A 56704-nucleotide genomic window follows, 5' to 3' on the forward strand; every position below is an offset into this window, starting at 1 on the left:
GGTGCGAATCCGAGGCCGCATCGGGTGCGGAGTAACGGCACCCTCCTCCAGCCGTTTACTCCATGCTCCTTGGCATTCCCCGTCCTACTCCCCTCGTCTCGAGACGGCCGAAGACTTGACCGATCTTCGACCAAGCCGTGGCGGGGCGGACGGGGAAGCCATGGAGGTCGATAACTCCGCGATTGCAAACGAATGGAAGGTGGAACCGAACCAGGCGAATCCCTATTCCCCTATTCAGTTCCTTAAGCCTTCCCTTCTTCCCTAGCCCGGCGATCCCCAATCGCCGTTCCGGCGGGCCGCGCCCACACGGCCCGCCGCATTTTTTCTGTTCCTTCGCCTGCCCCTCTTCCTTCGCCGCTCCACCCCACGCTCATTTTGGATGAAGATCTCCTAATTGCCCCTTGGCTCTGTCAGGTCTGTGTCTAGTATTCGTCTATCTACTACTGGATAAGTTGATTTATTTGCAGCAAGATGCAGCAAAAAATGAAAGGACCGGCGGGTTGGATTGACACGCCCGACACACTGCCTGACCACATTTGAAACCTTGACAGCCCCAGTTTTGATTGTTACCGTAAGGTTTGCGTTTCGGCGCTGTATTACGCCGTACGCGAAGGCGGGCTCTTGCAGTTCGCTTTGGCTTTCAGATCGGAAAGACAAATCGAACCAGACCGCAGCCTCGTTTTTGAACGCAAGTTATGAATCAGCCCTACTTCATCGTAGTTCTGGCTCACTCCCTCCATGGGCGTCTCCGCCGATTCCAAATCGACCAGAAGGTGATCTTTGCTGTCCTGGGCTTGGCCCTGTTGGGCGGTTTCACTCTCTTCGGGATGGTCTCGAGTTACCTGCGGATGGCATGGAAAGTGGGCAACTATAATAGCCTGCGGGAAGAGACCGAGTTCCTGAGGGCGCGTTATCAGAAACTGCTGACCGAAGCCAACCAGACGAACGAACAGATGGCGCGTTTGCAGATGTTCGCTTCGGAAGTCTCCGTCGCCTACGGTCTGAACAAGCGCGTCGATGCCGCGCCCGACAGCAGCCTGGCCGCGGTTGGCCAGATGCCGCTGATGCCCACCCTGCGCGACACACTGGAAGAGTACAACCGGCTGAAGACCGCTTCGCTGGGCACGGGCGGACGCCTGACAAGCCGGCGCTGGCTGGTGAATACCACGCCGGGCCTCTGGCCTGTCATGGGCCGCCTGCTGAGCAGCTTCGGCACCCGCCAGGATCCGTTCTTCTCCCACCAGGCCTTCCATACCGGTGTCGATATCTCTTCGCCCCAGGGTACGCCTGTCCATGTGGCGGCTGACGGCATCGTCACTGAAGCCAGTTGGGGCGGCGCCTACGGAAAACTGATCGTGGTCGATCACGGCAACGGACTCCAGACCTATTACGCGCACCTCTCCCGCATTGATGTGATTCCGAACCAGGAAGTAAGGATGGGTCAGGTCATCGGAGGAACCGGCATGACCGGCCGCGCGACCGCACCGCATCTGCACTATGAAGTACGGCGTGGCGGCGCTCCGGTGAATCCGCACTACTACCTGGAAAAGTCCGCGCTGGCCACGTCCAACGCTTCGCGCGATTTCGCCTTCTAGGATTCCGCCCTACATCCGCCCGAGTCGTGTAGAATCGTCCCATGCGTTTCTGGGCCGCGATTCCCCTTTTCCTCGTGGCGTCCATGCTGTGGGCGCACGACGAACATGACCACGCCTTGCCGCGAATGGTCGCTACCGCAAAGAATTTCCTGGCTTCCCTCACCGCTGAACAGCGGGCCAGCGTGGTGTTCCCGTTCGAGGACGATGAGCGCTTTTTCTGGCACTACATCCCGAGCGCCGACATCCCGCAGCGCTACAATCGCCCCCGCAAGGGGCTCACCCTCTCGGAGATGACGTCGCACCAGAAAGCGCTGGCTTCCGCGTTGCTCAGCGCCGGGCTCAGCCAGCAGGGCTTCATCAAGACCACCACCATCATGAGCCTGGAAGACATCCTGCGCATTATGGAAAAGGACACAGCCGGCCGCCGCAACCCGGAGCGCTACCACTTCAGCATCTTCGGCGAACCTTCGGCCGAGGGCACCTGGGCCTACCGCATCGAAGGACACCATGTCAGCCTGCATTTCACTGTGGTGAAGGGCAAAGCGACGGGCAACCCCACCTTCCTGGGTTCGAATCCGGGCGAGGTGAAGGAAGGCCCACGAGCCGGGCTGCGCGTCCTGGGTGCGGAAGAAGACAAGGGCAGGGCATTGATGACCGCCCTGACACCCGAGCAGCGGAAGGTGGCCTTGGTAGCCGAGAAGGCTTACGCCGACATTCTGACCGAACGCAGCCGCAAGGCCGCCCTGGCCGGACAGCCCAGCGGCCTGCTGCAGTCCAAAATGACCCCGGCCCAGCGTAAGTTGCTGGCAGTGTTGATCGATGAGTACATCGAAAACCTGCCTGGCGAACTGGCCGAGCAGCGCCGGCAGCGGGTCAAAGAGGCCGGGCTGAATGTCTACTTCGCCTGGGCGGGCGTGATCGAGAAGGGCGGACCGCACTACTACCGGATCCAGTCACCCACCTTCCTGATCGAATATGACAACACCCAAAACAACGCCAATCACATCCATAGTGTATGGCGGGATTTCGAGGACGATTTCGGCGTGGACCTGCTGAAGGAGCACTACACTTCGACCCCGAAAGAGCACGGCCACGATTCGCGCAAGTAAGCGGCGTGGAACCCTGCGGCCTGCCTGCTAAAATCCTGGATATGGAGCAGTCGCGGCGATCCTTTCTGGCTGGCGTGGCCGTCGCTTCGCAGGAGTGGGTCCGCTACCAGGATCCTTCCACTGAGTTCGATGTCCGCCGCCTGACCAGTCCGGAGCATGAGAGCACGCTCTCTCCGCTGCCGGCGCGCTGCGTCGACCGCCGCAGCCGCACGCTGCTCTTTTCCGCGCGCTCGGAAGACAAGTGGGCTCCGTATGTCATTGAATTGTCGAACGGCCAGATCAAACCGCTGGCCGTGGTGGAAGAGTATGCGCCGGATTCCCTGACGTTTTCATCCGACGACCGCTCGGCCTTGTTCTTCAGTGGAACCAAGCTGGTTTCCATCCAGGTGAACAACCAGCACCGGACGGAACTGGCGGAAATCAGGGAAGGTTGGACCCGTTCCGGGCCCGTGATTTCGACCGAGGACGGGCAATCCCTGTTCTTTGTGGAAAAGCGCGAAGGACAGGCGAATATCCGTCGCCTGCGACAGCCCAAAGGCAGCCCGGAGACCGCGGTGGAGGTGCGAGGCACGGCCCTGGAAGTGACCCCGAACCCGAAGCGGGCCATGCTGTTATGGCTGAATGAGGCTGGGGAGCTCTGGGTAGCTGCCTTTGACGGAGCGGGCCAGCGGCGGGTGGAGACTCCCGCCGGGCGGGTGCTGCAGGCGTTCTGGTCGCCCGACGGGCAAGCCGTGCAGTATCTGCTGGAACCGGCCGAATCCAACCAGTTGATCGCCATCCGGGAACAGGTGCTGGATGCCCGGACGGACACTTTGATCGCCAAAACCAGCCAGTTCGTGGTCTTCGCCCGCAACGCCAACTCGAGCGTCTTCGTCGGGGCCAGCCGCAGCAAGGCATCTCCCAATATTTTGTTGCTGTTGCGTGCCACGAGGAGAGAATTTACTTTATGCGAGCACAAGGCCAAGGATCCGGCCTTGGCCGAGCCTTTCTTCAGCGCCAACAGCCAGCGGATTTTCTTCCAAAGTGACCGCCACGGCAAGATGGCGATCTACATGATGAACGTGGAGAAGCTGATCGAGAAGACGGATTCATAGCGTCAGGGTCCGGGCCTGCGATAATGGAGATTGAGCCCCGGTTCAGGGGCCCATCCCATTTCCCATGACCTACGATTGTGATGCAATACTCTTCGACCTCGACGGTACACTTGTCGATTCCCATCTGGTGGTGGTTCGTTACTGGCAGCGCTTCGCCGATCAGCACGGCATTGACGTGAACCGGATCCTGGCCGTCTCGCACGGCCGCCGCACGGCCGAAACCATCCACATGTTTGCGCCGGAGATCGACGCCACCGCCGCGGCGCTGGAATTCAACCGGGCCGAGGAGCTCGACACGGATGGCGTGGTGCCGATTCCGGCTGCTGCCGCCCTGCTTGCCGGGTTGCCCCGTGAAAGCTGGACGATTGTCACCTCCTGCCCCCGTAAGCTGGCTGAGGTCCGCCTGCAGGCGGCAGGATTGCCCGTGCCGGCCGGGATGGTGACCTCAGAGGAGGTGGTGAACGGCAAGCCGGACCCGTATTGCTTCCTGCTGGGCGCCGAACGGCTGGGTGTGCCTCCCGAGCGCTGCCTGGTATTCGAGGACGCGCCGGCGGGGGTGCAGGCAGGCCGGGCGGCCGGGATGCAGGTGATCCAGATAGGGGTGGATATTCCGGACTACAGCAGGCTGCGGATCAGTTTGCCCGGCCGAACCGGCCGCGGCCTGAGTGTTGCCTACGGCGCGGCTGCCCTCCAAGCGTGAAGACGGCCAGTCGCAACTCGCCTGGGTGCTGACTTAGGCGAGAGTGCTGCTGCTGGTGAGCCGCATCAGGCGACGGGGTCTTCCAACACGCTGATAAATTGGGCGATGGTGACCCAGCGGTCCTCTTCCCGCAGTGCCCAACTGGAGAAGCCGGGGTTTTCGGGCTGCATGCGGATGCTGGCGTGGCTCCAGCCTTCGGCCGTCACTTGCTTTGTACTTTCATAGCGTTTCAGCGTGAACTCGCCGCCTTCGTCCATGGTGGCGATGCGCTGAACGATGAAGATGCCGCCCTTGCGCGAGCCGCCATAGTAGGAGCGGAAGACGCAAATGGAGCCATCCGGGATCTCCGGTTCCATGGAGCGGCCGTGAATCCGGACCAGAAAGAGGTCGTCGGAGAGCCCGCGGCGGCCGGGCACTTCGGCTTCGATCCATTCCCTGGCTCCGGCGGCCCGATCCTGACCCAGACCGCCGGCGGCCAGGTCGATGGGGATCAGCGGCAGGTGCGTCTGGAAGCGATGGACGGTCGAGTGGACATAGCGGCGGTAGAGAGCCTGGGCCGTGCGCTCCAGGTCGAGGCAGAGGGCCTGCGCGGGCGGTTCCACGCTGAGTGTGTTGGAGAGGTTCCCGTCGATCCAGTTCAGGAACGCGTCCGTGCCTAACTCCTGTTGTTTCAGGGGCAGATCCTCGGCGAGAGCCTGCAGGACCTCGGCCTCTTCGGGGGCGAAATCGTCCCAGTCGCGGCGGAAGCGCATGGCGCAGGCTCCGGATTGGGGATCCGTTACGACGACACCGCAATTCTCGCCCAAGGCCTGGAACACGCGGTATTCCGCGGTGTGGGTCTCCAGCGGGGCGGTGGTGTCGGATGGCAGCGACATGGAAGAAGTCTTATCGGTCGTTAGGGGGCAAAAGGATAATAACCTTCTCGCGCTCTGACCTTCACATTGGCCAGATTTACCCTGACTTCGATTTTACGGAATTTCTTGGCCACATCGGTATTGTCCGGCGTATACCTCAGGATGTACTGGGTAGTAATTTCGCCGGCCGTGGCCGAGATGGCGTTGACGATGCCGCGCATGATGGCGGCCGCGTAGCCGCCGGTGCCGACTTTGTAAGCGAAGTTGCCTTCGTCCGAAGGGGTGGAGAGGTAGCCGGAGACGTCGGAGTACAGGTTTTCCAGAGGATACACCACGCGGCCGCCGGAGGACTCGCACAGCCGCTTCAGGTTCGGCTCGCCGTCATTGCGGAAGCCGAAGGCCACTGTGGAGACGCCGTAGATGGTCACCAGATTGCGCTGGGCGATTTCCACCACTTCGTCCAGGGTCTTTTTGCTGTTGTTGTCGTGGCCGTCGCCCACGATGACAATGACCCGGCGCGGCTCAATGGGCTCGCCCTTGACCAGCGTACGGCTGGTGCACGACTGGTAGACGGCATCGAACAGGGCAGCGCCGCCGCCTGGCTTCGTTTTGCGGAACCGGTCGAGGATCTTTTCCGGATCGTCGGTCGTATTCATGAGCAGTTCGGCTTCGGTGGAATAGCCGATCAGGTAGCCCGAAAAGCGCGGGTCCGGCTTGCCGTCCGGCTCCATCGTGGCGAGCACGAGATCCTGGATGGCTTCCTTGAACTTGTCCCAATGCAGGCGGTTGGAGTTGGAGAGGTCGACCAGGAAACCGATGACCACGGGCTGATTGCGTTCGCGCGTGAAATAGGTAATTTTCTGAACTTTGCCTTCGTCGCGCAGTTCAAAGTCCTTCAGGTCCAGATCGCGCACGAAGCGGCCTTTGTCGTCGGTCACCGTCACGGGTACGATGACTTCGCTGACGCCCGATTTGAAGGCCTCGGCCGAGGTGACCTGTGGCGGCTGCGCGGTGTGAGGCGCGGGCTGCTGGGCCGCGGCGGAAGAGAGCGCGAGTGCGGTGCCCCCCAGAATGACTTGCCTGCGTGAGTACATGAGTGATTCTGACCTTGATTATAAGGGGACGCGGCGCCTTGCTGCGGCGTTTCTTTCCGGACGGCCGGCCTCCACGTGTGGCAGGGTGTCCGAAAGGGAGGCTGGCGTTGCGGCTTCCCCATGCCGAAGGACAGGGAGTAGCCCGTCTTGTGTCCGGATGAAGGATTACCCCCTTTGCGGTGTACCATGTCCTGAACCTATGATGACTATGCGGGCGGGCCGACGGTTTGTAGAACGCGGTCCGGTCAGGCACACGGAGACTGAAAGTCATGAAACTCGCAACTGTTTTGCTGCTCAGTGGTTGCCTCTCGCTGGCCCACGCGCAGAACCCCTATCTTTTCTTTGCGCCACAATCGGCGAACCTGAATGCGGATGCCGGGACCGGCGCCAAGGTGAATACCACGGTGCGGATGATCAATACCGGTCCGGGGTTCAACTATTCCGTCCAGGGTAATCAGGGGTGGCTGGAGGTATTTCCTACCAGCGGAGCAGTCGCGGCGGGCGGCACGGTCGACTTCCTGGTCACGTGCAATCCGGTCCAGATGCAGACGGGGTCCTATTCGGGCAAGGTGACGATCACGCCCTCGGCCAGCACCGGGCAGTTGTCGACGTCCTTCGATGTTTTCTTCACGGTGAAGGGCATCGCCTTCCTGTTGACTCCGGCCAGCCTCGACCTGACGCTGGGGCCGGAGTCTTCGACCACTTCGAGTTTCAACATCGCCAACTCCGACGGCACTGTGCGCGAGATCCAGATCACGCCCTATACGACGGATGGAGCGAACTGGCTTTCCACCACCAACCCGTCGCCCATCCTCTCGCCGATCACGGTGGGGGTTCGTGTGAATTCCTCTGGCTTTGATATCGGCACCGTGCTGACCGGGGAATTGCGGATCTCGGCTCCATCGCTGTCGGGCGTCACTGGCGTTGTGCCAGTGAAGGTAACCGTGGTGGACCAGCCGCCAGGCTTCACCGTCGTGCCGTCGCAGTTGACTTTCTATGCGTTCGGCACACTGGCGGCGCCGCCGCAGCCGGTACAGGTGGTGGCCAACGGTGGCCGCCTGGCCTACTTCGACGTCACGGAAGTGGTGCCGTCGCCGGACCTCACGGTTTCGATCAATCGCGGCCTGACCCCCTCGACATTCTCCGTACAGATGGACACTTTGGCGGCGGTGCAGTTGCCGCGCGATGACAGTCTTCTGATTACGCCTACCGACACTACGCCGGTGGTGCAGTTGCCGGTCCGCACGCAACTGGAACCCGCCCGGGTCTACTCATTGCCGCAGGTAGCGGACGGCGGCGATTTCAAGACATCCATCACGCTGGTGAACAACGATACGACGCCGGCCTATGTGACCGTGAAGTTCTATAAGTCGGAGCCCACCACGCATGCCACGGTGGCCTGGAACCCGCCCATCGAGAACAACGACAAGGTGGAGAACGTCGTCATCCAGCCGAATGCGAGCTGGTCCGTACAGACGGCCGCCACGGATGCGGCGACCTCCTCCGGCTGGGCCGAAGTGATCTGCAGAGAGAAGATCAGCGGCGTGGCGGTCTATCGCCAGTCGCGGCCCGACGGCCGTTTCCAGGAAGCGGCGGTCCCGCTGAACTCCACGCTGATGCAGCGCAGCCTGTTGCCGTTCGACAACGCCAGCGGGTTTGTTTCGGCCATGGCGATTGCCAATGTCAGTACGACCGAGACGGCCAAGGTGCGCGTGGCGTTCCGTGACGAATTGGGACGCATCATCAAGGTCGACCGGCTGCCGGACATCCCGGCGCGCGGCCACTATGCGTTTGCCCTGTCCTCGCTGTGGCCGTACCTGGCCGACAAGCGTGGCACGGCGGATCTGTGGATCACCTCGGGCCAGATTTCGCTGCTGGGCCTGCGCTTCAACCCCACGGGCGCGTTCACCTCGTTCGAGGCGCAGACTTTCAACCGGTACACGCGCGGCAAGCGGTCTTTGCCGCAGATTGCCGATGGCGGCGACTCGGCCACATCGTTCCGCACCAGCATTACGCTGGTGAACAACGACGCGACCCAGGCGACCGTGAACCTGCGCTTCTGGCGCGACACAGGCAGCAATACGGCCGCGGCCTGGCCGCTGACGTTCCTGAATGGCGTGGATCCCACCAACGTGACGATCGCGCCGGGCGCCTCGGTCACCCTGGAAACAGCCGGCACCAGCCCCACCGTGCAGAGCGGCTGGGCTGAGATCCTCAGCGGCCAGTGGGTGACCGGATTCGCCGTCTTCAAGCAGATTGTGCCCGGCCGGCCCGACCAGGAGGCCGCGGTGCCGATCAACGTGGCGACACCTGGACGGACGATCATGCCGTTCGACAACACGGGCGGTTTCACCACCACGGTGGCGGTCGCCAACATGAGCGGCGATGTCGCTTCGGTGGTGAACTTCACGTTCCGCGACCTGCAGGGCCAGCGCATCGTCCAGGTGCAATTGCCCGAGATTCCGCCCAACGGCCATGCCGCCTTCCGGTTGATCGATCTCAATGGGATCGTGGACGGGAAGAAGGGCAGCCTGGAGATCTCGTCGCTGGCGGGTGAAATGACGGTGATGGGGCTGCGTTTCGCCAGCAGCGGCGCCTACACCAGCTTCAAAGCCAATTCGCTGCAGTAGCTGAAAAGGAAAAGGGCCGCCGGGAACGGATTGCGTTCCCAGCGGCCCTTTTTGTGTCTGGAGAGCTAATGTTTAGCGCTGCACGCGGCCGCTGCCGCCTTCCTTGATCAGGGCTTCGACTTCCGCCTTCGTGAAGCGGTTGAAGTCGCCAGGGACGGAGTGCTTGAGGCACGAGCCCGCGACAGCGAATTCCAACGCGTCCTGGTGCGTGGGCAGGTTGAGGAGGCCGTAGATCAGGCCGCCGGCGAAGGCATCACCGCCGCCCACACGATCGACAATGTGCGTGATGTCGTAGCGGCGGCTCAGCAGGAACTGTTCGCGGTTGTGCAGGCAGGCCGACCAGCCGTTGTGCGAGGCGCTGAAGCTCTCGCGCAGCGTGATGGCGATGGCCTTGAGGTTCGGATACGTATCGAGCACCTTCTTCGCCAGGGCCTCATACTGCGCCTGGTCGAGCTTACCGGAGTGCACGTCGACGTCGATCTTGATGCCCAGCGCCTTCTGGCAGTCTTCTTCGTTGGCGATGGCGAAGTCGACATACTGCACGAGCTGCGACATCACTTCCTGGGTCGACTTGCCGTACTTCCACAGGTTCTTGCGATAGTTCAGGTCGCACGACACGGTGACGCCCATCGCCTGGGCGGCTTTGGCGGCTTCGATGGAGAGGTCGGCCGCGGACTGCGTCAGGGCGGGGGTAATGCCGGTGATGTGGAACCAGCCGGCGTCGGCGAAGATGGCGTTCCAGTCGAGGTCGCCCGGCTTGGCCAGCGCGATGGAGCTGTTGGCGCGGTCGTAGACAACCTTGGAGGGCCGCTGGTTGGCGCCCGGTTCGACGAAGTAGATGCCGAAGCGGCCGGGGGCGCGGCGAATAAAACTGGTGTCGACGCCGAAGCCGCGCATCTGGTAGACGAAGGCTTCGGTGATGGGGTTATCGGGCAGCACGGTGACGAAGCGCGCCGGTTGGCCGTAGTTGGCGACCGAGACGGCCACATTGGCTTCGCCGCCGCCATAGGTGGCGACCAGCATGGGCGACATCATCAGGCGTTCATAACCGGGAGGCGCCAGGCGCAGCATGATTTCGCCGAACGTGACAACTGGTTTTTGTGACATGAAGGAAGACCTCTTGGACTATATGAATCAGGGAGCGGGCGAACCCAGGGTGACCGCTTCCAATCCGAAGCTGGCGTCCATCGACGGCAGCCCTTCGTAAGGCAGCGACGTGCCCGCCGGCAGGCGGTTGCGATCAAGAAATTCGAGGCGGATGCGGGCCACCAGGTCGGCCAGTTGGGGTGAAAGCGGGTAGGCGTTCAGCGAGACGCTCTGCTTCAGCGAGCCGCCCAGGGATTGCACCGTCTTCTCCAGGCGCTGGAAGGCCAGTCGGGCGTCGGCTTCCTGGTAGCGGAAGGCGAGTTGGGCGCCGCTAAAGATGAGACGGGGCGAGGAGACGGCTACGGCGCCTTCCTGGAAGCGGGCGCCACCGGCCGGGGGTTGGGCCAGGCGGGCGATGCCCTCGCAAGCAGCGGTGGGCTGGCTGACTGAGCGCTGAGCCTGGTAGAACAACAACTGGGCCTTGGGGAACAGCGCGGCGGCGGCGGTGCGCGCGGCAGCCACCTCTTCCAACGTCGGCGCGGCGCAGGCCAGTTCCAGGACGTCATCCCCGCCGGCGCGGCTCTTCAACTGTTCCATGGTCTGCTGCAAGGCGGGCTGCTGTGCGGCCAGGAACGCGATTCCACCGGGATTCACTGGTTTGCGGTCCTGTAAGGTGGCTACGAGTTGCACCTGGGCGGCTTCCAGCGGCAGTCCGCCGACCAGGACCACAGAAACCACGGGCAGCGCGATCTTCTTCTCGGTGAACATCTCGCTGACGAGCGAGGGTATGCGGCGCAGGTCGCCGGTCCCGGCCACATAGGCCCGGATGCGGACAAACTGGGCGCCTTTGTTGTTCTGCTGCAACCACTTCAGCGCGTCGCGGGTCTGTTGGGAGAGCAGGCCCTTGGCCGACAGGGGGGTGACCAGGAAGGCGAGCCTGGCCGTATCGGCGGCGATGGCCGACGGGGGATCCGGCGCCACCTCCAGGGTTTGCGTGAAGTCCTCGTCCTTCTTGTTTTTTTTCTTCTTCCCCTGGGAGAAGGCCTGGGACTGCAGCACGGCCACCAGGCAAGCCAATACCACAGCCGCTCGAAGCATGCGAGTCATGGCAGTGAACTTGTATCGTATCAGACCCCGCGGCGCCTCCGGCCCGCGGAATGATTGGGGCTTGACTTCAAATCGGACATAACTATCCTTAAGGGCGGCACGAGTCAGTCGGAGAAAGGAAGCCGCCGTGAACAAGTTCCTTGCACTTTTGGTGATTCTGGCTGGATTTGTCATTCTGTTCGGGGTAGGGAAGGCCTGGAAACTGAAGCCTGAAACTCCGGAAAACCACACGCTGCACAAAGGCGAAGTGGCGGTGCTGACCACCACGACGGGGCAGGCGATCTGGCTGGCGGAGGCGAAAGACCAGACCCGCAGCCTGCAAAGCGCCATGGGCAAGCAGGACCGCCTGGCCCTGGAGAAGGCCGAAATCGCCCAAACCGCCTTTCCGGCCACGACCGGAACCCAGGTGCGAGTGAAGGTGGAAGACGGCAGCCGCTATCAGGTGGAGATCCTCGACGGGCTGGCCGCCGGCAAGCTGGGCTGGGTGGAATTCGAGTATCTGCGGCCCATCCGGCCGTCCGAAACCCACTAGCGCTGTGAGGGTTGCACGTTCGGCCGGCGCCGGGCGTCGATTCCTGCAGCGAAGCATTTCGCGCAAACGGCGAGCTGTCTTCGCTGAAGAATCGCTATCATAGAAACAACATGCACGGCCCTGAGGCCGCGGTCTCGGCCGCAACCAGATTGGCAGAACTCGAAGCGTCGCTGAACGCGGTGATCCGCGGCAAGGCCGATGTCATTCGTATGTCCGTAGTGTGTCTGCTGTCGCGCGGGCACCTGCTGATTGAAGACGTCCCCGGCGTCGGGAAGACCACGCTGGCCCAGGCTTTGGCCCGCACCGTGAGCTGCGGTTTCCAGCGTCTGCAATGTACTGCCGACATGCTGCCCGGCGACATCCTGGGCGTCACCATCTACAACGCCCGTACGGGCGAATTCGAGTTCAAGCCCGGCCCCATCTTCACCAGTTTCCTGCTGGCCGACGAGATCAATCGCGCCACGCCCAAGACGCAGTCCGCGCTGCTGGAAGCGATGAACGAGCGCCAGATCTCCATCGATGGCCACACTTACCCCATGGCGGAGCCGTTTCTGGTGATCGCCACCCAGAATCCGGTGGAGCATCACGGGACTTATCCCCTGCCGGAATCGCAGCTCGACCGCTTCCTGATGCGGCTGCGCATCGGCTACCCGGACCGCGCCAGCGAACGCGAGATCCTGCGCCAGTCGCCGGGAGTCAACGGACCCGCCCCGCAGGCCATTTTGACCCCTGAGGAGCTGCTCAGCGCCCAACTCGCCGCGGAACGCGTGAGCGTGGACGAAGCCCTGGTCAGCTACATGTTGAGCATCGTCGAGGCCACGCGCGCCCACGAATCGCTGCTGCTGGGCGTCAGCCCGCGCGGCGCCCAGGCGCTGTATCGTGCCGTGCAGGCCCTGGCCCTGCTGGAGGGCCGCGACTACGTTCTTCCGGACGACATCAAACGCCTGGCCGTGCCGGTATTTGCGCACCGCGTGGTTCTCAACCAGCGCGTGTCGCTCTCCAACCGCTCGACGGAGACAGCCGAGCGGCTGCTGGCCGAAATCCTGAACCGGGTAGAAGTTCCCCTATAAGTTTTATGAAAACAGCCATTCTCGGTCTCCCCATGACGGGCAAGACCAGCTTGTTCACTATCCTCACGGGCGTACACGAAGCCACCCGCGTAGGCACGATGGAAGCGCGTGTCGGCATGACCAAAGTGCCAGACCAGCGCATCGACGCCCTCGCCAAAATCTTCCTGCCGCCGAAGATCACATACGCCACCATCGAATTCCTCGACTTCCCGGCCATCTCCAAGGAAGCCCTGCGCGATCCCAGCTATCTGGCCAGCCTGCGCGTGGTGGACGCCATCGCCCACGTGGTCCGCGTCTTTGAAGACGACACCGTGCCGCACGAGAAGGGCAACGTCGATCCGCGCCGTGACATCGAAGACCTCGACATGGAACTGATTCTCAGCGACCTCGTCGTCGTCGAAAAGCGGCTGGAACGCCTGGAAAAAGAGCGCAAGAAGATCCGCGACCAGTCGCTCGACCGCGAATTTGAGCTGCTGGAAATCGCCAAGGGCAAGCTGGAAGCGGGCGAGCCGCTGCGCGCCTGGGAACTCGAACCGGCCGACGAAAAGCTGCTGCGCGGTTTCCAGTTCCTCTCGCAGAAGCCGATTCTGCTGGTGATGAACCTGGGTGAAGCCGACGCCGCCACTCTGCCGGAAAAAGAGGCCAGCCTGCGCGAGCAACTGCTCTCCGGCAAGGCGAACGCCGAACTCTGCGCCGTGTGCGGCAAGATCGAAGCCGAACTGTCGGAGCTCTCGCCCGAAGAGGCTGCCGAGTATATGACGAGCTACGGCCTGCCCGGCAGCAGCCTGGGCCGCCTGATCAATGTGATGTACCGCCTGCTGGGCCTGATGAGCTTCCTCACCGCCGGCGAGACGGAAGTGCGCGCCTGGACCATTCCGATCAACTCCACCGCGGTGAAGGCGGCCGGCGCCATTCACTCCGACTTCGAGAAGAAGTTCATCCGCGCCGAAGTCGTGAACTGGCAGACGCTGGTCGACCAGAACGGCTACGGCGGCTTGCGCGAGAAGGGCCAGTTGCGGCTGGAAGGCAAGGAGTACATCGTCAAGGACGGCGATGTGCTGGTCATCCGCCACAGCTAAAGACAAGGCTGCCGTCGTCAGGGAGCGGGCACCCGGAAATGGGTCCCCCGCTCCGCCGCACCCGTAAATCCCGCCCATCTCGGAGGATCCGCATGAAGCAGTTCCCAACGGCTCTACTGTTGTCGATTCTTCCGATGTGCGTAGCCGGCCAGGCCCAGCCGCGTGTCGAAACCGGCAGCTTGAACGGCGCGAGCTACCGCATTGATGTGCCTGCCCGCTGGACCGGTGTTCTCCTTGTCTACTGCCACGGCTACGACGGCAATCCCGTCAAGTTCGCACAGAACGAGAAACCGCAGTTCTCCGGATTTCTCGACAGCGGAGTGGCCGTCATCCAATCCGGCTACGCGACTGGCGGCTGGGCGATCGAGCAGGCGGTCCAGGACACTGAAGCCGTGCGCCGCTATTTCAGCGGCAAGTACGGCAAACCCGTGGAGACCTTCGTCATGGGCCATTCCATGGGCGGCTTCCTCACCATGACCCTGTTGGAGAAGTTCCCCAGTGCCTACGATGGCGGCCTCGCCCTGTGCGGCCCGCTGGGCTCGGCCGAGCAGTTCATCCAGCACCGCGTGTTCGACATGCGCGTCGTCTTTGACTACTATTTCCCGGGCGCGCTGCCCAACCCGGCCAAGGTGCCAGCGTCCTATCGCATGACCTCCGAGAAGACCGCCGAGGTCGAAGCCCTGCTGAAGTCGAAACCCCAGCAGGCCGCCGCGGTGCGCCAGTGGGCCGGCATCCCCGCGAATCACGACCTCGCCGACACCCTCGTCTTCTGGACCTACGTCCTGCTCGACCTGCAGCAGCGCGGCGGCGGCAACCCCTTCGACAACCGCGACACCATCTACAGCGGCTCGCCCGACGACAACAAGCTGAACGACGGGGTCGCGCGCTACACCGCTGATCCGCGCGCCGCAGAGTACCTCCGCACCTACTACTCGCCCACCGGCCGCCTCACACGGCCCCTGCTCGCCATCCACACCACCTACGATCCGCTGGTGCCACCCTCGGTCCCCAACGCCTATGCCGACCTCGTTCGCTATGCCGGGGCTGGGCAGTGGTTCGCCCAGCAGTACGTTCGCCGCGGCGGCCACTGCTCTATCACGCCGCAGGAGACGGAACGCGGCTTCCGCGCCCTGCAGATGTGGAAATCCTCAGGGAAACGGCCTGTTCAGCCACCCAATTGAAACACGCGGCCCGAATGCGGCGGCATCTCCGGCACCTCGCAATCGCCTCTGTGTCTGCCCATGTCCTCATCCGTGAGGAAGTCTTTCACCTGCACGAGCCCCGGCAGCAGGAAGGATTGCGTCACCGTCTGGTCCGACCAGTTCAGGACGAACACCAGCTCGTGGCCCGGCCGCTTCATCCGGCCGATTTTGAACTCCGGATCGAATGCGGCCGCCTGCCCGGTGGGCCGCAGCTTCAGCAGCAGCGCTTTGCGTTCCGGTGTCATCTTCGTCAGGTCGTCGCCCGACAACAGCATGCCGCCCGTGGCATAGGTGGCCGCGGCATGGAACATAAACTCATCCTCAGGCAGGTCGCCCAGCAACACCAGCGCGTCGGGATCGTTCCACCACAAGCGGCCGTTCTGCCAGGCGCGGTTCAGATTTTCGCTGGCGACCATCCTCACTGTGCTCCACTTGCGGGAAATGTCGCCCGACGACCGCGACCCGTGAATCAGCCCCAATGACGGCCACATGGGATGGTTGCAGCCCAGCAGGAAGCTGCGCCCCGCGCCCTCAATGATCGCCTCCATCCCGCGCCGGTAAGCCTCCACGCGCGTCGCCTTGGCGTCCGACAGCCGCCCGCCGTGCATCGCGCCCCAGAAGTTCGCGTCCATCTTGAAATACGTGACGCCCCACTCCTGGTTCATCGTCCGGAACACCGTCTTTAAATGCTGCTGCACCGCCGGCTGCGTTGCATCCAGCGCGTACCACGGCCCGCGGCGCCACCCTCCGAACGTCACCTTGTTCGACGCCAGCGGAGCGCCCTGCTCGTCCTTCATGAACCAGCCCGGATGCTCAGTGAACAGCTTCGACTTCTCCTCCGCGATGAACGGAGCCACCCAGATCGCCGGCTCGAAGCCGCGCGTCTTGATCTCCTTCAACACCGCGCGGATATCGCCGCCGAACGCCGTACCCGTCTCCAGCCAGTCGCCCATCGCCGGCTGATACCCGTCGTCGATCTGCACATACTTCAGATTCGGAGCGTTCTTCGCGATCCACTCCAGGTTGTCGCGCACCTGCTGGGCCGTCACCTTCGGTCCGAAGCAATACCACGAGCACCAGCCCTCCGGCGGAGCCGTCCACTTCAGCGGAGGATGATTCTTCGCGATCAACCCGCCCAGTTGCTCGAACAGCGTCGCGCGGTTCGTTCCTTCCAGCCGGACGAACTCTTCCAGCGGCCACGTCTGCCCCGCAGCCAGTTCCAGCCCCTCGCAATCCAGCGTGACCTGCAGGGTCGACGGCCGGAAATGGAAGCGCCCGGCATAGCGCCGCGACGATGTGAACGCCATCAGCTCATGCCGGTTGGCCGCCGGCGACAGGCACGCGACGCTATACACCGTGGTCGCGTCCGCGGGCTCTGGGATCCGGTAATGCTTCCTGTCGAGATACCCGCCGATGGCCTGGGGCGCGCCCAGCGTACCGCCTGTCTGGCTCAACATCGTGAAGCCTTCGCCGTACAGCTTGGTCTCCGGCCCGTAGCCGTGCGGCCCCTCGAACAGCACGATCTCGCGCAGCTTCACCGCCTGCGTCCCGCTATTCGTGACGCTCGCCCGGCAGATTGCACCGGTCCACTGCCGCGTCACCTTGCAGGCCGCCGCCTCGTTTCCGTCCATCCCAATGGCCCGCGCCGGAGCCTTGTCCAACGCAGTGCCCACCACGGCCGGAGCCGCCAGCATCGAAAAGTTGAATTCGCGTCGAGTCAGCATGGCTAGTTCATCGTCCTCAATTCAGCGAACAGAGAGCGGAAGCACTCCACCGCCTCCGGCACGCCCTGCTTCGGCGTTTCCCCTTCGTGGAAGTAGGCGCGGACGAACGGTCCGAAGCCCACCCAGGTCGTCTGCAGCAGGCCCAGCATCCTGTCGCCCACCAGCGTGGTGGAGTGCGCCCGGGCGTCGCGGATCTGTGCCAGTTGGCCCAGCGCCACCGGAGTCTTCTTCCAGGGCGAGCTCACCACGCGAAAGCCCGACAGTGCGAAGTAGGTACCGGTCGCATGCGGAGCCTCATAGTGCCAGTCATTGATCACCACATCCTTCGGGATCAGCGCCAGCGCCGGAGCCGTCTTGTTCATGCTCGCCTCCCATTTGCCGATGCCCGTCACTTGGCCGTCGATCAGCCGGTCGCCCCAGATCCACAGCTCCTTCTTCTGCTTCGCCAGATGGCCGTGAATCGCCTTCACCTCATTCGCGAACAGTTCGGCGGTATTGCGGCCCCGGCAGCGTTTGCACTCCTTCTCGCCAAGCAGGAACACCTCGTCCATGCCCGCATGAAAGGCATCGGCGCCCGTCACGGCCATCAGTTCGTCGATCAGGTCAAACAGCACCGCGTGGATCTTCGGATGCCGCGGGCAGTAGCTGCGGCAGTAGATGTCCTTGTTCTCGGGATACTTCTTCGGCGTCTCATCGAACTCCGGATGCGCGCGCAGCAGCCCAAAGGTTGTCTTCGCCCACGACTGGTGGCCCAGCAGGTTGATCAACGGAATCAGCCGCACATTCGCCTTGCGGCACGCCGCGGCCAGTTGCCGCACCTGGTCCGCCGACAGCGCGTTGGCGTCCACCACCTCCGGATGGCTGGTGTATTGATAGCGGTAGTTGAACTCGAGCACCAGGACGTTGACGCCCTCTTTCGGCAAAGCCTCTTCGATGAAGCGCAGCGCCAAAGGCATCTCTTCCGGCATGGGGGCGCCCAGGTGGATGCCGCGCACTGGCAGCGGAGCCGCCTGCGCGCACACCGCCAAAGTCAGCAGGAGAAACAATCGAAACATGGCGCGCCCATTTTACTGCGCCGGGCCATTACTCCGCCGGGCGATAGGACGGGAGCTGCGTATACACGACGCCGGCCAGGCCCGCAGCCAGGCAGAGCCAGGCGAACCAGTCGCCATACTGCGTGTAAAGCGTCTTTGTGCGGTTCCAGCCGAAACGCAGGCGCCCGCTGGTGAGCTTGTACTCGGGCAGGCTGTCCCAGATCCGGCCGGCCGGATCGATCGACGCCGTGATGCCGTCATTGGCCGGCCGCAGCACCCAGCGCTGGTTTTCCACCGCCCGCATGCGCACCAGTTGCAGATGCTGCTGGCGTGCAATGCCGTGCCCGAAGTAGCCGTCGTTGGTGAGGTTGATCAGCACCTCCGCGCCGCTCTTCGCGAAATCGCGGATGTAACTGGGGAAGGCGGATTCATAACAGATGAACGCCCCCAGCGTATGGCCTTCCGTGATGAACACCTTCGGACCCGTGCCTGGCGCGTAGTTGCCCGCCTCGCTCGAGATCTTCTGGATCCAGCCGAAACCGCCCGGAATGTACTCGCCGAACGGTACCAGGTTTACCTTGTCATACCGCCCCAGCAACTGGCCTTCCGGCCCCAGCAGGATGGCCGAATTCAGCGGCTCCTTCTGTGCCGTATAGGCCACCCCGGCAAACAGTAGCGGAGCCCCGGCCAGCCGGGCCGCCCCCGTCACCTGTTCACGGAACGCCGCGTCGTCATAGTAGTAGAACGGAGCCGGAGCCTCGGGCCACAGCACCAGGCTCGGCTTGGGCTTGGCCACATCCAACGCCTCCTGCAGCGTCAGCAGCGACAGCCGCTTCACCACCCGATCCTTCTCCTCGACCGTCCACTTCACGTCCGCGCCGATATTGGTCTGGATTGCCGCCGCCTGGGCCTCAGGCGCCTTGGTGGGGCCGGCCACCGGCAGCACGTACAGCAGCACCAGCGGCAGCAGCCAGGCCAGTTGGCGCCGGTCGCGCCGCAAGGCCACCATCGTCAAGCCTGTGGCCAGCAGGGTGAAGATGAACGACAACCCATACACCCCGAACACCGGAGCCGCCCGCAGCGGAGCCGCCATCTCGATGCCCGCATTGCCCAAAGTCAGCCAGGCGAAGCCGAGAGTGCCGTGCGTTCGCTCGATGCCGGTCCACAGCGCTGCCACGGCCGGGATGGCCCAGGAGCGATTCAGAACGAACCCAGCCAACCAGGCAAAGACACCCATATGCAGCCCCTTGGCGGCGGCAAAGAGCACCACGGCGAGCCAGCTCAGCGGTCCCGTCAAGCCGCCGTACGCGGCCAGGACGTCGCGGATCCAGTGGCACACAATCACCCAGTACAGAAAACCGCACAGCCAGCCCCACAGAAACCGGTGCTTGCCGTCCGGCTCCTGCGCCAGGGCATACAGTAGCGGAGTCAGGGCGACAGGAGCTAGCAGGGCAATCTGGAACGGCGGGAAGAGAACAATCAGAAAGACGGCCGTCAATACGGCTCCGGCCAGGGACAACTGCCAGCGGTACATTACAACTGCGCCTCGGGGCGCGCCTCCCGGGCCGAATGATTCACCAGGTCGGCCATGTAACTGGAACGCACAAAGGGTCCAGCGAACACCTTCTTGAATCCAATCGATTCGCCGTACGCCTGCCAGCGCTCATAGCGCTCCGGCGGCACATGCTCGGCCACTTCCACGTTGCGCCGCGTCGGTTGCAGGTATTGGCCAATGGTCGCCACGTCGGCGTGTACGCCGCGCAGGTCGCGCAGCAGACCGTTGACCTCATCTTCCGTCTCGCCCAGCCCCACCATCAGGCCCGACTTCGTCAGGACGTCCGCCCGGTGACGCCGTGCAAAGCCCAGCACATCCAGCGACTGCTGGTAGTTCGCCTGTGGCCTGATCCTGCGATACAGCCGGGCAATCGTCTCCATGTTGTGGTTGAACACATGCGGGCCGGCGTCCAGCACCCGCGCGACGGCTTCCAGGTCTCCACAGAAGTCCGGCGTCAACACTTCCACCGTTGCCTCGGGCAGGGCTTCCCTGACGCGCCGCACCGTTTCGGCGAAATGGTGCGAGCCGCCGTCGGCCAGGTCGTCGCGATTCACGCTCGTGATCACCACATAGCGGAGCCCCATCTGCGCCGCCATCCGCGCCACATTGGCCGGCTCCAGCGGATCGATGGGCATCTCCTGCTTCTCCGGCGAACCCTTGGGCACGGAGCAGAAGGTGCACCCGCGGGTACAGATGTTGCCCAGGATCATGAACGTGGCCGCGCCGCGGTGGAAGCACTCGTGAATGTTAGGGCAGCGCGCCGACTCACACACCGTGTGCAGGTTGTGCCCGCGCAGGTCGTTCTTCAACAACTGCACCGAATGGAAGTGCGTATCCGGCTTGCGCAGAAACTCCGGCAGCCGCAGGCGCTGCTTCTTCGGCCGCGGGTCCAGTTGGACGAGGGAATCCATCAATATTTCACGACGTACGGAGATTTGACACCAAGTTCACCCAGCTTCACTCGCGCGCTCGCAATGGCTTCATTGCCGCCCAGCGGTCCAATGATCACACGGAACAACTCGCTCGACTTCGGCGAGGGCGTCACATATCCATGCAGTCCGGTCTTACCGCCAATCGCGCCCAGCATCGATTCCGCCTCAGCCCGGCGCGTCGCCGCGGCTTGCAGGTAAGTGCCCGCGGGCGGCGCCTGCACGAAGCCCGCCGGTGCTGCCCGCACCGGTTCCGGCTTCGGAGTTTCCTTCTTCGCGGTTTCCTTTTTGGGCGTTTCCTTCTTAGGAGCGGGCGGCGGTTCCACCTGCTTCTGGGGCGCCGGTTCCGGCTGCCGCTCGACAGGCTGGTCGACCGGCTTCTCCGCCGGTTTCTCCACGGTTTCGGGTTCCGTCGCGGCGGGGATGGTCTCTTTCGCCGGATTCGGCGCGTCCACTGCCAGTGGCGGCTTGTCCACGGACTTGTTCTGCGCCACGGTTGTCCCGGCTCCCGTGCTGCGGCCGGCCAGGAATCCCATCGTAAAGAAGACGCCCAGCAGTACGATCACGATGAACAAAACGCTGAGCAGTTGTTTGTTTCCGAGGATAAGTTCAAACTCGCCGTCGTCTCTGGCTGCCATAAAAGAACCGCCGTCTCCCGTAAAACATCCGTCCGGCAAAATGTTGCGCGAACCGCACGTGCACAATGCCTTATTGTCGAGAATACCCCCCATCGGCCGGCTGGCACAACCGCCATCCCGGCGGAACGGCTATCCTGTCCGGTATGGAAGGCGTGCGTTTCACCTGCCAGCCCGGCTGTACCCGCTGTTGCGATATGGAAGGCTATGTCTATATCACGCAACAGGATCTGGAGAATGCAGCCCAATTCTTAGGCCTCGCTCCAGCCGAGTTTGAGAAGAAATACGTCTACCGCACCCGCCACCTGCTGCGCCTGCGCAAACCCCGCGACCGCCAATGCCACTTCCTGCTGCACGGCGGCTGCTCCATTCACGAAAGCAAACCCACCCAATGCCGTCTGTTCCCCTTCTGGCCGGAACTGCTCGAAACACGCCAGGCCTGGGAGAAAACCGGCCGCCGCTGTCCCGGAATCGGCAAGGGCCGCTTGATCCAAATCGGTACAGCACATGAAACCGCTTCCGAAATGAAACTGGCCTACCCCTCAATGTACGAGGACTAATGGCTTTCCCTCATCCACCTCCAATACAAACATTCTAAAGGTCCGTTTCTCCTAATATCCCTCCGTCCGCGGCCGATGAGCTCTTGGCCCCCCATCTGCATTGACTTCACCATCATGCTACCGGCCATCACCTCTCGCCTCGAAGGCTACATGGACCTGCTGGCAGACCGCCAGAAGCTTGTCGCGGCCAATCTGGCCAACCTCGATACCCCCGGCTATCGCACCAGGGACCTCGATTTTCAGTTCGAAGTCCTCTCCCAAACGCCAGGCGGCTCACCCAACGTGATCGAACCCACCGGCCTCACCATGAAGAATGACGGCAACAACGTGAGCCTCGACCGCGAATCGCGCCTGCTGGCCGAAAACGCCCTGCGCTTCAATGTCGCCACCAACCTGCTGCGCAACGAGCTCCGCATCGTGCGCAAAGCCATCGACGAAGGCAAGGGCGCATGAGCCTCTTCAACCTTCTATCGGTCAGCGCCTCCGGGATGGCCGCCCAACGCGCCCGCGCCGAAGTCATCGTCGAGAATCTGGCCAACTCCGAAACCACCCGCACTCCGGAGGGCGGTCCCTATCGCCGCAAGGACGTGGTGTTCGAATCCGAGGCCCAGGGTTCGCCGTTCTCCGCGGTCTTCCAGGCAGAGATGTCGGCCGGCTCGATGGGCGTCGGCGTCTCCCAGGTTATCGAGGACAGCCGACCGCCGGATATGCGCTACCAGCCCGGTCATCCGCATGCCGATGCCCGCGGCTATGTGGCCTTCCCGCACATGAGTCCAGCCGAGGAGATGGTCGACCTCATGGGCGCCACTCGCGGCTATCAGGCAAATGTAGCCGCGATTTCCGCTGTCAAAGACATGGTCTCCAAGTCCATCGAGCTGATGAAGTAATGCGCCTATGACGATCCCGCCCATTTCCCCTATCCAACTGCCGCCCAGTATCGGCCAGATCCGGGTGCAGGCGCCCGGCGGCGGCGAATCGTTCCGGTCGGTGATGAACGGCGCCGTGGAAACGGTCAACACCATCCAGAACGAGGCGCACGCCAGCGTGGAGAGTTTCCTGAACGGCGAAGGGCAGGACCTGCACAAGGTCGCCCTCGACCAGCAGAGGGCCGGCATCGCCTTCGACCTGTTTCTCCAGGTGCGCAACAAGATGGTCTCGGCTTACCAGGAAGTGATGCGCATGCAGGTCTGAGCGGCTGCGCGCACCAGAAGAGATGGGACAGTTCAAGCAAATCCTCGCCGGCCTGACGCTCCGCCAGCGGATTGTCATCGTCTTGGCAACCGCCGCCGTCGTGGCCGGCATCGTGTTCGGCATCCAATGGAATAAGGATCGCGACCTGCGCCCGCTGTTCACTGAGGTCAGCGCCGAAGACTCCGGCGCCCTGGTGGAACGGCTCAAAACCGGGAATGTCCCTTACAAAGTCGCGGACAACGGTACCATCCTCGTCCCCTCGGCCCGCGTCGCCGAATTGCGGATCGAGATGGCCGCCGCCGGATTGCCGCGCACCGGCCGCCTCGGCTTTGAACTCTTCGATAAAACCAACCTCGGCACGACAGACTTCGCCGAACACGTGAACTTTCGCCGCGCCCTGGAAGGCGAACTCGAGCGCAGCGTCATTGCCCTCGCCGAGGTCGACCGCGCCCGTGTCCACGTCACCTTCGCCAAGGAGTCGGTCTTTCTGGAGAACCGCCAGCCCGCCAAAGCCAGCGTCATGTTGCGGCTGCGCCCCGGCGCGAAGCTGTCGGCCGCCAATGTCGTGGCGATTCAGCACCTTACGTCGAGTGCCGTGGAAGGCTTGTCGCCCGAATCCGTGTCTATCCTCGACATGAGCGGCAACCTGCTCAGCAAACCTCATCGGGAGGCCGACTCGGAGACAGGCAACTCCAGCGCCATGCTCGAGTTTCGCCAGGGGCTGGAGCGCGACTACCTCGCCAAGATCCGCTCCACGCTCGATCCTTTGCTCGGCTCCGAAAAGTACCGCGCCGGCATCAGTCTGGAGTGCGACTTCACCAGCGGTGAGCAGAGCGAAGAGGTCTTCGACCCCAACCGTTCCGTCATGCTCACATCGCAGAAGACTGAGGACGCCAGCGGCATCGGCGCGACAGCCGGAGTGCCGGGCGCCGCCTCCAATCTCCCCAGGCCGGTGCCCCGCGCCGGCAGTTCGGGCGGCGGTGTCTCCCGCAAAACCGAAAATGTCGCCTATCAGACCAGCCGCACCATCAAGCACCTGAAGTTGCCGCTGGGCACGGTGAAGCGGCTCTCCGTCTCCATCCTGCTCGACCAGTCATTGCGCTGGGAGGGCACCGGGCCCAAGGCTCGGCGCGTCCTGGAGCCGCTCTCCCCGGACACATTGAAGGTAGTCAAGGATGTTGTCGCCGGCACGGTCGGGTTCCAGGCTGAACGGGGCGACGCATTGCTGGTGGAAACCCTGCCCTTCGAGGCAACTCTGGCCGTTCCGCCGCCCGATGCCCCGCCGTCTCGCCAGCCACCCGCCGGCGCTCCCGGTTTCAGCATGCCAGCCTGGATGAAGCCGCTGCTCGACAAAGCGCCCCTGCCGGTCTGGATGGGCGCCGCCGCGGTCCTGCTGGTTGTGATCGGTGTAGTGCTCTTCATCGTGTCGCGCGGCTTGATCCGGCGCCGCCGTCCGCTGGAGCCGGTGGTCGAGCCAGGCTCACCTCAGCTTCAAGGACCCGCTCCGGCGGCCGAAAAGAACTTCGAGGAGAAGGCCCTGGCCGTCATGGCTGGCAATCAGTCGGAACAGGATCGCTTGGATCGGGAGGCCCTGCTCTCCCTCCAAATGCCGCCCCAGACAAAGAAGGCTGAAGTTTTGAAGAAGGTGATCATGGAGGAGGCCAAGAAAGATCCCGCTGCCGCGGCCCAACTCCTGCGCACCTGGCTGTCGGAGCAGCGCCAATGATCACCAACATGACGCCCGACAAGGACGCCGCCCCAAAATACACGGGTGCCCAGAAGGCCGCGGTCCTCATGCTCACAATGGGCGACCAGCTCGGCGGCGAAGTGCTGAAACACATGGAAGAGGACGAAGTCGCCGACATCGGCAAGGAACTCGCCCGCATTCCTTCCATCACCGCAGAGGATGCCGAGTCGATTCTGGAAGAGTTCTACCAGATGTCGATGGCGCACGATTATGTCCTGAAAGGCGGCATCGACTACGCCCGCAAGATCCTCATCAACGCCTTCGGTGCCGAAACTGCCAAGAAGATCCTGGACCGGCTGGTCAAGATGCTGGGCCATGAAGCCGCCAGTTTCGACGCACTCCAGAAGGCCGACCCCCAACAGCTCGCCAAGTTCATCCACAGCGAGCATCCGCAGACCATCGCCCTCATCCTCAGCCACCTGAATCCCTCACAGGCGGCCGGGCTGTTGTTCTCCCTGCCGGTCGACCTGCGGGCCGATGTGTCGCTGCGCATGGCCAGCCTGGATCAGATATCTCCGGAGATTATCTCTAAGATTGCCATTATTATCGGGCAGAAACTCAAAGCATTAGGCGAGCTGAGCCGTGAGTCCTATGGCGGCGTCCGCGCCGTGGCTGAGATGTTCAACCGTCTCGACTCCTCGTCCAGCAAGGAGATCCTTGACAACATCGAACACAATGACGCGAACCTGGCTGAGACCATCCGCCACCTGATGTTCGTGTTCGAAGACCTCCTGCTGATCGACCAGAACGGTATCAAGGAACTGCTGGGCCGCATCGACCGCAAGGTTCTCACCATCGCGCTGAAGGGCACCAGCGAACAGTTGAAGAACCACTTCCTGCAGAGCATGTCCCAGCGCGGCGCCGAGATGATGCGCGAGGACATGGACTCGCTGGGGCCCGTCAAGATCAAGGAGGTCGAAGCGTCCCAGCAGCAGATCATCTCTGTCGTCCGCCAGTTGGAGACCGAAGGGGTAATCAGTCTGAAGGGCACGGTCGGCGAACAATATGTCGTTTAAGGCGATGGCCTCGAGAATCCGGCCTCCGAACCCGGATTTGATTCTCCCGGTAGTGGAGTGGCCGCGCCTGGGAGACCCTGTGGTCAAACCGGAGGTCCAACCCGGCCGCCCCCAGGATCCCCCCGCCCAAACCGGCGCACCCCAGTCGCCGGAACGGCAAAAGGTGGAGATCCAGAGCATGGTCGACCAGCAGGTCCAGGCGAAGTTGCAGTCGGAACGGCAGGATTCTTTCCGGCAGGGCGAAACCGCCGGGCGTCAGAAGGCCACCGCCGAAACGGAAGCAGTCGTGGAGAGGATGGCCCGTGCGATTGAAGAGACGGCCGGCATGAAGGGGCGTTTACGCCGCCAGGCGGAGCGCGATGTTGTGACGCTGGCGCTGGCCATGGCGCGGCGCGTCCTGCGCCGCCAGATCGTCATCGATGAAGAGGCCCTGCTCGGCCTGGTGAAGGCCGCCTTTGAAAACGTCTCGCTGCGCGAAGTGACAGAGGTCCGAGTCCATCCCCAGTTTGTCGCCCGCCTTCAGGGCCATTTGAGCCGGATCGGGGCGCCGGAAGTCATCCGCATCCAGGGCGACCCGGGACTCGAGATCGGCGGCGTGATCGTCGAGACGGGGCGGGGCAGCCTCGATGCCTCCATCGAGACACAGATGGACGAGATTGCCCGCGGCCTGTCCGACGTTTTGGCTTTGCGGGAGGGCGCGGCATGAGCGCCCCCTGGTTGGACATGGCACGGCTGGAGCGGGCCATCGCCGGCAGTAAGCCCGTGCGCTCCATCGGCACCGTGACACGCACCGTCGGCCTGCTGGTGGAATCGCGCGGGCCCGCTGTCGGAGTCGGCGAGTTCTGCGAGATCCTGACCCGCGCCGGAACGCAAATCCGTACACAAGTGATCGGTTTCAGGGACGGCCAGGTTCTCTCGATGCCGCTGGAGGAGGTGGCCGGGCTCCAGTTGGGGGATACGATCGTGGCTCGGGCAGGGGAGTCCCGGGTGGCCGTATCCGACGGTCTGATTGGCCGTGTTCTGGACGGTTTTGGCCGGCCTATGGACGGGGGACCGCCGGTGGAAGCCGCCGCCTGGTACGACATTTACGCCGCACCACCCGGACCGCTCGAACGCGAGTCGATCACCGATCCACTGGTCACAGGCATCCGGGCGCTCGACGGATTCCTCACCTGCGGCCGAGGCCAGCGGATTGGCATCTTCGGCGGCAGCGGCGTCGGCAAAAGTACTTTATTGGGAAGTTTAATCAGGCACCACAATGCCGACGTGGCGGTCCTCGCCCTGGTGGGGGAACGCAACCGCGAGGTGCGCGACTTCATTGAGCATGAGATCGGGCCGGAGGGCATGAAAAAGACCGTCCTGGTCGTGGCGACGTCAGACCGGCCCTCCCCCCTCCGGGTGCGCGCCTGCTTTCTGGCTTTGGCCGTGGCCGAGTACTTCCGGGACAAAGGCAAAGACGTCCTGTTGATCGCCGATTCCGTCACCCGACTGGCCATGGCGCAGCGCGAGATCGGTCTGGCCGCCGGCGAGCCGCCCAGCCAGAAGGGCTACACCCCCAGCGTCTTTCAGATGCTGCCCCGCGTCTTTGAGCGCGCCGGCCGGTTCAAACGCGGCTCGATCACCGCGTTTTTCACGGTGTTGGTGGAGGGGGACGACATGAATGAGCCCATCGCCGACGCCGTACGCGGCATTCTCGATGGACATATAGTGCTATCCCGCGCTCTCGGTCAGAAGGGGCACTACCCTGCGATAGACGTGCTGCAGTCCATTTCCCGCCTCGCCTCGCGAGTCGCCCAGGCCGAGCAGAAGGAAGCCGCCAACCGGCTACGGGAGACGCTTGCGCTACTACAGTCGTCAGAGGATCTGATCCGCATTGGTGCTTACATTGGCGGCAGCAACGCCCAACTGGATTCCGCCATTGCCCGCCAGAAAGAGATCCAGGAGTTTCTACGGCAGAAGCCGGAGGAGCACACTCCCATTGCGGAGACCCTGAGTCGCATGAAACGGCTCGTTGCCGGAGGCAAACCATAACATGAAGAAATTCCTGTTTCCGCTTGAAAAATTACGAATGTTTCGACAGTCGTCGCTGGACCAGCAGCTCATCGCCCTGGAGAATGCGCTGGCTGAAGCGCGGGAACTGGAGGAGCGCCGCTCGGCGCTGGCGGAAGAGGAGCGGAAGGCAACCACGGCCGTGCGCAGCCTGAAGATTGTACCGGTCCAGGAGCTGATCGCCCTGGAGGCGTTCCGGCACTGGACAGAGAAAGAACTGCTGAAACTTCAGGCGGATGCCACGCTGGTGGAGCAGAAGATCCGGGAGCGGCGGGATGCGGTGATTGCCGCTCAGATTGAGGTGGAGTCACTCAGCACGCTGCGTCAGAGCCGGCTGCATGCCTGGCGGGCCGAAGTCGACCGCGAAACCGAGGCCACAGTAGCCGAACTGGTGGTGGCTCGCTGGGGACGAGACGAACGCTAAGCGGCCTGTAATCAGGAACCGCTGAGGCCAGAGTTCAAGAACTTCAGGAACTCCTGCGGATCCTTGGTGAGGCCCGCATAGGAGCCCTTCGGCTGCTGCTCGGCGTCGAAAATTGCGTAATAAGGAATGGCGACAGTCTTGAAAAGATTGTCCTGCCGCTGCTGGTTCTGTTCGCTGACGGCGTCCGTGCCGTCGGTGTACAGTTCAACCAATACGAAATTTCCGAGCGCCTCAGCGATCTCCGGCCGAGGGAACATGTTTGCCTTCATCCAATGACAGTTTGTGCAAGCGTAGCCAGTGAAGGCGACCAGGACCTTCTTGTTCTCTGCTTTGGCCTTGGCGATTGCACCATCAAAGTCATTTTTCAGCCACTTGGCGGAATTACCTCCAGTGGCACTTGAGGTGGATCCTTCCGGTGCAGCCGGTATATAGGCTTCCAGTTCACCCAGCCGGCCGCCGTTCATTCCAGGGATCAGGCTCAGAGCGAAGCCGAGCAGGGCAACACCCACCAGCAGCCGCGCCGGTTTCACATCCTCATCCGCGCGAATGCCTTCCATTCTCAGGAAGCCGAGGAGGTATAAGCCGGGCAGGGCAAACAGGACGACCCACAACGCCAGGAACCGTTCGCGGGTCAGCAGGCCAAGTTGCAGCACCTGGTCGACATTCGACAAGTACTTTAACAAAGCGGCCATAACCAGAAAGCCCAGAACGATTTTCACGCGAGCCATCCACCCTCCGCTACGCGGCATCTTCTTCAGAAAGGAAGGGAAGAGAGCCAGGAGGAAGAAGGGGGAGGCTAGGGCGCTGGAGAAGGCGAGCATGCCGAGGATGGGTTGCATCTTGTCGCCACCGACCGATGCCGCCAGCAGCGTCCCCATAAAGGGTCCAATGCAGGCAAACGAAGCCAGGCTGAACGTCAAGCCCATCAGCAGGGTGCCCACGATGCCGCCCTGATTGGAGGCGATGTTCAATTTGGTCAGGAGGCCTGTCGGCAGGGTGATCTCGAAAGCACCTAAGAGACTGAGACCAAACACAAAGAAAACAACACAGATCAGGCCGTTCACCCAGGGGTTCGAGCCCAATTGGACCACAGCGAAGGGGCCCAGCGCCGCGCTGAGTCCGAAGCCGATGCCGGTGAACAGCACGACAATCCCAAGGCAGAACACGGTGGCCTGCGTGAGAGCCTGCCTGCGGCCGCCGTTCCCCTGCTGGTTCAGGAAGAACGACATGGTGATGGGGATCATCGGAAAGACGCAAGGTGTGAAGATCGCCGCCAAGCCGAAGCCGAACGCCAGGAGCAGAAACGAACCCAAATCCTGTTTCTGGCCTCCGGCGGATTGTTGGCCTGCTTGAGCAGCTGCGGCGGGGGGTGCTGGAGCGGCGGGTTCAAACTTTACCAACCCGGCTGGAATATCGCTCTTTGTGGCGGCTGCATTGGCGGCCACTTCAACAGTTGCGGTTGCCGTCACCTTCTTGGGCGGCAGGCACTCTTTCTCGGTGCAGAGCTGATAGCGCATCTGCGAGGTGAGCTCGAGTGGACCAGCCGGCGCATCCTTTGCGAGCTCAACTTGAAACACAAAAGTCTGTTCGCCTGAGTAAGTTTCGGTATCCAGGTTAAAGTTTGGGTCGAAGTGGCGGACCGGCTTCGGAGTCCAGATTTCAAACTTGGCAATGGCCGGCGACTCCGCGAGTTTTACGGTTGTCGTGGTTGGGCCACCGGTCGGACCAGGCTTGGGCGTCGTGAGCGAATACATGTGCCACGGCTCTTGAAGTTTTAGCTTCAGTTCCGCGGTGAAAGTGCTTCCAGGAGCGACGCGGGGAGCGGACGGGGTGAGGGTCCAGGTGGCCGGCGTAGGCCGCTGGCCGAAGGCACAAAGCGAGGTGAGGAGAGCGAGAGTGAGAAGGCGGCTAAACTTCGGCGCTGTCGGCGGAATTGGCCTGCCAGCGCTGGATCCCGGATTCGATCCTGTCGTTGACGTGTTCCGTCGCCGACTCTGTAGCCACCCGGATTGCATTGCGAATCGCATTGTCATTCGACCTTCCATGGCAGATGATGACGACCCCTTTGACGCCGAGCAGCGGAGCCCCTCCGTATTCGGAGTAGTCCATGCGCTTGCGGAAGTCTTTAAATGCCTGGCGGCTGAGCACGTAGCCAATCTTGCTGGCGATCGTTGACTCCAACGATTCCTTCAACATGTGCTTGATGACATCAACCAGACCTTCACTGACCTTCAGCGCCACATTGCCGATGAAGCCGTCGCAGACGATGACATCGGTGAGCCCGGTGTACAGGTCGCGGCCTTCCACGTTGCCGATGAAATTCAACGGCAGGGCCTTCATCAGGGATGCAGCGCTCTTTGTGAGCTCGTTGCCTTTATGATCCTCTTCCCCAATAGATAAAATCCCGACCGTCGGCGATTCGGTATGAAAAACAAGCCGGGAGTAAATCTCGCCCATGACTGCGAATTGGGCGAGCATCTGTGCGGAAGAGTCTACATTGGCGCCCACGTCGACCATGACGGCGGGTTTGCCTTTGATGGTGGGGAAAGCCTGCGCCAAGGCCGGCCGATCGACGCCGGGGATCATGCCGAGGACGGTCTTGGAGATCGCCATCACCGCGCCCGTATTGCCTGCGGAGATCCAGCCCTGCGCCTCACCGTCCCTTACGAGACGAGCGGCGACACGCATACTGGAGTCTCGTTTGGTACGAAGCGCCTTGGCCGGATTGTCCTCCATAGTGACGACCTCAGTGGCGTTCACGATCCGGATGGGGAGCTTCTTCCAGCCATCGAACTTTTTGAGTTCGGCCTGGAGAACCTGCTCTTTGCCAACCAGAAGGATGTTAACGTCCTGGGTGCTGGCCGCCTGAACGGCTCCGCTCACTTCGGGGACGGGGGCGTGGTCGCCCCCCATGGCGTCGACAGCGATGGTGATCATTCAATCGACAACAATTGTGGACAGTGTAGGAGCGCCGAGGCTACTCCTGCACCACTTCAATCACTTCCCGGGTCTTGTACCAACCGCAATGGGGGCAGGCACGGTGGGGCAATTTCATCTCATGGCACTTCGGGCACCCGCTTAGGCCCGCGGCCTTCAGGGAGTCGTGCGTGCGGCGCGCGGACGTACGGCGCTTGGAGTGGCGTCGCTTCGGATTCGGCATGGCTTCCTTCCTTTGGAGGCTATCCGTCTGGACGAAAAGCCAGAATCGGATGAAAGATAAGACCCTTACAGTATAAGTGATCGCGGGTTGCCGTGTCATCCCATTGAGCCTGTAGGGATCAGTTTGTGATTGTCTCGAAATGGAGCGGCCGGTGGTGAGAAAAACCGCAGCTGGCCCTCCTCATTTTAAGGATAGGATGACTCCATGTGGAATGCCTGCGTTCTCGCTGCCCTGCTGACTACTTCACTTGTACAAGTTCCGCCCGCGGAGGACCGCTTCGCCGCCGTCCGCTTTTTGGAAGGGCGATGGAAGGGCACGGCCACCGGAGAACCAGGCCGCGGCGTGAGTGAGCGCGAGTACCGCTTCGAGATGAAGGGCCGCTACCTTTCTGTCAAGAACAGATCCACGTGGGAGATCGTGAAAGGCAAGACCGAACCGGAGATCCACGAGGACTGGGGCATGTTCAGCTACGACCGTAATCTGAAGACCCTGGTCCTGCGGCAGTTCCATATAGAAGGTTTCGTGAACGAATACCGGCTGACGGACAACACTCCGGATCGCCGTGAGTTCAAGACAGTCCAGATCGAGAACCTGCCGCCGGGCTTCCGGGCCCGGGAAGTCTACCGGATTGTCTCCAAGGATGAATTCGTAGAGTCGTTCTCGATCGCCGAGCCGGGCAAGGAGTTCCAACCTTACTCAGAGACGCGTTTCCGGCGTGAGCCCACGGCGGCGAAGTAATGTCGCCCCTGTCAAATCCGGCACTTTCCATCCGGAAGCGGAGTCCAACAGCGGCAGACGAGTATAGCGGCGAATTGCCACCCGTCAGCTGTATCCACCGATGGCTCGACAGCCGTCGATCGAGAGGGGAAGGAACTGGAGATGACCTCACCACAAAATCGGCGGATCTGGATCGGCCTGGGCGCTGTTGTCGCCCTGTTGATTTCTATTCCCGCGGTACCGGGCTGCTCGTGGAGGTACCGTCTTTGGGCGATCCGCACCAAATCGGCTGACCCGCTCTTTCAATTTGAGAAAGATGGGAAGGCGGGGTACATGGATGCCAAGGGACGAGTGGTCATCCAGCCCAACCTGCATGATGTTGGTGGATTTGGCGGCGAGTTCCATGAGGGACTTCTGCGTGTAAAGGATGAGGTAGGTTACCGCTATATCGACAAGTCGGGCGCCACTGCCTTTCGCTTGGATGCCTGGCTTGCGTTTGAATTTTCCGAGGGGTTGGCTGCCGCCGCGCTCGAGAGTGGTCCTTCCCGTCGAGTGCTGTGGGGTTTCATCGATCGCACGGGCCGATTCGTCATCGAGCCGAAATACTTTACTGTCTCGGGGTTTTCCGAGGGCTTGGCCAGGGTAGGCGTGGAAGGCCAGTTTGGGTCTACGGGGTACATTGATCAGTTCGGCAACTTCGCGATTCCTCCAACCTTGAGCGATGGTTCTAGTTTTCATGAGGGGCTGGCCATCGCCATCATGGATGGTCCTTGCCTGATCACCAACGGGGGATCCTGCAGTCCCCCAAAATTCCGTCCTGCGCGTCGCGACGCGGACTACGACTGCAGGTTCCGCATCATCGACAAGACCGGCCGGCCGGTGTCGGAGCTGCGCTTTGACGGCGCCCGGGACTTCTCCGAAGGCCTGGCGGCGGTCCGGCTGGGCGAGTTGTGGGGGTACGCCGATAAATCCGGCCACATCGCGATCGAGCCCCAGTTCGAGTATTCCGGTGAGTTTTCCCAGGGTAGGGCCGCGGTCAGCGTCAACGGAAAATGGGGCTTCATCGACCGATCTGGCGCATTTGTGATTCCACCTCGCTTCGAATCGGCCGCGGCCTTCTCGGATGGGCGCGCGGTGGTTTACGAGAAAGCGGCAGACCAGGAGGGCTATTACCGGTTCATCGACATGAGCGGTGCGCCCGCGTTTCCTGCTACCTACGCTTTCGCCGAGTCCTTCACTTTCGGATTGGCGGCGGTGGAGTTGCCAAGCACTGGGAATTCCGGAAGGCAGGCAGCGTGGATCGATACGGCGGGCCGGATTGTCTATCAATTCCGGCTGAAGTGAGACGGGGCGCTGCGTTCCTGACCCCGAACCGTCGCTGCGAACATGAGGGGAAGACCGAAACAGGCCGTTTTTTCAAGGAACCTGGCCAGGAATTGGTCAATCTAAATCACTAGGGGGCATATGGCCCCTCAGTGGTCCGTGCGATCTACAGTCGGCAGCCCTTCTACTCGTTTTTCAGGGTCTAATTCCCTTCACCACCCTTTCTGGCGCGCCTTGCGCCTATTCTTCTCCCCGCTCTCACAACACTCTAAGTAATTGAAAAATAATGGGGCGTTCGATCGCTCTCCGCCCCAGTACCGTCCGTACCGGGATTCCGTGATCCCCGTACAGTGTTCCTGGGATATGCCCGGGACGTCCTCACCCCTAATCTGAGAAGGAAGGAGGCAAGACTGCATGGCGGACTTCTATCAAACTGGGATGGTTCCTACGCTACACAGCCTGCGGCGGGACGCAGCGCACCATTTGGACGCTGAGCTGAGCCGGTTGGGCCGTGATAAGTCCATCGGCCTGGTTTTGCCGGCCCTCTACTCCGAATTCGAAACGCCGGCGATGCACGGCATTCTCGACCAGCTGCAGCGCGTCAACTGGCTGCGCCGCATCGTCCTGGTGCTCTCGCGAGCCGATGAAGAACAGTATGAGCAGGTGCGCCGCCTGTTTGAGCGCCTGCCCGTCGAATCCACCGTCCTGTGGCTCGATAGCGAGCCGATTCAGGATTTCCTGCGCACCTCAGAAGACGCCGGACTGCATGTGCAGAGCCCCGGTAAGGGCCAAGCCTGCTGGTTGGGCACCGGATACCTGCTGGCCAAGGGTGACTGCGACGTCATCGCCTTTCAGGACTGCGACATCAAGACTTACCACCGCCACATGCTGTCGCGGTTGGTCTACCCGCTGGTCGCCGAAGATTGCCAGTTCGAATTCGCCAAAGCGTTCTATCCGCGCTTCACCGCCCAGCTAAACGGGCGCGTCACGCGGCTATTCCTCACCCCGCTGGTGCGGGCTCTGCAGGATTCCGGGATCCACAGCGGATTCTTGCGATTCCTGGACAGTTTCCGCTATGGCCTTTCAGGCGAAATCGCCATGACCAAGGCACTGGCGAAGAACCTGCGCGTTTCCCCGGATTGGGGCCTGGAAGTCTCCACGCTGTCGGAAGTCTGGCAGAAGGTGCCGGCGATGCGCACCTGCCAAGTGGATCTCACCGACTGCTACGACCATAAACATCAGATTCTGTCACCGGCCGACTCCTCGCGCGGGCTGAACAAGATGACGCGCGATATCGCCAAGGCGCTGTTCACGGCCGTGTGCCGCGACGGTTCCGTCATGCAGGACGAACTGCTGAAGGCGACATTGCCGCATTCCTACGCAAAGGCGGCGGGCGAGATGGTGACGCGCTATGCGGCCGATGCCCAGTTCAACGGGCTCGAGTACGACCTGCATGCCGAGGAGTTCTCAGTGGAGCTCTTCAGCGAGTCGCTGGCCGCCGCGGGCCGCGAATTTGTCGAGAATCCGATGGGCGTGCCGGCTCTGCCGAGCTGGCTACGCATGGAGCACGCCGTACCTGAAGCGTTCGCCCAGCTGATCACCGCAGCTGAGCGCGATCCTGCCTGGCTGCAGGTCGCCACGGCGTAGTCTGCCGCAGAGTGCCATCTAATCCACAGACGGAGCGAATTTGGCGGATACTGGTTTCAAACCGGTCTGACCATGCTCCTCCCCTGGTACCTAGCGATTTTCCGCGTCCTGGCGGCTCCGGCATGAGCCCGCGCTTCGGCTTTGCGCTCATTGCCGGGTTCGGCTCGATGATGGTGCTGACCGCGATTCTCGGCTTCTCGCAGATCCGGCGCACTTCGCTGAGCCAGGCGGAACTGATGGCGGCGCAGGAGGCCTATTCCGGGACCGAAGAGTTGCTGTCCCAGATGCGGGCCGATCTGTACAGTATCAACATTGACGTCCGCGACTACCTGCTGGATCGTAATGCCGCCAATGCGGCGGAGCTGAAACAGCAGGTGGTCAACAGTCGCGAGCGCATTTTGACCACACTCTTCCAGTTGGAAAAGCGCCTCGGTCACTCCGTGGATGCGGCGACGCTGGCCAAGCTCCGCGACCAGGTGGAAGACTACATTGCCGTGCTGCGCCCTCCGCTGGAGTGGTCGCTGGACGTCAAGAACGCCCTGGCTGGCAGTTACACCCGCAACTTATTGAAACAAAGGCACCAGATCACCCAACTGGCGGCTCGCCTGCAGACCATCAATACGGGCAACCTGAGGCAGGCCGAGGACAGGCTGGAAGAGTCGCAGCGGGAGTTTCGCTACTGGCTGCGGCGCCTCACCTACAGCATTCTCTTCCTCAGTGCACTGGTAGCGGCGCTCAGCGTGTGGTGGATTGTGCGGCTGGAGCGGCGTGCCCGCAACGCCGAGCGCGCGCTGCGCAATCTCTCCCAGAAACTGGTCCGGGCGCAGGAGGAGGAGCGCAAGGCGCTCTCACTGGAGCTGCACGACCAGGTGGGCCAGATGCTGACCGCACTGCGGGTGGAGATCTCCAATCTCGGCCGCATTGGCAACGGGGATCCCGAGAAGTTTCAGACGCATGTGCGGCAGGCCAAGGACGTGGCGGAAGGTGCAATGAAGACGGTCCGCGACCTGGCGATGGGGCTGCGGCCGTCGATGCTGGACGACTTGGGGCTGGGGCCGGCCATCGGCTGGCAGGCGCGCGAGTTTTCCCGCGTGAGCGGTGTTCCGGCGAATGTACAGATTGACGGCGCCCTGGATGGCCTGACGGAACCGCAGAAGACCAGCCTGTTTCGTGTGGTGCAGGAGGCGCTGACGAATATCACCCGGCACGCCTCAGCCGGCGAAGTGAACATCCGGATCAAATCAGAGAAGGACCGGGTCCGGCTGACGGTCAAGGATAACGGGAAGGGCATGGACCTGGCGATGACCCGCCGGCGCGGGCTGGGCATGCTGGGCATGGAGGAGCGGATCCGGGAGATGGGTGGCAACCTGGAGATTGAATCCGAGCCGGGGCGGGGCACTGAAGTGAAGGCGACGATCCCCAGAAAGAGCGCATGAGCAATATTCAAGTTTTGTTGGTGGACGATCACGGTGTGGTCAGGAAGGGCCTGCGTTTCCTGTTGGAACAGGAAGCGGACCTGGCCGTAGCCGGGGAAGCGGCGGACGGACGCGAGGCGGTACGGCTGGCGAAGGAGCTGTCGCCGCAGGTGATCGTGATGGATATCGCGATGCCGCAGTTGAACGGAATCGACGCGACGGCGCAGATCGTGAAGCAGAATCCGGCGATTGGTGTGCTGATCCTGTCGATGCACAACGACGAGGCGTACCTGTTGCGGGCGCTGGAGTGCGGGGCGCGCGGATTCCTCTTAAAGGACAATGCGGAAGAGGACCTGGTGCGGGCGATCCGGATTGTGGCCAGCGGCAAGCCGTTTTTCAGCCCGGCGATTGCCCAGGCGCTGCTGGAGGACTACATGCGGAACCTGCAGCAGCGGAATCTGCAGGACAGTTACAGCCTGTTGACCGACCGCGAGCGCGAAATCCTGCAACTGCTGGCCGAGGGCCGGTCGAACAAGGATGTGGCGAACCTGCTGGACCTGAGTGTCTACACGGTGGAAACGCACCGCACGCGGATCATGCAGAAGCTGAACCTGCACAATACGGCGGAACTGGTGTTGTACGCCGTGCGCAAGAAGATTATCAGCTGAAGCCGGAAGCGGCCAGCCCGCACCGTTATTGAAGAATATTCTTCAGCGCCGCCAGGCGGGGATCGGACTTTTTCGTATTGCAGCCGCAGGGTCCTTCGTTGCGATTGCGGCCGCAATTGGGGCAGAGGCCTTTGCAATCTTCCTTGCAGACCGCGCGCATGGGGACGCTGAGCAGGATGAACTCGCGCAAGGCGTCGCGCAGGCCCACGCCGTCGCCGTCGTAGAAGGAAATCTCGACTTCGCCTTCTTCCAGGTGGATTTCGCCGTGCGTTTCGGCCTTTTCCACAGGGCGGTAGAAGAGATCGAAGTCGCTATCGATCAGTAGGTTAGCTGGTTCAAGGCAGAGGTCGCAGTTGGTTTCGATGACGACTTTGGCGTGGCCCCGCAGGCGAATCTCGCCCAGGGTGTTGCGGAGCAGCTCTGCATTCCCGCTGACCTCAAGTCCGCCCAACTGCTTCAACTCTTCGCCGAGTTGGACTTCACCTGGAGCGTAGGTGACATCAAATAGGATTGGGTGGTGCTCGAGTTCGGTGAGTGTAAAGAACATGGAAGGATCCAGCTACCTCCATGATACCGCCCTCGCCCACTAGACTTCGCGGTACGGTTTATTCGCGGGGGAGCCAGCGCCGGATCAGCAGGTCATAGCAGCCTGCTCCGACCAGTCCGCCGGCCAGGGGGGCGACGATCGGGATCCACCAGACTCCGGTGTTGTCGGTGAGTCCGTTGTTGCGGAAACCGGCCAACACCGTGAAGATGCGCGGGCCGATGTCACGGGCCGGATTGATGGCATAGCCGTGCAGCTTGCCGAAGGACATTCCAATGGCGACTACGATCAGGCCTACGATCACGGGGGTGAGGTTGCCCGACACCGGCTGGTTGCGTTCGTCGGTGACGGCAAAGATCAGGAACAGCAGCAGGGCCGTGCCCAGCACCTGGTCGAAGAAGCCGGCCGACAGCGCCTGGGGAAAGGCTGGGAAGGTGGTGAAGATTCCGGCGGTCTTTTCCAGATTCGGGTCGAATTGCAGGAAGGCCAGGCGGTAGTTGAAGAAGACGATGGCGGCTCCGGCCATGGCGCCCAGCGACTGGGCGATGCTGTACGGAATGACCTTGGCCCAGGAGAAGCCGCGGAAGACGGCCAGGGCCAGGGTGACTGCGGGATTCAGGTGGCCTCCGCTGATCTTACCGGTGACGTAGACACCCAAGGTGACGCCGAGCCCCCAGGCCAGGGTGATGTTCGTGTAGCCGCCGTTCACCACCTCATTGGGGGTGCCGGTGCCGAACAAAACGACCATGGAGACGACCCCGGCGCCGAACAAAAGGATGATCATCGTGCCGACGAATTCGGCCACCAATTCCGCTAGCAAGCCAGTGCGCATGGGCTAGAGCATACTACTCCGGCAAGGTCCGTTCCAACCACGCCATCATTTCTTTTTGCTCAGCCAGTTTTCCGAGGGCCACCTCGAGGTTGACATAGCGCACGCCCAGCCGGCCGCAGAGGCGCGAGAGCGAACCGTCGTCATCGCCCTTGGGTTCGTTTTGCAGCAGGACGTTATACGGCCCCTTGGCCAGCAGCGCGTAGTCGCCCGGGTCCGTGGTGAGAAAGAACTCGTGCGGAGCATTGCGCCGGGCCAGGCTGGTCTGCTGCGAGATGGGGATCTCTTCCTCCATCGAATAGCCGCGCGCGTTGTTGTGGACCGCGAACAACAGGCCGCCCTTGGGGGGCAGCAGGGCGTGGATGAGCTTGGGGCGTTCGCGGTCGAGCCAGGCGAGCGCGGGGGTGAGTTCCGCTTCGGTCCACTTGGGATTCAGGCGGCGGTAGCTGCGTTCAGCGCCCTGGCGCGAGAACATGCGGTTGGGATCCAGCAGGCCGCCGGCGATGAGGATGTTGCGCTTCGGATTGGTGACGAGGAAGCCCGTGCCGCGGGCGGTTTTGAGGTGCTCGCGCAAGGCCTCGGCGGCCGTGGTTTCGTCGCCATGGATCCGCAGGTAGCGGCGGCGGCTGCGCCCGTGTTTCAGGATCTCCAGCGGAACTCCGCAGAGTGTCTTGCCGGCGGCTTCCAGGGAGCGGGCGGAGAGAGCGGCGGCGGCAAGAAAAGCCCGCCGGGAGAGCACAGGACGCATACGTTTGAGTTTAGCCCGCCGGCCGAGCCGGCTAATGGGAACGCCCGATATGTCCGATAGTGTCCTCAGGTATCAGTGTCTTTTCTCATCGCATCCGTAATTGCCAGCGCGTTCTGCCTGTTTCTGGTGCAGCCGCTGCTGGCGAAGCAGATTCTGCCGTACTTCGGCGGAACAGCCTCAGTGTGGGCGGTGTGCATGGTTTTCTACCAGGGAGCGCTTCTGGGCGGGTATCTGTACGCCCATGGGTTAGCGCGGTTCCTGGCTCCAAGAAGGCAGGCGCAGATCCATTTGGTGGTGCTGGCAGGGAGCCTGTGGGCTTTGCCGGTGGGCCTTGGCCAGGTGGATACTGTCGGGTCCGGTCAGGGTTGGAGCATCGTGTGGATGCTGGTGCGCGCGGTGGGCATTCCTTACTTTGTCCTCAGCAGCACCAGCCCACTGATGCAGGCGTGGTATGCGCGCCTGGAGCCTGAGGGTCAAGCGTACAAACTGTTCGGCTGGTCGAATCTGTCGTGCGCGCTGGCGCTGTTGAGCTTCCCGTTCCTGCTTGAGCCGTGGCTGTCGCTGACGAGCCTGAACCTGTGGTGGTCAGCCGGTTACGGCCTGGTCGTGCTGCTGCTGGCGGCGTCTTCCATCATCGTGATGCGGCGCAGCCCGGGCAACGCGGTGGAAGAGCGGGAGGAACCGGTCCGGCCCGGGTTGTTGTGGCCCAAGTGGCTGTTCTTCTCCGCACTCGGCTCCCTGGTGCTGGTCAGCGTGACGAATCACCTGTGCCAGGCCGTGGCCCCGGTGCCTTTCCTGTGGACCGTGCCCTTACTGCTCTATTTGCTCACCTTCACGGCCGTCTTTGAGCGCGAGTGGTACACGCGCCGCTGGGGCATGCCGCTGGCCGGAGCCGCGTTGCTGGCCATGGCGGCTGCCTATGTCTACCTGCAGCCCGGCCGCATGCTGGCGGCGGGGATCCCCATTTTCACCATCGGCTGTTTCCTGGCCTGCTTCTACTGCCACGGCGAACTGGCGGCGCTGAAGCCGGAGCCGGGGCGGCTGACTCAGTTCTACCTGGTGATGGCCGCCGGTGGGACCCTGGGGTCGCTGCTGGTCGCGTTTCTGGCGCCGAAAGTGTTTCGCGGTTATGCGGAGTTGCCGGTGGTGCTGTGCATCACGTCGCTGTCGATGCTATTCACCGTTTACCGCCGCAACGTCCTGATCGACGTCGTGGCGACCATCTGCGCGGTACTGGTCACCACACCCGCGCTGGCTGAGTTCCTCACGGCATCCCGGGAAATCGACAGCGGCCGCAATTTCTACGGCAGCCTGCGCGTGGAACAGGCCGAGGGCAAAGACGGGCGCCCGCCGGTACGCAGCATCATCCATGGCGCCATCTCGCACGGCTCGCAATTCAATGCCGACGGCTGGCGGATGCGGCCCACCGCTTACTACGGGCCGCACAGCGGTCCTGGCCAGTGGTTCGCGCATACCGCGGGCACGCGGCGTATTGGAGTCGTGGGACTCGGCGCAGGCACGCTGGCGGCCTATGGCCGGCCTGGCGACCTGTTCCGGTTCTACGAGATCAATCCGATGGTGGTGGACTTTGCCCGGCGCCATTTCCGCTATCTCAGCGACACGCCTGCCCGGGTGGACATCGCGGTAGGAGACGGCCGCCTGCTGTTGGAGCGCGAGGTGAATCAGAACTTCGACCTGCTGGTCATCGACGCATTTTCCGGCGACTCCATTCCCGTGCACCTGTTGACGCGGGAAGCCTTCCGGACTTATCGACGGCACCTGAAGCCGGGCGGGGTCCTGGCGCTGCACTTGTCGAATCTGTATCTGGACCTGATGCCCGAGGTGCGGCTGCTGGCCGCGGACCAGGGCTTTGCGTGCAAGCCGGTGCTGGATGCCGGCTCTGAAGCGGACGATGTGCGGCCCAGCATCTGGGCATTGACCGGACCGGCCGCGAATCTGGAGTGGGTGCCGCCAGGGACAGTGAACAGCAGCCAGCGGCCCCGCCTGTGGACCGACGATTACTCGACGCTGCTCACCGCCCTGCGGTAATTACCTTCAGGCGCCCAAAGCCGCGCGCACACCGCGCATATACGACAGCGAGCGCTCCATGCCCGGATACGGATCGTCGGCGTTGATCTCGTACTCCAGCATCACGCCGCCTTTATACTTCAGCGCGTGCAGCGTCTTGAACATCTCGACAATCGGGATGTTGCCGTCGCCCACGGCCACCTGGGTCCATTTGCCGTTCTCGAAGACGAGATCCTTGGCGTGCATGTCGAACAGGCGCGCGCCGGCCTCTTTGATGGAGGCGACAAGATCCGCCTTGGCGCGTGTGGTGTGGCCGATGTCGATGCACAGGCCCATGCGCGGATCCATGCTCTTTACCGCGGCCAGCACGCTCTGTGGGGAGGGGAAGTGCTTGTCCTCGGGACCGTGATTGTGGATGGCTGCCTTGATGTTGAACTCCTTGACGAGTTTCTCCACCGCGGGCAGGGTCTCGTGGGCAGGGGCGCAGACGATCATCGGCATGCCGGCTGCTTTGGCGTACTCGAACATCTTGCGCAGCTCGTCGGGCTTGGTGAGGGCGATGTTGCCGCCGCTCAGGATCTGAAAGCCGGCATCGCGGAACTCCTTGGCTCCGGCCGCGGTCTGCTCCGCCGTGTCGGAGTATTTCAAGTGGAATTCCTTGATGCTGAGGGCCTGCACGTTCAGCTTCTTCAGCATTTCGATGGCCTGCGCGCGCGAAAACTTCCGCAGCGAGTAAGTGGCGACGCCGATGGTGATGCCGGGCGCTGCGCCGGCAGCGGCCTCCAGCGTGGTGGGCAGGGTGGCGGCCAGGGCGGCGGCGCCGGCAAACATAGTTCTTCTCGTGAATGGAGTCATGGTCCCAGATCCTCTACAGTTTCGTTGCTGGCAGTATATAACAGCGCCCGGGCCTCAGTTCTTCAGCCCGATCGCCTGCCGGATCGCCGCCACCGCCTGCTCAATTGGCGTACGTGTCAGGAAGTTGTACTTCTTGCCCGATTGCAGCCGGATCAGGAACACGCGGCTGCCGCCCATGTTCACGTCCGGGTTGACCGACACCTCGGCTACTTCTGAATAGGGCACCGAAAAGCCGTCGTTGTTCGAGCCTCGGAACGTGAGGGTCCCGTTGGCGGCGACGATGAAGCCGCGGCAGACATTGGTGCGGCCAGCCGCTTCCCAATGGAAGTTGCGGAGATCGAAACGCCAGCCGCTATGATGATGCAGCGCCTCCAGGCTGAGTTGGCGCGGTTGCGGCTGCGGCTGTGGCTGCGGGGGCACGTCGCCCTGTACCACGTTGACATCCACGACGCGCGTGGCTTGCTGACCCTGCGCATTGAACGCCGTCAGGATGAAGCGCGTGGACTGCTGCACGACGACCTGGGTCTGGCCGCTGGCTTGCGGGAACGAACCCACTCCGGGCTCGATCCGAACGCCCGTCGCATTGGACGCCTGCCAACTCAGCGTCACGCGCTGGCCGGCCTGCAGCCGGAACGGGAACGCATTGAAGCTCTGGATGGACACCTCGCCCGAGGGCTGAGGCGGCGTCTGGCCTGCTTCGACGGTCACTGAGGCTGTACAAGTGGCCGAAGCCTGGCTGGCCTTGGCTACAATCTGGACCGACAACGAACGTGACGGCTTGAAGTCGATAGAGCCGCTAAGCTGCAACTGGCGGTGATCCGGCTCCACCCAGACACTGTCCGCCCCGCGCGTCTCCCAGATCAGTTTCGCCATCTGGCCGGGCCGCACGACAGGCGGTTGGATCTCGCAGCGCGTCACTTGGACATGCGAAACCGGAGGTTGCGGCTTGCTCGAGTTGTCCGGTCCGGGGCCGGGCGGGCCGGTTCCTCCTCCTCCTCCTCCTCCGCTATCGGGATTGTCGACCGGCGGCTTCACTTCCGGCGGCTTCACCTTCACTTCCACCCAACTGTCCACCAAGCCCGCGATCAGCCGGTATTTCGTGGTCTGCGCCGGTCGCACGATGAGGCTGCCGCGCACGTCCTGCGGCCCCACGCCATCCAGGATGACGCGCTTCACTCCCACCGCCGCCCAGGTAAGCTTCACCTCCTGGCCGGCCTCCACTTCGGTCGGCTCGGCGTCGAACCGCTCAATCTTCTGCTCCGGGTTCAGCAGCTTGTACACCACCGTGCCGCCCGCCAGCAGCACCAGCGAGATGGCGGCGACCAGCCCCCAGATCAACAGCGGCTTCTTCTTCTGCTCCTGCTGCTTCTCCTGCTGGCGCCTCAGTTCCTCGGCCTTCAGCTTCTCCTGATACCCGCCGGGACCCGTCATCTTCATCTTGCCGGTATCGCCCGTCGGGATCGTCTTCTCCACCAGTTCGTGCCAGTGGACCGTGGACGACGCCTCTCCGTCGCGTAGCGCCGCCTGCAGGCTGGGCATGTCGCGGTAGCGATCGGCGGGACGCAGCGCCAGCGCCTTCATCAGCGCGGCCTCCTGCGCTTTGGGGATGGATGCGCCCTTGGCCGAGGGCGGCTGTATCGTGTCCTTGGCCTGGCGGTCCGGCGACGGCGGCGGAATCTCGCCCGTCATCGTGCGGTACATGGTGGCGGCCACGGCGTAGACGTCGGTCCATGCGCCCTGGTCGCCGCGCATCTCATACTGCTCCGGCGGAGCGTAGCCGTGCTTCAGGATCACCGACAGGTTCTGGCTCTGCTGGCCCAGCGCATAGCGCGCCGCGCCGAAATCGATCACCTTGATCTGCCCGCTATGCAGGATGAAGATGTTGTCCGGACTGATGTCGCGGTGCAGCAGGCCCACGCTGTGCACCTCGCGCAGCGCGTCCATCACCGGCGTCATCACCCGCAAAGAAGTGGCGAAATCGAGATGGCCCCACTGCTTCAGGCACTCGTCCAGCGTGGCGCCTTCCAGGTACTCCAGAATCAGGTACGCCGTGCCGTGCAGCGAGAAGAAGTTCTGCACCCACACGATGAACGGATGGTTCTGGAAGCGGGCCACGGTGCGGGCCTCTTCCAGGTAGCGCTCCAGGCCCCAGCGGAATTCGTTCTCGAACTTCTTGGAATGCGGGAAGACCGACGGATTGCCGGTCATGCGTGCCGCCACGCCGGCCGGGAAATACTCCTTGATCGCGATGCGCCGGGCCAGGTTGAGGTCCCAGCCCAGGTACGTAATCCCGAAGCCGCCATGACCCAGCACGCGCCCGATGACGTACTGCTCTTTCAGAATCGTGCCTGGCCAGAGGTAGAAGGGCGAGTCGGGCTGGCTGGTGGCGCTCCAGCCACAGACGGGGCAAGGCACCGAAGGGTCGCGCTGCTCAAAACAACTGGGACACAGGTTGCCTGGGATCACTGCGCCAACTCCCCGGCGTGCACCCAGACGGCCACAGCCGTGTAGTTGTCATATTCCCCTTCGGCGCGGCTCATCAGGCGTGCATGCATGCCGGCCATCCATCCCTCGGCCGTAGGCGCCTTGGCGAGTTCCACTTCCATCTCCGTTTCCAATACCAGTTCCCAGAAGCCGTCGGACGCCAGCAGGAAGGCATCACCGGGCTGCAGCGCCAGCGGCTCCGGCCGCACCGTCACGCGCACGGTCCCAGACATCCCCAGGCTGCCCAGCAGCCGGTTGCGATCCTCGTGAAATCGAATTTCGCGCGGCTGCAGGACGCCCGCGTCCACCTTGGTCTGCACATAGCTGTGATCGATGGTCTGCTCGGCCAGTCGCCCGTCGCGAAAGAAGTACAACCGCGAATCGCCGCAATGGCCCCATGCCGCCTGGCCGCCCACGGCCGCCAGCAGCACGGCTGTCGTATGCATGTGCCTCAGCTCGAAAGTCTCGTTCTGACCGGTGAGGATGCGCTCGTGCGCCGCCTGCAGGCGATCGGCAATCCAGGCCGGTTCCGCCGCCGGATCCACTGCCAGCAAAGTCTCCACGGCCCGCTGAGAAGCCACTTCGCCGCCGCCATGTCCGCCCAGCCCGTCCGCCAGCACCCAGATGCCCGCCTGCGGCGCGACGGCCCGCCAGTTCGCCGAGTCCTCATTGACCTCGCGCCCGCCCGGGCGGCTCAGGATGGATGTCTCGAACAGCATGGTTAATCCCGGTTCACCTCAAAGCCCACCTGCGGTCCGCCCAGCGTGATGCGGTCACCCGGCCGGATCTCCAGCGGCCGCCCGGAATCGATCTTCACGCCATTGCGGAACGTGCCGTGGCTCGAAAACAGATCCTCCACGAAGAACCGTCCAGCGCGATCGACAGAAAGCTGGCAATGCCGCTTCGACACCCCCGGCGTGTTGTCCGGCAGCACTAGGTTGACCACCGCGGCATCACGCCCAATCACCACCGGCTTCTCACTCAGGGGGATGCGCTGTCCCTGATACGGCCCAATCGAGCCCACCAGCATCGGCTTGCCCGCCGGCGGCTGCGGACTGGGTGCGGGCTTGCGATCCCCTCCGCCCAGATGCACACTGCGCGCCACCGTCTGCCGCACCTTTTTGTTCATCGCCAGCCCAATCGCACCCAGGGCGACCAGCAGTGTAATGGCCTGGCTGCCCAGCATCCAGTTGGGAATGCTGCTGACCGCCCCCGGCGCCTGGCACAAGTTCCCGATGGTGAACTGGATCTTATTCTTGTTCAGCTCGGGCACCACTTCATCCACGATGATGCTGAGATTGATGCCCTCCGCGAACGTGACCGTCTTCCCTCCGACGGAGCTCAAGGCCTTGGCGCGGTTGATGGCGATCACCTGGCCGCAGTCGTCAAACAGCGGCCCGCCGGAGTTGCCGGGATTCACCGCCGCCGTCGTCTGGACATACTCCACTCCGCCCTCTTCCGTCGGCCCCTGGAAGATCCGGCTGGCCACGCCCTGCGTGACGGTGGATTCGTAGATCGCCGTCTGGTTGCCCAGCCGCATGGCCGAGCCCGGGAAACCCACCGCCCAAACCGGCTCACCAATGCGGATCTTCGCCTTGGTGGCGAACACTACCTTGGGCGCCTGGATGGGTTTGGCCAGCTCGAGAATCGCCAGGTCCTTCTCCTCTGACTTCCAGATCACCGTCGCGTCGATCGTCTGGTCGGGGCCCGTGGCGATCACCACTTTGGACGGGAACTGGGGCGGTACTTCACAGCAAACGTGATGGTTGGTGACGACGTGCGTCGGATCGGCCAGCACGCCGCTGCCCGTGGCCGTCATGATGCCCTTCGGCGTCTTGGCCATCATGATGATCAGCACGGTCTGCTTCTTCATGTCCTCGATGGGCGGGCCCGCGAGGAGCAGTGCGGAACTGGCGAGCAGAAGGGCGGCGGTTTTCATTTGGTTGGCCGGAGCTGGTTCGGTTTGGGCGGTTCGGGCGGCGAATGATCCGGCGGATTCGGATTCACGATCACCGGTCTGGGAGGAGCGGCCACCACCGGCGGAGGCGCGCAGCAGTTCCAGCGGAAAGCGAAATAGCCCGCCACCAGGACCAGCACCAGGGCGAGGGCGGCGAGCGGCACATGACCGCGTTTACGGGTCTTCGTCAGCGGTGGAACGGTCGGAGCCTGTCCCAGCGGAAAAGGCGCCACGGTGCGCGGCGAGGCGAGTTGCGTTTCCGCAATACCGGACGGAGCGGGTGCGGCGGCGGCCTCCACCTTGGGCGCCACCGTAACCGGCACCCGGCCCGGATCGTACGCCAGGGCCACCACCGTCACGTTGTCCTGCTCATGCAGATTGCGCGACAGCACCGCGTTCAGCAGGGTGTCGCAGCGTTCCTGGATGGAGCCCTGCAGCGCCTCGGGCACCTCCAGCAGCGACAGGCTCTTGTAGAGGCCATCGCTCGACAGCAGCACCCAATCGCCCTCCACTACGGTGATGGGCCGGATGGAGCGGTCGATCTCCGTCAGCTCGGAAATGCCCAGGTAGCTCGTCAACGCCTCACGCTGCGGGTCGGCCTGCGCCTGTTCCCGCGTGATTTCACCGAACGCCGCCCGCGAATCCAGGTGGCGGCCATAGGTGTGCAGGTCGTTCAGCCGCGTCCACTGGCCCTGCCGGCACAGGTACAGCGCGCTGTCTCCAACGGCCACCCACTGCAACTGGTTCTGAAACCACACCGTCGCCACCAGGGTCGTGCCGCACTGCATCTCCAGCGCGAGTTGCTTCTGCACGGCCAGCACGGCCTGCTGAGCATTGTGGACGCCGCGGTCCAAAGCCTGCGCAATGGATTCTTCCGGTGTCTTCAGGCGGTAGGCATCGAGAAACCCCTGCACCGCCGCGCGGCTGGCCGCCTCGCCATGCTCCAGCCCGCCCATGCCGTCGGCCACCACGGCCAGCAGTCCGGCATGCGCTGTGAACGCTTCGTCGAAAGGGTTGGAGAAGCCAAAGGCATCCTGTTGATATTCGCGGCGCCCGACGTGCTGCGCATTGCCGAAAAGGTAGGGCATGTCCAGGAGCTCAGTTCCAGTCGAAATCCGCACCTACCAGCGTCACCAGCATCAACTTGGATTTCCCCAATGTGATTACGTCCCTGGCATTCATTTGCACGGGCGAGAACTGAATCGTGCCGTTCAGGTACACCAGCCCACTGGAGTCGCCCGGCTTCAGCCAGAACGTCTTTGTCTGGGGCTCGAAGATGACTTCGGCGTGGCGCTCCCGGGAAACTTCCGGATCGCCCTCGACGCAGACGTCCATCGTCTTCTCACGGCCCACGAAGTTCTTGGCCACATGCAGCCGGTAGTCGCGGCCGCGCGACGGTCCTTCCGTACACACCAGCCAGCCCACCACGGGACTCACCGGCGCCGGCGCCTCCGCCGGAGCGTTGAACGACGGGTAAGCGACCACCGTCTTCTGGCCGCCCGCCGGGCCCAACGGCGCACTGGGTACACTCGGCAGCGGCGCGTCCATGGGTCGCATGGGCACGGTCTTATTCGAATCCGGTCCGGTCGCGCCCACCGGAGGAGCCGTTGCCCCCGCCGGCGGCACCGTGAACGGCATCGCTCCGCCGCCCGGAGGCGCCGGTACCGTCTTCCCCACGGGCGCCGCTCCTATCGCCGGGCAATAAGGACAAGCGCTGAACTTAGTCTCGTCGTAAAAATGGCCCGCATTGCACTGCGTCATTTGCCCTTCTTCTCCTCTTCCGGCTTGGGAGTCTTCTTATTCATCTCGTCGAACTGCGCCTTGTATTCGGGTTCCGGCGTGAAGCTGATGCTGTCCGGACCCGTCGCCGTAAAAACCCCGACCAATGTCGAGGTCTGCGGCTTCGGCATCTTGACGCGCGGCAGCTTCAGGAATACGCCGCGATTCATCAGATAGGCATCCAGGATGTCGGCCGGCACCGGATTGCCCCCGTCGGCAACGAACTTGTAGTGGATCTCATACTGCATGTTCACCGGCACGTCGCGCGATTGCCATGTGTCATTGCACGGGCCGCTCTGGCAGTCGAGGAATTCATCGCCTGCAAAGAACGTCGCCTGCGTTTTCAACGGATCCACCAGCGGCATCTCTTTGCCTGTCCCTGTCTTGCCGCGCGCGCGGACATACACGTCCACATTCTGGTTCGCCGAGGCCCAGCGCACGCTCACCAGCAGCGGTTCGCGCATTTTGAGGTCGCTCACCTGGTCATCGGCGGCCTCCGCCCGCTTCTTCAGCGCAGCGGCCCGCCGCTCCAGTTCGTTGATCATGCCCTGCTGCTTCTGCATCAGGCTCTGCATGCGGTTCAACTTGGCTGCGATATCGGCGCCGCCCGGCATGCTCTTGAGCTTCTCTCGGATCGCATCGAGCTCCTTCGCCGCCGTATCGTACTGCTTCTGAAAGTCCTCGGCCCGCTGGCCCGACGGCTTCCAGTAAGGCAGCAGCACCAGCATCAGGAAACAGAACGCGCCGAGGGCTCCGCACAGAATGTCCAATAAGGACATGTTGAAGATGTTGACTTCGCGGTTGCGGGCTCTCATGGCTTAGCCCTGGTAGAGACGGTTGATGAGGTTCCGCAGCGTGTAGTCTCCGGCGAGATTCACGGCGGTCTCTTCCTTCTCCTGGATCAGTTGCATCAGGAAGACGAGAATCGCGCTCTGGGCCAGGGCCACCATCGTACAGTCGAACCCGACCCCCAGCGTCTTGGCCACTTCCTTAATGTTCAGGTCGCCCGTGGAACTGCCGGCTTCCGAGAGCGACGCGCCCAACGCATACACCGTGCCGATAAACCCCAGTGTCGGTACCAGCCAGGCGATGAAGCGCACAATGCCATACCGCATGTCCACGCGGTGCGCGATCAACTCCAGGCTGGAATTCATCACCGTCGCCGTCTGGTCTACCGATTTGCTGGCCAGGAATTGCAGGATGCTCAGGTCGATCAGCGAGGGCAGGATACCGTGCTCCCGGCTATGCTCACGCGCCACCCGCAAGCGGATGGGCCCCAGGTCGCGCGCCGTCAACACCGTCTGCTCGTCTTCCGGCAGATAGCGCTGTCCGACATGCCCCTCTTCCAGTACGCCGCTGCGCCAGCGGGCAAACAATTCACCCAGGCCGATGAAGAACACCACGTGCATGATGTTCTGGATCGTCAACGGGTAAGGGAAATGTTTGGACGGGTGATCGAACAGTACTTCCGCCGGACGCCCCGTCACCACCACGCTTCCCACCGCGATAAAAACCACCGCCGCCACCAAAGACACCGGGAACAGAATTGCCCGGCTTGGTACCTTTCCGCTCACTTCGCCCCTCCTCCACCACCTGTTAGCGGCCGCAATACTTGCAGCTGGATCCGTCTTCCTTCACTGACCCGCACTGGCACCGGATCATCCGGACGCTCCGATGCTCCAAAGGCTTCTGCTGCTGGGCCGCCTGCGCGGCGGCGGCGGCTCGTTCCGCCAGATGCTTCCGCGCCACGGCGATCAGATCCTTCACCACTACTTCCACATTGCCCATCCGCAGCTTGTCGTCCGACCGTAGACGTTGCTGCGAAATCCTCACCGGAGCATTGTTCTCTACGAGATAGCTACCGTTACTGGATTGCCGGTCCTGAAATAGAATCTCGTCTGCGCCAATCATTACAAACTCGGCGTGTATTCGGCTCACGCTGGCTTCGGGGATCAGGATATCCGCTGCCGGGTCTCGTCCGATGGTGAGTCGATCTTGCGGCATAGGTTGTGAATCAGCAGTGTGGTGGTAAACAGTCGTCCCAGGTCAGGAATGCCGGGCATCGCCCACATACCGGCATTTCCTACACAGTTTAGATGTGAAACGAAAAATGTGCAATGCCATCATGTACTTGTCGGTTGCCTTGCCGGGGTCCAGGGCTATACTCGGTAGAACCGCAGGAACGAGGTACCCTTCGAATGGTCATCGAGGACGCGAGAGAGCGCACCGCCGCAGCCATCGAGGTTCTGAAGAAGAGCAGCGAGGGCTCCAAGCTGCCGCAGTTGCAAGTCACGGATGTGCCCACATTTTTCGCGGCCGCCGAAGCGCCTGGGCACCGGCTGACGCTGGACGAAAAGTACACCATTATTGACCAGGCCATCATGGTGGTCGATCAACTCTACGCGCACCTGCCTTTTAAACGTGCACGTTATGCCATCGATCCGGTGCAGCGCCTGCGGCTCATCCGCTCACGCCTGAATGCGTCGACCTCCGAGGTCCGCTTCCACTCGGACATGGTGGCCGCCCTCGCCTCGCTGCGGGACGCCCATACCTTCTATGGCCTGCCGTCGCCCTTCCGGGACGCCATGGCGTTCCTGCCGTTTCAACTCAGGTTCTACTTTGACGAAAGCGGCGCGGCGCGCTTCCTGGTGACCAGGGTCCTGGACGGGTTCGGGCATAAGGATTTCGATCGCGGCGCCGAAGTGACCTTCTGGAATGGCATGCCGGTCGACTCCGCCATCGGCCGCGAAGCCGAACTGGACCCCAGCGGCAACGAAGCCGCCCAGTTCGCCCGCGCCCTCAACCGCCTCACCGCCCGGTCCATGACCTTCTCCGTTCCGCGCGACGAGCGCTGGGTCACCCTGGAATACCGTTCCGCCGTCGACCCCTCCAAAGAGATGGGCATCCTCCTGCCCTGGAACGTCATCTCGGGCGCCGCAGCCCTGCCCACCAGCGGCAAGTCCGGCTCCAGCGTCTATGCCCCGCAACTGGAGCTCGAACAATACCGCAAACGGTTCTGGTGCCAATACCGCCTGGCGGTGGAGCAGGCAGCCCAGGCAGGTGTTTACGGCAAGAACTCATCAGACGCCGCCTTTGTACCCGAGCGCTCGATCGATGACGAGATCCTCTCCCGGATTCCGGCGGTCTTCGAGTTCCAACACACCGGCGGAGCCTCGGGCGAAGGCACGGTGAACCCAAAGACTCTCGTGGATCCAGGCCAGCCGGGCAAACGATTCTCCTACCTGCTCATCCGGAGCTTCGACGGAGACGCCGACGAACTGGTGGACGAGTTCCAGCGCATCCTCAGCCTGCTGAATGCCCACGGGCCCGACGGGCTGATCCTGGACGTCCGCTCCAATCCGGGCGGCAGTATCCAGGCGGCCGAGCGCATGCTGCAGATGCTCACCCCGAGCGACATCCGCACGGCCGGCTTTCACTTCATCAGTACGCCCATGACCCAGGGCATTGCGGCCCAGCTCGATCCCCTGCTGGGCCCTTCGCAACTGACGCTGGCCGAATGGAATCCCTGGCGGCAGGATCTGCTCGCCTCCGTCGCCAGCGGCGGCATTCTCACCCCGGCCCGGCAGCTCACGCCCGTCGAGGATGCCAACGCGGTTGGCCAGGTCTATCAGGGGCCGGTGCTGCTGCTCATCGACGCGCTCTCCTACAGCGCAGCGGATATCTTCTGCGGCGGCTTCCAGGACAATCGCATCGGCCCCATCATCGGAGTCGATCCCAATACAGGCGGAGGCGGCGCCAATCGCTGGCTGCACTCCGAGATCGTGGCTAGGACCGCTGGTCTCAAGGACATTCCCCTCGTGGCGCTGCCCAGGGACGCCACCCTGGGCCTGGCCATCCGCCGTTCCTCTCGAGTGGGCGACCGCGCTGGCCATCCGCTGGAAGACACCGGCGTCCTGGCCGACGAACTCTACAACCAGACGCGCAACGACCTGCTGAACTTCGATGAAGACCTCATGCACTTCGCCTGCCGCCGCCTGGCCGCCCAGCCCGCTTTTGCCCTCCGCATCCTGTCTGTCGAAGCCCAACCCGACCACCTCTCCGTGGAACTCACAGCGGAGAACATCGACCGCCTGGAAGTCGTAGTGGACGGCCTGCACCAGGGCGCCTTCTCGGCTACTCGAGGGCCGCAGACGGTCCAGGTGCCCATGTCCGGCCTGCCGCATGACCCACGGATGGTGAAGCTGCTGGGCTACATTCTGAAAGAGAGCGAGTTCGCGGCATCGCTCGCCGCGGCCGGTCTCGCGGTGCCGGCCGCGCAGGTAGAAGACGCCACGCTGGTGCTGGCCGCTTCCGCCCGCATGAGCGTTCCCTAAATTACCCCTATGATCGGCACCACCATCTCCCACTACCGCATCACCGGCAAGCTCGGGCAAGGCGGCATGGGCGTGGTCTACCGCGCCGAGGATACACGCCTGCAGCGCACGGTCGCGATCAAGGTGCTGCCCGGTGATGCCGTCACCCCGGACGAACGCGAGCGCTTCATCCGCGAAGCCCAGTCAGCCGCACAGGTCCACCATCCCAATATCTGCCCGGTGTATGAGGTGGATGAGGAGAACGGCCGCCTGTTCTTCGTCATGGCCCTGGTGGAAGGGCCCACGCTCCGCTCACTGCTCAAGGAAGGTCCCATCCCCATCGAGCGGGCCATCGAAATCGCGGCCCAGGTTGCCAGCGGATTGGCCGCCGCCCACAACCAGGGACTCGTCCACCGCGATATCAAGAGCGCCAACATTGTCGAAGGCCTCTACGGCCAGCCCTGCATCCTCGACTTCGGCCTGGCCCTGCGCAGCGACGCCAGCCGCCTCACGCGCACCGGCGGCTCCCTCGGCACCCCCGCCTACATGTCGCCCGAACAGGCCGAAGGCGGCCACGTCGACCACCGCACCGATCTCTGGTCCCTCGGCGTCGTCCTCTACGAACTGCTCACCGGGACACTCCCCTTCCGGCGCGACACCGAACTCACCACGCTCTACGCCATTGTCCACGATGCCCCCAAGCCGCCCTCCACCCTGCGGCCCGAAATCCCGCCGGCTGTCGATGAACTCGTGCTGATGTGTCTGGCCAAGGATCCGGCCCAGCGCTTCCAGTCTGCCGCTGACCTCGGCCAGCGCCTCCGCCAAGTCCAGTCCGGGCTATCCGCCGCCAGTCCGATGGTTACCCTGGACAAGCCAGTCGTCACCAGGCCCCGGCGCCGCACCACACTCTGGCTCGCCCTCGCGGCGGCGGTCGTCCTGGTCGCCGCAATCGCTGTTTGGCGCTGGCTGCCCTCGCGCGTACCGGAGCGGAAGGAGATTGTCGTCCTCCCGCTCACCGTCATCGGCCCGGAGCAGCCCCTGCGCGCGCTCACCGACGGGCTTACCGAAATCATTACAGCGAAACTGACCCAGTTGGAACAGTTTCAGGGCAAACTCACCGTCGTGCCCGCCAGCGATGTCCGCGCGCGCAAGATCGCCAGCGCCGAAGAGGCCCGCAAGGTCTACGGCGCGAATCTGGTGATCTCCGGCAGCGCGCAGCAGACCGGCGCCCGCGTCGAGTGCATCCTGAACCTCATCAACGCCCAAACGCTGCGCCAGGTGTCCTCGCGCAGCATCATTCTCGATGCCGGCAATCTGCTCGCCCTGCGCGACGGCGCCGTCGCGGGCGTCATCGACCTGCTGGAACTGCGGCTCACCGCCGAGGCGGCCGGGGCTGTGAAGGCCGGTGAAACCGGAGCGCCCGCCGCCTATGCCCAGTACCTGCGCGGCCGCGGCTACCTGGCGCGCTACGACGTCAAAGGCAACGTCGACCTCGCCCTCGCCAGCCTGCAGGATGCCGTGAAGCAGGATCCGGAGTTCGCCCTCGCCTATGCCGCCCTCTCCGAAGCCTACTGGTGGAAAGCCAAGATGACCAGCGACCGCCATTGGGCCGACCGCGCGCTGGAGTACGGCGAGAAGGCCGTGAAACTGAATCCCGGCCTGGTCGTCGCTCACGTCAAGCTGGGCCAGATCTATAGCGACAGCGGCCGGATTGAAGACGCCATTCGCGAACACCAGCAGGCGCTGCGGATCTCCCCGGGCAACGCGGAGGCCTATCGCAATCTGGGGCAGGCCTATGCGGCAGCCGGCCGCTACTCCGAAGCCGAAGCCGCTTACCTGGAAGCCGTCAAACGCCGCCCCACTGACTGGCTGGCGCATGTTGTGCTCGGCATCTTCTACTACCAGCGCGGCCGCTACCCCGAGGCGCGAACCGCCTATCAGAATGCACTGCAACTGACGCCTGACAATGAGGTGGTCATCCGCAACCTGGCCGGCGTCCACATGCGGCTGGGACAGTATGCCGAAGCCGCCGGCCTCATCCAGAAAACGCTCGCCTCCGGTCCAAGTACGCGCGGCTACAACCTGTTGGGGATCGCTTACTACTACCAGCGGCGGTTCCGTGAAGCCTCGTCGGCGCTGGAATCCTCACTGGATATCGACAACAGTATTTACGTCACCTGGGGCAACCTGGGTACCGTCTACCGCTGGCTGCCCGGCAGCGAAAGCAAGGCCCGCGCTGCGTTTCAGAGAGCCATCGAACTGGCGGAGAAAGCCCAGCGCATCACCCCGGCCGACCACAATATCCATGCCAACCTGGCCGAGTACTACTCGAAACTGGGAGAGAAAAAACAGACCCTCGCTGAGATCCAGGCCATTCCGGAGTCGGCCCGACGGCCCTATATGGCGCGCATTGCCTTGGCCTATGAAATGATCGGCGATCGCAAACGTGCCATCGAGACCGTTCGTTCCCAGGTCGTCGACGCCTCGGCGTTGAGCGACCTGAGGAACGATCCCGATCTCGCAAAACTCTGGAACGACCAGGAATTCCAGTCCATCCTCCGGACCTCGCAATCCAACCCCCGCCATTAGCCGGCGCTCGAGGTCCGCTCAGACCTTAGCCGCCATCGCCCCGCTTGTTGGGCAGCGTGCTGCCGGAGGTGTCGTCCGGCCCCAGGGATCCCGGCGCCACAATGGGCAGCAGCAGGTGGAGCGCGTCTCCAACCAACGCTTTGGCGCCCTCCGGGTCGGCGCCGGTCTTTGCCGAGGCGTCCAGTAGAATGCGGATGGCCTTCAGAATCGTTTCGTGAGTACTTACAGGCGCCGTGGTGGCGGCTGCGGCATTTGCTGTTTTTCGAGGCGGCATGCGGTAACTCCTTCGGTCAGGAAATCAATCCTGACGAGTATATAGGCATTCTTCGCGGGACAGTACATAAAATCTTCGCCCCCCGAATCGACCTGGAGCACCGTCCCAAACGGGTTGTGCCGTCCTCCGCGCACTTTACCCCGAGGTGAAGATTCTGACCCTACTGGACTGCGCGTTATCCCGCAGGTAAAATGGACTGTCTGGTCTGAAACACTGAAATTGCGCGATGTCGCCCACTTCACGAGCTTGGACCTCGGATTGCACAGCGACAGGGGAGAAGGAGAATCGATGCCGGCCACAAGTACTCTCAGTTCCGCCGAGTTTCTAAAAACACTGCCCGGAGACGACGTCCGGCAGATCCTGTGGCGCTTCCAGGACCGCTTCGACCTGCAAATGCTGGTGCAAAGCGTACGCGGTGTCGCTCGCGGACCCGTTGCCCGCCTGGTTGCCCAGGGCGGCCGCCTCACTCACGACTGGACTCCGGAAAAGAACAGCCTGCTGGTGGAGTTCGACAACGCCGGCATCACCGCTGCATTTATGGAGCCGCATGAAGGCGGCTACATCGAAGGTCCCAAGAACCTCGCCCTCTCCCTCATCGCCTTCGAACTGGCCTGGGTCGACGGCGGCGCCGCCACCGCTTCCCTCGCCACCCACCTCGGCCTGGCCCCCATCCATGAGAAAGGTACGCCCGAGCAGCAGGCGTACTACATGAACATCGCGACGCCGCAACCCGGCCGTCCGCCCAAGCGCGCTGCCTTCGCCCTCACTGAGCCCATTCCTTACGTCGGCGTCGAAACCGGAATCCTGTGCGGTAAGGTACGCATTGCCGAGTGGCCCGAGGGCGGGGAACCCATCCTAGAAGTCTCCAAGCGCGGCCGCTTCATCACCAACATGGGCTTCGCCAACTTCGTCACGGCGGCGGTGGAATCCGACGATCCGCGCCTGAAGGGCACCATGATGGTGATCCTGCACGAAGACGATCCCGGCATCTTCGACCGCGGCACCCCCACCCGCAAGCTGGTCCACCAGCTCTCCTCCACAGCCGACCCTGTCTTCCAGTTGAGGGTTCCGGCCAACCGTATCATCGGCGGCTATAAGGTGGTGGACGGCCAGGTGGTCCCCACCTACGATCATGGAAATGTCATCGAAGCCGTGTTCCGCCGCACCCGTGTCGGCGTTGGCCTGATGACTTCGGCCAAGCTGCTGTCGGCGATTGAGCCGCTCATCCGTTATCATCGCGACCGTTTCCGCGGCTCCGGCGCCGTCGCCCCGGGCTCCCCGCGTTACGAACTCGGCCTGCAGCAGAAGGAAGACGTCACCCACCGCCTGCTCGACGTGTGGGCCACCGGTGAAGCGGG

Annotated in this window: 51 protein-coding genes and 1 pseudogene (1 of these 52 cut by a window edge); 27 read left to right on the forward strand and 25 right to left on the reverse strand. The window is 63.0% G+C overall.

Annotated elements, in window-relative coordinates; translation table 11 throughout:
* The first annotated feature begins 695 nt into the window (after window positions 1–695).
* The 4 genes from ACR9Y2_RS24180 to ACR9Y2_RS24195 all read left to right on the forward strand — a co-directional run bounded on the left by ACR9Y2_RS24180 (window position 696) and on the right by ACR9Y2_RS24195 (window position 4498).
* Entirely contained in the window at window positions 696–1595 is a 900-nt protein-coding gene (locus ACR9Y2_RS24180) for a M23 family metallopeptidase (protein ID WP_435044241.1), read from the forward strand.
* A gap of 41 nt (window positions 1596–1636) precedes the next feature.
* Window positions 1637–2704, forward strand: a complete 1068-nt coding sequence (locus ACR9Y2_RS24185; protein ID WP_435044242.1) for a DUF3500 domain-containing protein — start codon at window positions 1637–1639, stop codon at window positions 2702–2704.
* A gap of 5 nt (window positions 2705–2709) precedes the next feature.
* The gene (locus ACR9Y2_RS24190) at window positions 2710–3798 is read left to right on the forward strand and encodes a hypothetical protein (protein WP_435044244.1); all 1089 of its coding nucleotides are present in this window, start codon (window positions 2710–2712) and stop codon (window positions 3796–3798) included.
* A gap of 64 nt (window positions 3799–3862) precedes the next feature.
* Entirely contained in the window at window positions 3863–4498 is a 636-nt protein-coding gene (locus ACR9Y2_RS24195; RefSeq protein ID WP_435044245.1) for an HAD-IA family hydrolase, read from the forward strand.
* Between the two features lie 65 nt (window positions 4499–4563).
* Here the strand turns inward: ACR9Y2_RS24195 and ACR9Y2_RS24200 are convergent, their stop codons facing one another.
* A complete protein-coding gene (locus ACR9Y2_RS24200; RefSeq protein ID WP_435044246.1) occupies window positions 4564–5373 on the reverse strand; it encodes a S24 family peptidase in 810 nt (269 codons plus the stop codon).
* A gap of 20 nt (window positions 5374–5393) precedes the next feature.
* On the reverse strand, window positions 5394–6446 hold the full coding sequence (locus tag ACR9Y2_RS24205; protein WP_435044247.1) for a VWA domain-containing protein: 1053 nt from the start codon (window positions 6444–6446) through the stop codon (window positions 5394–5396).
* A 269-nt stretch (window positions 6447–6715) separates the two neighbouring features.
* On the opposite strand from ACR9Y2_RS24205, the gene ACR9Y2_RS24210 reads away from it, so the two are divergent.
* The gene (locus ACR9Y2_RS24210; RefSeq protein ID WP_435044249.1) at window positions 6716–9076 is read left to right on the forward strand and encodes a BACON domain-containing protein; all 2361 of its coding nucleotides are present in this window, start codon (window positions 6716–6718) and stop codon (window positions 9074–9076) included.
* A 72-nt stretch (window positions 9077–9148) separates the two neighbouring features.
* Here ACR9Y2_RS24210 and ACR9Y2_RS24215 read toward each other — a convergent pair whose 3' ends face one another.
* Window positions 9149–10183 carry a PfkB family carbohydrate kinase gene (locus ACR9Y2_RS24215; RefSeq protein WP_435044250.1) on the reverse strand — a complete coding sequence of 345 codons (1035 nt, stop codon included), beginning with the start codon at window positions 10181–10183 and terminating at the stop codon, window positions 9149–9151.
* Window positions 10184–10210: 27 nt separating this feature from the next.
* Window positions 10211–11269 carry a hypothetical protein gene (locus ACR9Y2_RS24220; protein WP_435044251.1) on the reverse strand — a complete coding sequence of 353 codons (1059 nt, stop codon included), beginning with the start codon at window positions 11267–11269 and terminating at the stop codon, window positions 10211–10213.
* 127 nt (window positions 11270–11396) lie between these two features.
* On the opposite strand from ACR9Y2_RS24220, the gene ACR9Y2_RS24225 reads away from it, so the two are divergent.
* The 4 genes from ACR9Y2_RS24225 to ACR9Y2_RS24240 all read left to right on the forward strand — a co-directional run bounded on the left by ACR9Y2_RS24225 (window position 11397) and on the right by ACR9Y2_RS24240 (window position 15131).
* Window positions 11397–11801, forward strand: coding sequence for a hypothetical protein (locus ACR9Y2_RS24225; protein ID WP_435044252.1), 405 nt, complete (start codon window positions 11397–11399; stop codon window positions 11799–11801).
* Window positions 11802–11911: 110 nt separating this feature from the next.
* Window positions 11912–12871 carry an AAA family ATPase gene (locus ACR9Y2_RS24230; protein WP_435044253.1) on the forward strand — a complete coding sequence of 320 codons (960 nt, stop codon included), beginning with the start codon at window positions 11912–11914 and terminating at the stop codon, window positions 12869–12871.
* A gap of 5 nt (window positions 12872–12876) precedes the next feature.
* Window positions 12877–13950, forward strand: a complete 1074-nt coding sequence (ychF, locus tag ACR9Y2_RS24235; protein ID WP_194450914.1) for a redox-regulated ATPase YchF — start codon at window positions 12877–12879, stop codon at window positions 13948–13950.
* A gap of 92 nt (window positions 13951–14042) precedes the next feature.
* A complete protein-coding gene (locus ACR9Y2_RS24240) occupies window positions 14043–15131 on the forward strand; it encodes an alpha/beta hydrolase (RefSeq protein ID WP_435044254.1) in 1089 nt (362 codons plus the stop codon).
* Here the strand turns inward: ACR9Y2_RS24240 and ACR9Y2_RS24245 are convergent.
* The 5 genes from ACR9Y2_RS24245 to ACR9Y2_RS24265 are packed head-to-tail and all read right to left on the reverse strand — an operon-like array spanning window position 15116 to window position 21032.
* Entirely contained in the window at window positions 15116–16876 is a 1761-nt protein-coding gene (locus ACR9Y2_RS24245; RefSeq protein WP_435044255.1) for an alpha-galactosidase, read from the reverse strand. The genes ACR9Y2_RS24240 and ACR9Y2_RS24245 overlap by 16 nt on opposite strands.
* A gap of 2 nt (window positions 16877–16878) precedes the next feature.
* The gene (locus tag ACR9Y2_RS24250) at window positions 16879–17931 is read right to left on the reverse strand and encodes a family 20 glycosylhydrolase (protein WP_435044256.1); all 1053 of its coding nucleotides are present in this window, start codon (window positions 17929–17931) and stop codon (window positions 16879–16881) included.
* Between the two features lie 28 nt (window positions 17932–17959).
* Window positions 17960–19444 (reverse strand): apolipoprotein N-acyltransferase, encoded by a 1485-nt coding sequence (lnt, locus tag ACR9Y2_RS24255; protein WP_435044257.1) that lies wholly within the window; start codon window positions 19442–19444, stop codon window positions 17960–17962.
* Window positions 19444–20376 carry a lipoyl synthase gene (gene lipA, locus ACR9Y2_RS24260; protein ID WP_435044258.1) on the reverse strand — a complete coding sequence of 311 codons (933 nt, stop codon included), beginning with the start codon at window positions 20374–20376 and terminating at the stop codon, window positions 19444–19446. Before lipA ends, lnt begins: the two co-directional genes overlap by 1 nt.
* Window positions 20376–21032, reverse strand: coding sequence for a hypothetical protein (locus ACR9Y2_RS24265; RefSeq protein ID WP_435044259.1), 657 nt, complete (start codon window positions 21030–21032; stop codon window positions 20376–20378). Before ACR9Y2_RS24265 ends, lipA begins: the two co-directional genes overlap by 1 nt.
* A 152-nt stretch (window positions 21033–21184) precedes the next feature.
* Between ACR9Y2_RS24265 and ACR9Y2_RS24270 the strand changes: the two genes are divergently transcribed.
* The 9 genes from ACR9Y2_RS24270 to ACR9Y2_RS24310 all read left to right on the forward strand — a co-directional run bounded on the left by ACR9Y2_RS24270 (window position 21185) and on the right by ACR9Y2_RS24310 (window position 28016).
* Window positions 21185–21589, forward strand: a complete 405-nt coding sequence (locus tag ACR9Y2_RS24270) for a YkgJ family cysteine cluster protein (RefSeq protein ID WP_435044260.1) — start codon at window positions 21185–21187, stop codon at window positions 21587–21589.
* A 75-nt stretch (window positions 21590–21664) separates the two neighbouring features.
* Entirely contained in the window at window positions 21665–22042 is a 378-nt protein-coding gene (locus ACR9Y2_RS24275; protein ID WP_435044261.1) for a flagellar basal body rod protein FlgB, read from the forward strand.
* Window positions 22039–22476 carry a flagellar basal body rod protein FlgC gene (flgC, locus tag ACR9Y2_RS24280; RefSeq protein WP_435044262.1) on the forward strand — a complete coding sequence of 146 codons (438 nt, stop codon included), beginning with the start codon at window positions 22039–22041 and terminating at the stop codon, window positions 22474–22476. The genes ACR9Y2_RS24275 and flgC overlap by 4 nt, the downstream gene beginning before the upstream one ends.
* 7 nt (window positions 22477–22483) lie before the next feature.
* The gene (fliE, locus tag ACR9Y2_RS24285) at window positions 22484–22780 is read left to right on the forward strand and encodes a flagellar hook-basal body complex protein FliE (protein WP_435044263.1); all 297 of its coding nucleotides are present in this window, start codon (window positions 22484–22486) and stop codon (window positions 22778–22780) included.
* Between the two features lie 22 nt (window positions 22781–22802).
* Window positions 22803–24506, forward strand: coding sequence for a flagellar basal-body MS-ring/collar protein FliF (fliF, locus tag ACR9Y2_RS24290; protein ID WP_435044264.1), 1704 nt, complete (start codon window positions 22803–22805; stop codon window positions 24504–24506).
* The gene (gene fliG / locus ACR9Y2_RS24295; RefSeq protein ID WP_435044265.1) at window positions 24503–25543 is read left to right on the forward strand and encodes a flagellar motor switch protein FliG; all 1041 of its coding nucleotides are present in this window, start codon (window positions 24503–24505) and stop codon (window positions 25541–25543) included. Before fliF ends, fliG begins: the two co-directional genes overlap by 4 nt.
* A gap of 79 nt (window positions 25544–25622) precedes the next feature.
* Complete coding sequence (locus ACR9Y2_RS24300; protein WP_435044267.1) at window positions 25623–26249, forward strand: FliH/SctL family protein; 627 nt, start codon at window positions 25623–25625, stop codon at window positions 26247–26249.
* Window positions 26246–27574 (forward strand): FliI/YscN family ATPase, encoded by a 1329-nt coding sequence (locus tag ACR9Y2_RS24305; RefSeq protein WP_435044269.1) that lies wholly within the window; start codon window positions 26246–26248, stop codon window positions 27572–27574. Before ACR9Y2_RS24300 ends, ACR9Y2_RS24305 begins: the two co-directional genes overlap by 4 nt.
* Before the next feature lie 37 nt (window positions 27575–27611).
* A complete protein-coding gene (locus tag ACR9Y2_RS24310; protein WP_435044270.1) occupies window positions 27612–28016 on the forward strand; it encodes a hypothetical protein in 405 nt (134 codons plus the stop codon).
* 11 nt (window positions 28017–28027) lie between these two features.
* On the opposite strand, the gene ACR9Y2_RS24315 is transcribed toward ACR9Y2_RS24310, so the two are convergent.
* Genes ACR9Y2_RS24315 through rpmF form a run of 3 tightly spaced genes read right to left on the reverse strand, consistent with a single transcriptional unit; the run spans window position 28028 to window position 31176 of the window.
* Window positions 28028–29950, reverse strand: a complete 1923-nt coding sequence (locus tag ACR9Y2_RS24315) for a protein-disulfide reductase DsbD family protein (protein ID WP_435044901.1) — start codon at window positions 29948–29950, stop codon at window positions 28028–28030.
* Window positions 29925–30953: a phosphate acyltransferase PlsX gene (gene plsX, locus ACR9Y2_RS24320; protein WP_435044271.1), complete on the reverse strand. Its 1029-nt coding sequence runs from the start codon at window positions 30951–30953 to the stop codon at window positions 29925–29927. Before plsX ends, ACR9Y2_RS24315 begins: the two co-directional genes overlap by 26 nt.
* Window positions 30954–30993: 40 nt before the next feature.
* Window positions 30994–31176 (reverse strand): 50S ribosomal protein L32, encoded by a 183-nt coding sequence (gene rpmF / locus ACR9Y2_RS24325; RefSeq protein ID WP_435044272.1) that lies wholly within the window; start codon window positions 31174–31176, stop codon window positions 30994–30996.
* Window positions 31177–31380: 204 nt separating this feature from the next.
* Between rpmF and ACR9Y2_RS24330 the strand changes: the two genes are divergently transcribed.
* The 5 genes from ACR9Y2_RS24330 (at window position 31381) to ACR9Y2_RS24350 (ending at window position 36946) form a co-directional block, all read left to right on the forward strand.
* A complete protein-coding gene (locus ACR9Y2_RS24330) occupies window positions 31381–31914 on the forward strand; it encodes a hypothetical protein (RefSeq protein WP_435044273.1) in 534 nt (177 codons plus the stop codon).
* Between the two features lie 141 nt (window positions 31915–32055).
* Complete coding sequence (locus tag ACR9Y2_RS24335) at window positions 32056–33237, forward strand: WG repeat-containing protein (protein ID WP_435044274.1); 1182 nt, start codon at window positions 32056–32058, stop codon at window positions 33235–33237.
* A 393-nt stretch (window positions 33238–33630) separates the two neighbouring features.
* A complete protein-coding gene (locus ACR9Y2_RS24340) occupies window positions 33631–34863 on the forward strand; it encodes a glycosyl transferase (protein ID WP_435044275.1) in 1233 nt (410 codons plus the stop codon).
* 122 nt (window positions 34864–34985) lie between these two features.
* Window positions 34986–36299: a sensor histidine kinase gene (locus tag ACR9Y2_RS24345; protein ID WP_435044276.1), complete on the forward strand. Its 1314-nt coding sequence runs from the start codon at window positions 34986–34988 to the stop codon at window positions 36297–36299.
* Window positions 36296–36946 carry a response regulator gene (locus ACR9Y2_RS24350; protein WP_435044277.1) on the forward strand — a complete coding sequence of 217 codons (651 nt, stop codon included), beginning with the start codon at window positions 36296–36298 and terminating at the stop codon, window positions 36944–36946. Before ACR9Y2_RS24345 ends, ACR9Y2_RS24350 begins: the two co-directional genes overlap by 4 nt.
* Window positions 36947–36971: 25 nt before the next feature.
* Here ACR9Y2_RS24350 and ACR9Y2_RS24355 read toward each other — a convergent pair whose 3' ends face one another.
* Genes ACR9Y2_RS24355 through ACR9Y2_RS24365 form a run of 3 tightly spaced genes read right to left on the reverse strand, consistent with a single transcriptional unit; the run spans window position 36972 to window position 39067 of the window.
* The gene (locus tag ACR9Y2_RS24355; protein ID WP_435044278.1) at window positions 36972–37493 is read right to left on the reverse strand and encodes a YceD family protein; all 522 of its coding nucleotides are present in this window, start codon (window positions 37491–37493) and stop codon (window positions 36972–36974) included.
* Window positions 37494–37551: 58 nt separating this feature from the next.
* The gene (locus tag ACR9Y2_RS24360) at window positions 37552–38322 is read right to left on the reverse strand and encodes an MIP/aquaporin family protein (RefSeq protein ID WP_435044279.1); all 771 of its coding nucleotides are present in this window, start codon (window positions 38320–38322) and stop codon (window positions 37552–37554) included.
* 13 nt (window positions 38323–38335) lie between these two features.
* Complete coding sequence (locus tag ACR9Y2_RS24365) at window positions 38336–39067, reverse strand: hypothetical protein (RefSeq protein ID WP_435044280.1); 732 nt, start codon at window positions 39065–39067, stop codon at window positions 38336–38338.
* A gap of 75 nt (window positions 39068–39142) precedes the next feature.
* Between ACR9Y2_RS24365 and ACR9Y2_RS24370 the strand changes: the two genes are divergently transcribed.
* Window positions 39143–41116 (forward strand): spermidine synthase, encoded by a 1974-nt coding sequence (locus ACR9Y2_RS24370; protein WP_435044281.1) that lies wholly within the window; start codon window positions 39143–39145, stop codon window positions 41114–41116.
* Window positions 41117–41122: 6 nt separating this feature from the next.
* Here ACR9Y2_RS24370 and ACR9Y2_RS24375 read toward each other — a convergent pair whose 3' ends face one another.
* The 9 genes and pseudogenes from ACR9Y2_RS24375 to ACR9Y2_RS24415 form a co-directional block, all read right to left on the reverse strand.
* A complete protein-coding gene (locus ACR9Y2_RS24375; protein ID WP_435044282.1) occupies window positions 41123–41950 on the reverse strand; it encodes a sugar phosphate isomerase/epimerase family protein in 828 nt (275 codons plus the stop codon).
* A gap of 54 nt (window positions 41951–42004) precedes the next feature.
* The gene (locus ACR9Y2_RS24380; protein ID WP_435044283.1) at window positions 42005–44416 is read right to left on the reverse strand and encodes a serine/threonine protein kinase; all 2412 of its coding nucleotides are present in this window, start codon (window positions 44414–44416) and stop codon (window positions 42005–42007) included.
* Entirely contained in the window at window positions 44413–45153 is a 741-nt protein-coding gene (locus ACR9Y2_RS24385) for a PP2C family protein-serine/threonine phosphatase (protein WP_435044284.1), read from the reverse strand. The genes ACR9Y2_RS24380 and ACR9Y2_RS24385 overlap by 4 nt, the downstream gene beginning before the upstream one ends.
* A gap of 2 nt (window positions 45154–45155) precedes the next feature.
* Window positions 45156–46373 (reverse strand): trypsin-like peptidase domain-containing protein, encoded by a 1218-nt coding sequence (locus ACR9Y2_RS24390; protein WP_435044285.1) that lies wholly within the window; start codon window positions 46371–46373, stop codon window positions 45156–45158.
* Window positions 46370–47479, reverse strand: a complete 1110-nt coding sequence (locus ACR9Y2_RS24395; protein ID WP_435044286.1) for a PP2C family protein-serine/threonine phosphatase — start codon at window positions 47477–47479, stop codon at window positions 46370–46372. The genes ACR9Y2_RS24390 and ACR9Y2_RS24395 overlap by 4 nt, the downstream gene beginning before the upstream one ends.
* A gap of 10 nt (window positions 47480–47489) precedes the next feature.
* Window positions 47490–48152 carry an FHA domain-containing protein gene (locus ACR9Y2_RS24400; RefSeq protein WP_435044287.1) on the reverse strand — a complete coding sequence of 221 codons (663 nt, stop codon included), beginning with the start codon at window positions 48150–48152 and terminating at the stop codon, window positions 47490–47492.
* On the reverse strand, window positions 48149–48985 hold the full coding sequence (locus tag ACR9Y2_RS24405) for a hypothetical protein (RefSeq protein ID WP_435044288.1): 837 nt from the start codon (window positions 48983–48985) through the stop codon (window positions 48149–48151). The genes ACR9Y2_RS24400 and ACR9Y2_RS24405 overlap by 4 nt, the downstream gene beginning before the upstream one ends.
* Window positions 48986–48988: 3 nt before the next feature.
* Window positions 48989–49744, reverse strand: a complete 756-nt coding sequence (locus tag ACR9Y2_RS24410; protein ID WP_435044289.1) for a MotA/TolQ/ExbB proton channel family protein — start codon at window positions 49742–49744, stop codon at window positions 48989–48991.
* A 22-nt stretch (window positions 49745–49766) separates the two neighbouring features.
* Window positions 49767–50183: pseudogene (locus tag ACR9Y2_RS24415) on the reverse strand (FHA domain-containing protein); the annotation flags it as partial.
* 185 nt (window positions 50184–50368) lie between these two features.
* On the opposite strand from ACR9Y2_RS24415, the gene ACR9Y2_RS24420 reads away from it, so the two are divergent.
* Both ACR9Y2_RS24420 and ACR9Y2_RS24425 read left to right on the forward strand, forming a co-directional pair.
* The gene (locus tag ACR9Y2_RS24420; protein ID WP_435044290.1) at window positions 50369–52504 is read left to right on the forward strand and encodes a S41 family peptidase; all 2136 of its coding nucleotides are present in this window, start codon (window positions 50369–50371) and stop codon (window positions 52502–52504) included.
* 9 nt (window positions 52505–52513) lie between these two features.
* Window positions 52514–55072: a protein kinase domain-containing protein gene (locus ACR9Y2_RS24425; RefSeq protein WP_435044291.1), complete on the forward strand. Its 2559-nt coding sequence runs from the start codon at window positions 52514–52516 to the stop codon at window positions 55070–55072.
* Between the two features lie 25 nt (window positions 55073–55097).
* Here ACR9Y2_RS24425 and ACR9Y2_RS24430 read toward each other — a convergent pair whose 3' ends face one another.
* A complete protein-coding gene (locus tag ACR9Y2_RS24430) occupies window positions 55098–55346 on the reverse strand; it encodes a hypothetical protein (RefSeq protein WP_435044292.1) in 249 nt (82 codons plus the stop codon).
* Between the two features lie 288 nt (window positions 55347–55634).
* Here ACR9Y2_RS24430 and ACR9Y2_RS24435 point away from each other — a divergent pair, with 288 nt between their 5' ends.
* Window positions 55635–56704, forward strand: the 5' end (the start) of a protein-coding gene (locus ACR9Y2_RS24435; RefSeq protein WP_435044293.1) for an acyl-CoA dehydrogenase family protein. It continues 1150 nt past the right edge of the window; the window shows 1070 of its 2220 coding nt (coding positions 1–1070); it begins with the start codon at window positions 55635–55637; its stop codon lies beyond the right edge, outside the window.

This window comes from Paludibaculum fermentans (assembly GCF_051172195.1).
Lineage (GTDB): Bacteria > Acidobacteriota > Terriglobia > Bryobacterales > Bryobacteraceae > Paludibaculum > Paludibaculum fermentans_A.

Coding starts and splice junctions, on each gene's coding strand:
- rpmF (WP_435044272.1), bottom strand. CDS start 31,176: ATGCCGAATCCGAAGCGACGCCACTCCAAGCGCCGTACGTCCGCGCGC.
- ACR9Y2_RS24245 (WP_435044255.1), bottom strand. CDS start 16,876: ATGCTGACTCGACGCGAATTCAACTTTTCGATGCTGGCGGCTCCGGCC.
- ACR9Y2_RS24275 (WP_435044261.1), top strand. CDS start 21,665: ATGAGCTCTTGGCCCCCCATCTGCATTGACTTCACCATCATGCTACCG.
- ACR9Y2_RS24360 (WP_435044279.1), bottom strand. CDS start 38,322: ATGCGCACTGGCTTGCTAGCGGAATTGGTGGCCGAATTCGTCGGCACG.
- ACR9Y2_RS24405 (WP_435044288.1), bottom strand. CDS start 48,985: ATGAGAGCCCGCAACCGCGAAGTCAACATCTTCAACATGTCCTTATTG.
- ACR9Y2_RS24205 (WP_435044247.1), bottom strand. CDS start 6,446: ATGTACTCACGCAGGCAAGTCATTCTGGGGGGCACCGCACTCGCGCTC.
- ACR9Y2_RS24355 (WP_435044278.1), bottom strand. CDS start 37,493: ATGTTCTTTACACTCACCGAACTCGAGCACCACCCAATCCTATTTGAT.
- ACR9Y2_RS24425 (WP_435044291.1), top strand. CDS start 52,514: ATGATCGGCACCACCATCTCCCACTACCGCATCACCGGCAAGCTCGGG.
- ACR9Y2_RS24250 (WP_435044256.1), bottom strand. CDS start 17,931: ATGTTTCGATTGTTTCTCCTGCTGACTTTGGCGGTGTGCGCGCAGGCG.
- ACR9Y2_RS24180 (WP_435044241.1), top strand. CDS start 696: ATGAATCAGCCCTACTTCATCGTAGTTCTGGCTCACTCCCTCCATGGG.
- fliF (WP_435044264.1), top strand. CDS start 22,803: ATGGGACAGTTCAAGCAAATCCTCGCCGGCCTGACGCTCCGCCAGCGG.
- ACR9Y2_RS24375 (WP_435044282.1), bottom strand. CDS start 41,950: ATGACTCCATTCACGAGAAGAACTATGTTTGCCGGCGCCGCCGCCCTG.
- ACR9Y2_RS24340 (WP_435044275.1), top strand. CDS start 33,631: ATGGCGGACTTCTATCAAACTGGGATGGTTCCTACGCTACACAGCCTG.
- ACR9Y2_RS24210 (WP_435044249.1), top strand. CDS start 6,716: ATGAAACTCGCAACTGTTTTGCTGCTCAGTGGTTGCCTCTCGCTGGCC.
- ACR9Y2_RS24395 (WP_435044286.1), bottom strand. CDS start 47,479: ATGCCCTACCTTTTCGGCAATGCGCAGCACGTCGGGCGCCGCGAATAT.
- ACR9Y2_RS24430 (WP_435044292.1), bottom strand. CDS start 55,346: ATGCCGCCTCGAAAAACAGCAAATGCCGCAGCCGCCACCACGGCGCCT.
- ACR9Y2_RS24265 (WP_435044259.1), bottom strand. CDS start 21,032: ATGGCAGCCAGAGACGACGGCGAGTTTGAACTTATCCTCGGAAACAAA.
- ACR9Y2_RS24220 (WP_435044251.1), bottom strand. CDS start 11,269: ATGACTCGCATGCTTCGAGCGGCTGTGGTATTGGCTTGCCTGGTGGCC.
- ACR9Y2_RS24335 (WP_435044274.1), top strand. CDS start 32,056: ATGACCTCACCACAAAATCGGCGGATCTGGATCGGCCTGGGCGCTGTT.
- ACR9Y2_RS24420 (WP_435044290.1), top strand. CDS start 50,369: ATGGTCATCGAGGACGCGAGAGAGCGCACCGCCGCAGCCATCGAGGTT.
- ACR9Y2_RS24185 (WP_435044242.1), top strand. CDS start 1,637: ATGCGTTTCTGGGCCGCGATTCCCCTTTTCCTCGTGGCGTCCATGCTG.
- fliE (WP_435044263.1), top strand. CDS start 22,484: ATGACGATCCCGCCCATTTCCCCTATCCAACTGCCGCCCAGTATCGGC.
- ACR9Y2_RS24385 (WP_435044284.1), bottom strand. CDS start 45,153: ATGCTGTTCGAGACATCCATCCTGAGCCGCCCGGGCGGGCGCGAGGTC.
- ACR9Y2_RS24310 (WP_435044270.1), top strand. CDS start 27,612: ATGTTTCGACAGTCGTCGCTGGACCAGCAGCTCATCGCCCTGGAGAAT.
- fliG (WP_435044265.1), top strand. CDS start 24,503: ATGATCACCAACATGACGCCCGACAAGGACGCCGCCCCAAAATACACG.
- ACR9Y2_RS24215 (WP_435044250.1), bottom strand. CDS start 10,183: ATGTCACAAAAACCAGTTGTCACGTTCGGCGAAATCATGCTGCGCCTG.
- lipA (WP_435044258.1), bottom strand. CDS start 20,376: ATGGATTCCCTCGTCCAACTGGACCCGCGGCCGAAGAAGCAGCGCCTG.
- ACR9Y2_RS24350 (WP_435044277.1), top strand. CDS start 36,296: ATGAGCAATATTCAAGTTTTGTTGGTGGACGATCACGGTGTGGTCAGG.
- ACR9Y2_RS24240 (WP_435044254.1), top strand. CDS start 14,043: ATGAAGCAGTTCCCAACGGCTCTACTGTTGTCGATTCTTCCGATGTGC.
- ychF (WP_194450914.1), top strand. CDS start 12,877: ATGAAAACAGCCATTCTCGGTCTCCCCATGACGGGCAAGACCAGCTTG.
- plsX (WP_435044271.1), bottom strand. CDS start 30,953: ATGATCACCATCGCTGTCGACGCCATGGGGGGCGACCACGCCCCCGTC.
- ACR9Y2_RS24400 (WP_435044287.1), bottom strand. CDS start 48,152: ATGACGCAGTGCAATGCGGGCCATTTTTACGACGAGACTAAGTTCAGC.
- ACR9Y2_RS24330 (WP_435044273.1), top strand. CDS start 31,381: ATGTGGAATGCCTGCGTTCTCGCTGCCCTGCTGACTACTTCACTTGTA.
- ACR9Y2_RS24200 (WP_435044246.1), bottom strand. CDS start 5,373: ATGTCGCTGCCATCCGACACCACCGCCCCGCTGGAGACCCACACCGCG.
- ACR9Y2_RS24345 (WP_435044276.1), top strand. CDS start 34,986: ATGAGCCCGCGCTTCGGCTTTGCGCTCATTGCCGGGTTCGGCTCGATG.
- lnt (WP_435044257.1), bottom strand. CDS start 19,444: ATGTACCGCTGGCAGTTGTCCCTGGCCGGAGCCGTATTGACGGCCGTC.
- ACR9Y2_RS24230 (WP_435044253.1), top strand. CDS start 11,912: ATGCACGGCCCTGAGGCCGCGGTCTCGGCCGCAACCAGATTGGCAGAA.
- ACR9Y2_RS24305 (WP_435044269.1), top strand. CDS start 26,246: ATGAGCGCCCCCTGGTTGGACATGGCACGGCTGGAGCGGGCCATCGCC.
- flgC (WP_435044262.1), top strand. CDS start 22,039: ATGAGCCTCTTCAACCTTCTATCGGTCAGCGCCTCCGGGATGGCCGCC.
- ACR9Y2_RS24390 (WP_435044285.1), bottom strand. CDS start 46,373: ATGAAAACCGCCGCCCTTCTGCTCGCCAGTTCCGCACTGCTCCTCGCG.
- ACR9Y2_RS24365 (WP_435044280.1), bottom strand. CDS start 39,067: ATGCGTCCTGTGCTCTCCCGGCGGGCTTTTCTTGCCGCCGCCGCTCTC.
- ACR9Y2_RS24195 (WP_435044245.1), top strand. CDS start 3,863: ATGACCTACGATTGTGATGCAATACTCTTCGACCTCGACGGTACACTT.